Source organism: Streptosporangium sp. DT93, assembly GCF_049844535.1.
In the GTDB taxonomy this organism is placed as follows: Bacteria; Actinomycetota; Actinomycetes; order Streptosporangiales; family Streptosporangiaceae; genus Streptosporangium.
This window is the reverse complement of the sequence record NZ_JBNCLF010000009.1, coordinates 56467-113860: the sequence shown is the minus strand read 5'-3', so window position 1 is coordinate 113860 and position 57394 is coordinate 56467. Positions and strand designations below refer to the sequence as shown.

The window sequence follows — 57394 nt, the reverse complement described above, 5'->3', positions numbered from 1 at the left end:
CCCCGGCTCGCGCCGGGCCGTGGAGTCCGGGTCAGGCCCTGGCCGTCGCGCTCTCGCCACCGAGGGCCGCGACGGCGCCCAGGCCGAGGTAGACGACGCCGCCGGTGACGTCCAGCCGGCGGCGCGCGCGGACCGAGCGGCGCAGGCGACCGGCCATGGCCGAGGCGAGCAGGGCGTAGGCGCCGTCGCTGGCCAGGCCGAGCAGGGTCCAGATCAGGCCGAGCAGCACGACCTGCGGGGCGATCGGCCCGGCGGCCGGGTCGGTGAACTGCGGCAGGAAGGCGAGGAAGAAGAGCGCGGTCTTCGGGTTGAGCACGTTGACCACGAAGCCCTCCCAGAACAGCCGGGACCCGCCGGCGACCGGCACCTCGACGGCCTCGCCCTCCTGCGGCCGGGCGGTCAGCCTCCGCACGCCCAGCCAGATCAGGTAGGCCGCGCCGAGGTACTTGACGACCGTGAACGCGGTCGCCGAGGTCGCCAGCAGGGCGCTGACGCCCAGCGCGGCGGCGGCCACGTGGAGCAGCGAGCCCAGGTGGACGCCCAGCACCGACACCAGGCCGGCCGAGCGGCCCTGCGCGACGCTGCGGGTCACGATGTAGAGGACCGCGGGCCCGGGGACGAGCAGCAGGGCCAGGGTGGCGGCGGCGAAGAGCGCGAGGACTGTCGGATCCGGCATACCCGGATCGTAGGCTCCCCCGCTCGGGCGTCGCCTCGCATTTTCCGGCCGGGATCAGGCCGGGACCGCGCCGGGACCGCGCCGGGACCGGGGGGCGGGGCGTCAGGGGCGCGTCACCGAGGTCAGGGCGGCCAGCAGGGCGGTGGTGGCCGGGGGGTCGGGGGGCTCGCCGTAGGTGGCGGCGTAGACGCGGCGGGTGGAGCCCGGCAGCTCGATCGCGGTGACCTCCGGGTGCCGGTGGGCCCGCAGGGCGAGGCCGGGCAGGACGGTCACCCCGACCCCGGCGGCGACCAGGGCCTGGACGGCGACGACGTCGTCGGTCGTGAAGGCGATCTCCGGCTCGAAGCCCGCCCTCTCGCACAGGTCCAGCAGGTGGCTGCGGCACCGGTCGCAGCCCCCGATCCAGCGGGATCCGCGGTGGGAGACCAGATCGCCCGCGGGGCCGGAGGTGACCAGGAAGCTGGGATCGTCCAGCAGGGGGAGCAGGCGGATGCCGTCGTCCTCGGGGGCGGTGTCGTCGTAGCGGAAGATGACCGCCACGTCCACGTAGCCCGCGCGGAGCATGCGCAGCCCCTCGGGGGGTTCGGTCTCGCTCAGCCGCAGCTCCAGGCCGGGGTGCCCCTCCGCGAGGGCGGCGGCGGCCCGGGGCACGAACGTCCCCAGGGCCGAGGGGAAGGCGGCCAGCCTGACCCGTCCGGCGCGCAGGCCCACGTGGGCCGACAGCTCGGCGGACGCGGAGTCGATACGGCCGATGATCTCGGTGGCGCGCTCGGCCAGCAGGCGGCCCGCCTCGGTCAGCCGGATGCCCCGCCCGGCCCGCTGGATCAGCTTGGCGCCGGTCTCGGCCTCCAGCTTGGCGAGATGGTGGCTGACCGAGGGCTGGGAGTAGTGCAGCTCCCTGGCCGCGGCGGTCACCGAGCCGTGCCGGGCCACGGCCGCGAGGACCCGGAGACGCACGATATCCAGCATATATTAACTTTATCGATGGATCAGACGAAAAATGCACATTGGACGTTATGGATCGTCCGGAGCATGCTGGACGTATGACGACGTCCACGCTCACCCGCCCGGGCCTGGCCGAGTTGGTCGAGGGAGTCAGGCCGCTCGCCGCCCCCTCCGCCGACTCCCGGGCCACCGCCTTCGCCGTGGCCGGTCTGCTGCGTGAACGGCTGCCGTCCGCGGAGATCCTCACCGAGACCGAGCGCCTCGGCGACCCCGATCACTACGTCGCGCACACCCTGCACACCGAGGAGAACTTCTCGATCGTCGCCGTGGTCTGGCGGCCCGGCCAGAAGACGGTGATCCACGACCACATCGCCTGGTGCGTGTTCGGGGTCCTTCAGGGCGTGGAGTACGAGACCCTCTACCGCGACAACGGCGACCACCTGACCGAGATCGGCCGGACCGCCAACCTGACCGGCGACGTCAGCGGCTTCGCCCCTCCCGGGGACATCCACCGGGTGCACAACACGGGCGACGAGACCGCGATCTCGCTGCACGTCTACGGCGCCGACCTGAGCGCCGCCCCCACCAGCGTCCGCCGCGCCTACGACCTGCCCGTCCGCTGAACCCCCTCGCCCCCCCCGCCCCTCCGCCCGGGGCCGCGTCCTGGACGCGGCCCCGGGCGAGCGGGCGTCAGGCGGTCGCGGAGCCGTACTCGTGCAGGAAGAGCGCCTCGGCGGTGACGACGCGGTGGAGCTCGGCGAGGTTCACCCGCTCGTTCGGGGCGTGGATCGCCGCGTCCTCGTCCTCGGCGCCGAAGAGCAGGATCGTGGCGGCCGGGAACTGGCGGACCAGGGTGGAGACCAGCGGGATCGACCCGCCGGCGCCCACGTCGCGCGGCGGGCGGCCGAAGGCACGTTCCATGGCCCGGTTCAGCGCGAAGCGGGCGGCGCCGCCGGTGTCGGCGAGGTAACCCGAGCCCATGGTGTACTCGCCGACCTCGACCCGCACGCCCCAGGGGGCGACCTGCCGCAGGAAGTCGACCACGGCCTCGACGGTCGTCTTGGGGTCGCCCGCCGGAGGCACCCGGACCGTCACCCGGGCCCTGGCGACCGCCTGGACCGCGTTGATGGCACCGCTGACCGACGGGACGTCCAGGCCGGTGACCGTGATGGCGTACGAGGCCCACAGCCGGTCGGCCAGCGAGCCCGAGCCGACCAGGGAGACCCCGTCCAGCACGCCCGCGGTGGCCCGGAAGTCCTCCTCGGAGGAGCCGGTGCCCAGGAAGCTGCCGCGCGGCAGGCCGGGGACCCGGATGTCGCCGTGGTCGTCGTGCAGGGCGGCGAGCATCCGGATCAGCGCGGCCAGGGCGTCCGGGGCGGCGCCGCCGAACGAACCGCTGTGCAGCGACTCCTCGAGGGTGCGAACCTCGATCGTGAAGGCCCCCATGCCGCGCAGCGAGGTCGTCACCGCGGGGTCGCCCACCTTGGGGTTGCCGCAGTCGGCGACCACGATCGCGTCGGCGCGGAACAGCTCGGGATTGCGCTCGACGAAGGACTCCAGGCGCTCGCCCGCGTACTCCTCCTGGCCCTCGATGATGACCTTGACGCCCACCGGGAAGTCGCCCTGGAAGGCGCGCAGCGCCGCGACGTGCGCGATGACGCCCGACTTGTCGTCGGCCGCGCCGCGCCCGTGGATCGCGCCGTCGACCTCGGTCGGCTCGAAGGGCGGGGTGCGCCAGAGCGCCACGTCGCCGCTGGGCTGCACGTCGTAGTGCGCGTACAGCAGCACGGTCGGCGCGCCGGGCGGGGCGGGGGCCTCGGCGTAGACGGCGGGGAAACTGCCCTCGACGGGGATCTGCCGGACGCTGGGCAGGCCGGCGCTCCGCAGCAGTTCCTCGGTCAGCGCGGCGGCCGCGTGGACCGGCTCCTCCGGATGGCCGGGGAAGGCGACCGAAGGGATGGCGACGAGTCGCTTGAGGTCCGCGACCGCCTGTGCCATGCCGGTGGCGACGGCGGTCTCGATCTCGTCAGGAGTCACGACTTTCCCCCGAATCTCGATATCTGGTGCGTCCCATTGCACCACAGTGGCCACGGCGTCCGTATCCGCGGCCGGTGTCGGCACGCCAGGGTTCCGCCAAACGGAACCGGAGACCGGGCAGGGCCGGCGCGCCGCCCCGCACGATCGCGGATTTCGTCGTTGTTACATGGCAGTTTTGCGGATTCCGGGGTTCTTGCACTCCGTTACCACGCTTTCACTTGGCAAGAACCTTTCTGGAGGGCAGACTGTAGGCTGCCCGGCTCACCGAGGGAAGATCGTGATGACGCACCCTGAAAACACCGACGTCGCCTCGCTCATGAAGGCGGCGCAGGACAACCTGTGGATGCACTTCACCCGGCACGGCTCTTACGAGGGTGCCGAGGTTCCGATGATCGTCAGGGGTGAGGGCTCCTCCATCTACGACGTGCGCGGCAAGCGCTACCTCGACGGGCTCGCCGGGCTCTTCGTGGTGCAGGCCGGGCACGGGCGCAGCGAGCTGGCCGAGGCCGCCGCCAAGCAGGCCCAGGAGCTGGCGTTCTTCCCGCTGTGGTCCTACGCCCACCCCAAGGCCGTCGAGCTGGCGCAGCGCCTGGCCGCGGAGACCCCCGGCGACCTCAACCGGGTCTTCTTCACCACCGGGGGCGGCGAGGCCGTCGAGAGCGCCTGGAAGCTCGCCAAGCACTACTTCAAGATCACCGGCAGGCCGCTCAAGCACAAGGTCATCAGCCGCCAGATCGCCTACCACGGCACCCCGCAGGGCGCCCTGTCGATCACCGGCATCCCGGCCTTCAAGCAGATGTTCGAGCCGCTGGTCCCCGGCTCGGTCCGGGTGCCCAACACCAACCACTACCGGGCCGACGAGATCACCGGCGTGCCCGGCATGACGCCCGAGCAGTACGGCTTCTGGGCCGCCGAGCGCGTCGCCCGCGCCATCGAGATGGAGGGCCCCGACACCGTGGCCGCCGTCTTCGTCGAGCCGGTGCAGAACGCCGGCGGCTGCTTCCCGCCGCCGCCCGGCTACTTCAAGCGGCTGCGCGAGATCTGCGACGAGTACGATGTGCTGCTCGTCTCCGACGAGGTCATCTGCGCGTTCGGCCGGCTCGGCACCATGTTCGGCGGGCAGAAGTTCGACTACGTCCCCGACATCATCACCTGCGCCAAGGGCATGACCAGCGGCTACTCGCCGATCGGCGCCATGATCGTCTCCGACCGGCTGTTCGAGCCGTTCAAGACCGGCACCGAGATGTTCGCCCACGGCTACACCTTCGGCGGGCACCCGGTCTCCTCGGCCGTCGCGCTGGCCAACCTCGACCTGTTCGAGCGGGAGGACCTGCTCGGCCACGTCACCCGCAACGAGCCGGTCTTCCGCTCGACCCTGGAGCGCCTGCTCGACCTGCCGATCGTGGGCGACGTGCGCGGCTCGGGGTACTTCTGGGGCGTCGAGCTGGTCAAGGACAAGACCACCAAGGAGACGTTCGGTGCCGAGGAGTCCGAGCGCCTCATCCGGGGCTTCCTCTCCGGCGCCCTCTACGAGGCCGGCCTGTACTGCCGCGCCGACGACCGGGGCGACCCGGTCATCCAGCTCGCGCCGCCGCTCATCTGCGGCCCGGCGGAGTTCGACGAGATCGAGTCCATCCTCCGTTCGGTGCTGACGGAGGCGTGGAACCGTCTGTGAACGCGGGGCCGGTGCCCCCGGCCGGATCCGCCAGCTTCGCCGGATCCGGCCGGGACACCGCCTGACGCCCCTCGGAGTCCCACCGTGCCGAACACAGGAAAGGGAAGATCAATGAAGATCGGCGTTCCCACCGAGGTCAAGAACCACGAGTACCGCGTCGCCGCCACCCCGGCCGGCGTGCACGAACTCGTCCGCCATGGCCACGAGGTCTACGTCCAGCGTGACGCGGGACTGGGCTCGCACCTGTCCGACGAGGAGTACCTCTTCGCCGGGGCCAAGATCCTCGACTCCGCCGACGAGGTGTGGGGCCAGGCCGAGATGATCCTCAAGGTCAAGGAGCCCATCGCGGAGGAGTACCACCGCATGCGCCCCGGCCAGGTGCTCTTCACCTACCTGCACCTCGCGGCCGGTCCCGAGTGCACCGCCGCACTGCTGGAGCGGCAGGTGACCGGCATCGCGTACGAGACCGTCCAGGTCGGCAACACCCTGCCGCTGCTCGCGCCGATGTCGGAGGTCGCGGGCCGGCTGGCCCCGCAGGTCGGCGCCTACAACCTGATGCGCTTCAACGGCGGGCGCGGCGTGCTGCCCGGCGGCGTGCCCGGGGTGGCCCCCGCCAAGGTGGTCGTCATCGGGGCCGGCGTGTCCGGCCTCAACGCCGCCCAGATCGCGGTGGGCATGGGGGCCGACGTCACCGTCCTGGACCTCAACGTCGACCGCCTGCGCTTCGTCGACGCGATCTACCAGGGCCGCATGAAGACCCTCGTGTCGACCTCGTACGCGATCGAGAAGGAGGTCCTGGAGGCCGACCTGGTCATCGGCGCGGTGCTGATCCCCGGCGCCAAGGCCCCGACGCTGGTCTCCAACGAGCTGGTCTCCCGGATGAAGAAGGGCTCCGTGCTCGTCGACATCGCGATCGACCAGGGCGGCTGCTTCGAGGACTCCCGGCCGACCACGCACGCCGAGCCGACCTACCGGGTGCACGACTCGATCTTCTACTGCGTGGCCAACATGCCGGGGTCGGTCCCCAACACCTCCACCTACGCGCTGACCAACGCCACGCTGCCGTACGCGGTCAAGCTGGCCGGGCTCGGCTGGAAGGCCGCGCTGCGGCAGGACGCCTCCCTCGCGCCGGGCCTCAACACCCACGCCGGGCGGCTCACCAACGAGCAGGTCGCCCTCGCCCTCGGCCTGCCGTACGTGCCGGTCTCCGAGGTCATCGCCGCCTGAGTCCGTCTCTCCGGACACCGCCCGCCCGCCCGGCCCGCCCGCTCCGTCAGGCGGGCCGGGCGGTGCGCAGGGCGCGGGCGGTGGACAGGACGTGCTCGATCTCCGCAGGGGCCGGCCAGGGCGCCCCGCCGGGACGCAGCAGCGCGGCCCGTACGGAGGCCAGGTGCTCGATCGCGCCCCGGGGCAGCCCGCTCCGCTCGATCAGCCAGGCCGTGACGTCGGTGTGGTCGCGCAGCGGCCGGGTGACGAGATCCCAGGTGCCGAGGATCTCGGTCAGGTCGGAGACCCTCAGCGGGGTGCCGCCCCGCCGGGCGACGGAGGCGGCGGCCAGCTCGGCGCGGGCGACCAGCTCGGGCTCGGTGGCGCGGTCCCACAGCGGGGACGGCGGATCGCGGAGCCAGCGCTCGGCCTCGCGGGCGAAACCCGCGGCCGACAGCAGCGCGGCCAGCTCCACCGCGGCCCGGTGGTGACCGGCCTGTGCCGCCTGGCGGAACCAGTGCTGCCCGCCCTGGATGTCGCTGTGCTCGGCGATGAGCAGCAGACCGAAATTGAAGGCCGCCTCGGGGTCGCCCCCCGCGGCGGCGCGGCTGAACCAGTGGCTGGCCCCGCGCGGGTCGCTCATCTCCACGCACACGAACCCGGCCGTGCGCTGGTCGTCGATCCGGCCGGTGCAGGCCGCGCGCTCGAACCAGGCGCGGGCGGTGCGCAGGTCCCCGAGGGAGAGCGCGATCCCGCCGAGCTGGGACGCGGCCCCGGGATGCTCGTTCCTGGCGGCCAGCCGGAAGAACGCCTCCGCCCCCTCCGGGTCCCGGTTGGCCTGCAGGAACAGCCCGAGATGGTAGGCCGCGTCGGCGTGGCCGCCCCGGGCGGCCAGCTCCCACCAGCGCAGCGTCTCGTCCTCCTCGCCGGAGGCGTAGGCGAGGAACCCCAGGTCGTGGGCGGAGGCGAGATCGCCGTCCGCCGCGGCCCTGCGGTGCCACTCCCCGGCGGCCTCGGCCTCGCCGCAGTCCTCGCAGACCAGCGCGAGCCGCCTGGCCGCCACCCGCGAGCCCGCCCTGGCCGCCGTCTCGAACCACCGGCGGGCGGCCGGGACGTCGCCGTGCTGGTCCAGCAGGAGCGTCGCCAGGTTCACCGCCGCCTCGACGTCACCGGCCTTGGCCGCCAGCTCGTACCACCGCGCGGCGTCCCCGGGGCTGCCGTGCTTCTCGTGCCAGACCCCGAGGTTGTAGGCGCTGTCGAGGTTGCCCGCGGCGGCGGCGCGCTCCCACCAGTGCCGGGCCGCCGAACGGTCGCCCCGCTGCGCGAAGTGCCGCCCGAGCAGGTGGGCGGCCTGCACGTCGCCACCGTGCGCGGCGAGCAGCAGGCCCGTCTCGCCGTCCGTGTCGTGCTCGTGCGCGGAACTGCGGGGAGTGGGTATCAGCCCCGCGGTCGTCCCCGGGTCGTCAGGCCCCCATTCCATGTCCCCTCCTCGCAGACGGCACGCAGCCGACAGATCACAGAGTGACACGTCACCGATCGGTGACGGAAGGTAATCGGTCACATCCGCTCCGCGCCGTGCCCGATTCCCGGCCCGCCGGGACCCTGCTCAGACCGCGCCGCCCCGGAGCACCGGCATGCGCTCCGGGCCCTCAGGACCAGCCGGGGCGGACCAGGCCTGACTCGTAGGCGATGACGACGAGCTGGGCGCGGTCGCGGGCGTGGAGCTTCGTCATGGTCCGGCTCACGTGGGTCTTGGCGGTGGCGGGGCTCATGAACAGCGCGCCGGCGATCTCGTCGTTGGTCATGCCGGTGCCGACCAGGGCGAGGACCTCGCGCTCCCGGTCGGTGAGCGGGCCGAGGTCGCGGGTGGGGTGCGGCTCCTTGGCGCGGCTGGCGTACTCGGCGATCAGGCGGCGGGTCACGCCCGGGGAGAGCAGGGCGTCGCCCGCGGCCACCACCCGCACGGCCTGGATGAGCTCGGCCGGTTCGGTGTCCTTGACCAGGAAGCCGCTGGCACCGTTGCGCAGGGCCTCGAAGACGTACTCGTCCAGCTCGAAGGTGGTCAGGATGATGATCTTCGGGCCGGGGGGCATCTCGCGGGTGGCGGTCAGCCCGTCCATGCCGGGCATCCGGACGTCCATCAGGATCACGTCCGGCCGCCTCTCGGCGGCCAGCCGCAGGGCCTGGGCGCCGTCCGCGGCCTCGCCCACCACGGTCATGCCGGGCTGGGCGTCCAGCAGGGCGCGGAACCCGGCCCTGACGAGCGCCTGGTCGTCGGCGAGAACGATCCTGATCATCGGGGCGCCTCCGGGGGCGGTCACGGTGTCTCCGGAAGCGGCCGGGACGTCTCCGGGGTCGATCGGGGAGCCTCCGGGAGCGGGTGGTCCGGGAGCGGGTGGTCCGGGAGTGGGTGGTCCGGGAGTGGGTGGTCCGGGAGTGGCCGGGGTGTCTCCGGAGGCCGTCGGGGTGTCTCCGGGGTCGGCCGGGGGGCCTCCGGGATCGGGAGCCGGGCCTCGACGCGGAAGCCCCGGCCGTGGCGGGTGGCGGTCAGCGTTCCCCCGAGGGCCGAGGCGCGCTCCCGCATGCCGGGGATGCCGTTCCCGCCACCCAGGTTCTCCCCGGGCGCCTCGCCGCCCTCGCGGCCCTCGCCGCCTTCGCGGTCCTTACGCCCCGAGTCGGTGACCCGGACGGTCAGCGCGCGGGGCCCGTAGTCGAGGACGAGCCCGACCGACGCTCCCGGGGCGTGCCGGGTGACGTTGGTGAGGGCCTCCTGCGCGATGCGGTACCCGGCCCGGTCGACCTCCGGGGGCAGCGGCCTGACCTGGCCGGTGACCTCCCGCTCCACCGGCAGCCCGGTGCGCCCGATGAGATCGTCCAGCAGGCCGAGCCCGGCGGTGGGGGAGCGCGGGGCGTCGTCGCGGAGCACGCTGAGCACCGAGCGCATCTCGGTCAGCACGTCCTTGGACGCCTGCTTGATCGTGGTGAGCGCGGTCCGCGCCTGCCCGGGATGCTCGTCGATGAGATGGAGGGCGGTGGAGGCCTGCACGTGGATGAGGGAGATGTTGTGCGCGAGCACGTCGTGCAGCTCCTGGGCCATGGTCAGCCGCTCCTCGCTGGCCTGGCGACGCAGCTCCTCCTCCTCGGTCCGGGCGCGCTCGGCCCGTCGCTCCCCGCGGGTCCTGGAGAACTCCGCGACCGCCGCCACCAGGCCCATCAGCGCGGCCACGGTGAGGGTGTGGAACCAGTCGCGGCTGGGGACCGGGGCGAACCCGACCGTGTAGACCACGATGAAGGCGTAGGCCAGGGCCCAGACCGGCCAGGCCACCCGCCGGTGGCCGGCGGCCGCGGCGTGGTGGAACGCGATCACCGGGCTGAGGAAGACCGGGCCGTAGGAGTACCCCAGGGCGACGAAGATCATGGTCGAGTCCACCGCGACGATCATGCTGAACACCGGGTGGCGGCGGCGTACCACGAGGGCGAGGGGGCCGGTCAGCAGCAGCGCGAGGCCCAGCGGGTCGAGCGGGGTCCGCAGCAGGTCCGGGGCGTGGATCTGCCAGCGCTGCGCGGCGTAGGTGCCCACGCCCTGGAAGACCCCGGCGACGAGGGGCAGCAGCAGGTCCGCCGGACGGGGGGTGGCGCGCACGCTCAGCACTGTACGTGCGCCCGTCCGGCGCGCGCGTCCCCCCGGTGGGGCAGAAGGTACTACTTCGTCCGGAGTAGGGAAGGGGGCTGACAAGGCTCGGCCACTGGGCCAAGCTGTCTGCGGGAGGTCACTCATGATCCATCGTCGCGTCGCCATCCCCCTGGCGGGGATCCTCGCGGGAAGTTCCGTCCTGCTCGTCCACCCCGCGGCGGCGTCCTCGCAGACGCTCTCCGCACCGACCCAGGCGCCCCCGGGCGCGCTCTCCGCGGCGACGCGGGCGACGCCGGCTTCCTCGGCGTCGTCGGTGGCGCGGACGTCGCCGGACCGGCCCAGGGTGGAGAAGAAGCCCGTCGCCGAGGGGTACGGCGGCGCGGTCTCGACCGTCGACCTGGACGCCAGCAAGGCCGCGCTGGAGGTGCTCCGCCAGGGCGGCAACGCCATGGACGCCGCGGTCGCCGCCGCGGCCACGCTGGGCGTGACCGAGCCCTACTCGGCCGGGCTGGCCGGGGGCGGGTTCATCGTCTACTACGACGCGCGCCGCAAGAAGGTGCAGACCATCGACGGGCGGGAGACCGCGCCGAAGGCGATGCCCTCCACCTCGCTGGAGGGCATCCCGTTCGACGACGCCGTGACCAGCGGGCTGTCGGCGGGGGTGCCCGGCAGCGTGGCCCAGTGGGAGCTGGCGCTGCGCAGGTTCGGCACCCTCTCGCTGCGCCAGGCCCTGCGGCCCGCGATCGAGGTCGCCTCCAAGGGGTTCACGGTCGACAAGACCTTCTACGACCAGACCGCCGCCAACGCGGCCCGGTTCAAGGACTTCACCTCCACCGCCAAGCTCTACCTGCCCGGGGGCGCCCCGCCGCCGGTCGGCTCCACCTTCCGCAACCCCGAGCTGGCCGAGACCTACCGCACGCTCGGAAAGCGCGGGGGCGAGTGGCTCTACCGCGGCCCCCTCGGCGCCGAGATCGTGGCCACCGTCAAGAAGCCGCCGGTCACGCCGGGCTCCACCCGCACCGTGCGGCCGGGGCTGATGGAGCTGTCCGACCTGAGGGCCTACCGCGCGCTGGAGCGGCCCCCCACGAAGACGACGTACAAGGGCATGGACGTGTACGGCATGGAGCCGCCGTCCTCGGGGGGGTCGACGGTCGGCGAGGCGCTCAACATCCTTGAGGCCCTGCCGAAGGTCGGCCAGCACGAGTACCTGGAGGCGTCCAGGCTCGCCTTCGCCGACCGCGGGAAGTACGTGGGCGACATCCCGGGCGTCCCGCTCCGGCAGCTGCTCTCCGACGGGTTCGCCAAGGAGCGCGCCTGCCTGATCGGCGAGCGGGCGATGGCGCACCCGGCCGCTCCGGGCACCCCCGACGGGACGTACGGGCCGTGCCCGGCCGCGCCGACGGCCCAGGCGACCGAGGCGGCCCCCGAGGGACCGGAGACCACCCACCTGGTGGTCACCGACCGGTGGGGCAACGTGGTCGCCTACAACATCACCATCGAGTCGACCGGCGGCAACGGCATCGTCGTCCCCGGGCGGGGGTTCCTGCTCAACAACGAGCTGACCGACTTCACCTTCGGCCCGGCCCCGGGTGACCCGAACCTGCCCGCGCCGGGCAAGCGGCCCCGCTCCTCGATGGCGCCGACGATCGTGCTGGCCGACGGCAGGCCGGTGCTCGCGCTGGGCTCGCCCGGCGGGTCCACGATCATCACCACCGTGCTGCAGATCCTGGTCAACCGCTGGGACCTCGGCATGTCGCTGCCGGAGGCGCTGGCCGCCCCGCGTGCCACGCAGCGCAACACCGCGCAGACCCAGGCCGAGCAGGCCTACATCGACCGCTACGGCGCCGAGCTGACCGGCCGGGGGCACACCCTGGTGCCGAACCCCGAGATCGGCGCGGCCACGGCGGTCGAGTTCCTGTCGCGCGGCAGGCTCCAGGCGGTGGCCGAGCCGACCCGGCGCGGCGGCGGCAGCGCGCTGGTGGTCAGCGAGCGCAGGTAAACCCGCGACGACGGCCCCGGGCGCGTCATGTGACCCGCCCGGGGCGTCACGCGGGCCTTCCGGACGAACATCCCGGCCCAGGCGTCACGCGGGCCTTCCGGGCAGGAACACCCCGGCCCAGGCGTCACGCGGGCCTTTCGAGCAGGAACACCCCGGCCCGGGCCGCCGCCCATGCCGCGGCGGCGGCACGGTCGGCGACCCGCTCGTCCACGGGCTCGCCGCTGACGAACAACCGGTAGTACAGCGGGGCGACGGCGGTGCGGACCAGGTCGGCGCCGTCGGTCCCCTCGGGCAGCTCGCCGCGCGCGACCGCCCGCGCCACCAGGGCCGCCGACTGCTCGTGGCGGGCGGCGAAGAACGCCCGCAGTGCCCCGGCGACGGCCGGATCGCGCGAGGCGGCCCTGATGAACGCGGCCGAGACCGGCCCCGTGCCCGGATCGGTGAACCCGGTCAGCACCAGGTGGGTGAGCGCGCGGAGATCCCCGTCGATCGTGCCGGTGTCGGGGATCGGCCACGGCTCGCCGCCGGCCAGGTCGAGCGCGTCGGCGGCGAGCCCCTCCACGCTGCCCCAGCGCCGGTAGACGGTGGTCTTGTGCACGCCGGAGCGGAGCGCCACCCCCTCCACGGTCATCCGCTCGTACCCCTTCTCCGCCAGTTCGGCGAGGGTGGCCTCGCGCACCGCCTCGCGCACCCGCGCGGTGCGCCCTCCGGGTCGTGCGGTCCCGTTCGGCATCACGGCCACCTCCGGTTGCGTCGGTTTCTGGTGTGGGGCATACTCCACCTTAATGCAACTAAGTAGCATTAAGTGGAGCGAAGGAGTGTGGCGGTCAAGGGCTCACAGACGGCACCGCGACGACCCGTCCACCCCACCCCCCCGAGGTCCGCCCCGCGGACCCGGCCCATCCTCCAGGAAAGAGCGCCCATGTCCGCGGATCAGATCGTCTCGATCGAGGAGATCCCCGTCTCCGAGCCCGGCGCCGGGCCGTACGGGATCACCGCCGGCCCCGACGGGGCCATGTGGTTCACGATGGTCCATCACGGCCGGATCGGCCGGATGGCCCCCGACGGGGAGATCACCTCCCACCGGCTCGACCGGGACCCGTCCGGGCCGACGGTCATCACCACGGGTCCCGACGGGGCCCTGTGGTTCACCGAGTACGGAGCGCACCGCATCGGCCGGATCACCACGGACGGGCGGGTCCGCTCCTTCTCGCTGCCGACGCCGGACGCGGGCCCGTTCGGGATCGCCGCGGGAGCCGACGGCGCGCTCTGGTTCACCGAGAGCGCCGCCGGGCGGATCGGCCGGATCATGACCGGGGGCGAGGTCACCGAGTTCCCTCTGCCGGTCGAGGGGGCGTTCCCGGCCGCGATCGCGGCCGGCCCCGACGGCGGCCTCTGGTTCACGATGAACCAGGCGGACGCGATCGGCCGGATCGGCCTCGACGGTGACGTCGAGGTCCACCCCCTGCCGACCGCGGGCGCGGCCCCGGTGGGCATCACGGCCGGTACGGACGGCGCGCTGTGGTTCGTCGAGATCGGCGCCGGTCGCATCGGGCGGATCGAGCCGGGCGGGCGGATCGACGAGTACCCCCTCCCGGACGGAGCGGCGCGTCCCCACGCCATCGCCGCCGACCCGCACGGGCACTGCTGGTTCACCGAGTGGGGGACCGGCCGCATCGGGCGGATCGCCTCCGGCGGCCGGATCGACGAGTACGACCTGCCGACCGCGACCTCGGAACCGCACGGCATCGCGGTGGGGCCGGACGGCACGGTGTGGGCGGCGCTGGAGACCGGTGCGCTGGCCCGGGTCACGGTGTCCCCGCCGTCCCCGCCGTCCCCGCCGTCCCCGCCGTCCCCGCCGTCCCCGCCGTCCCCGCCGCGCTGAGGTCCGGGGGGACGGGCGTCCCGCCCGCGCCGGCGTCGGGCGACGGGCGTGCGGGGAGGCGGACGTCCCGGAGTCAGCGGATGAGCTCGAAGGCCGCGTGCACCGGCCTGCGGGTGCGTGCCCAGTACTCGAAGGTGAAGCCCGGCCAGATGGTCCTGTTGACGCCGTGCTCGTCCAGGTACCAGCTACGGCAGCCGCCCTCGCTCCAGACCAGCCGTTCCAGCCGGGCGCGGAGGCGGTCGTTGTAGGCGCGCTGGGCCTCGGGGCGGACGTCCAGCGCCCTGGCCCCCGTCCTCGACAGCAGGCGCAGGCAGTCCAGGACGTACCGGACCTGGGCCTCGATCATGAAGACGACCGAGTTGTGGCCCAGGCCGGTGTTGGGGCCGAGCAGGAAGAACAGGTTGGGGAAACCGGTCGTGGTGATGCCGTAGTAGGCCTCCACGCCGCCCTGCCACGCCTCCTGGATCTTCCTGCCGTCCCTGCCGACGATCCGCTGCTCGTTCAGCGCGTCGGTGACCTTGAAGCCGGTGCCGTAGACGATCGCGTCGACCTCGGTCTCCCGGCCGCGGGCGTCGACGATCGAGCTCTCCCGGATCTCCCGCACCCCGTCCGTGATGACCTCGACGTTGTCCCTCGTCAGCGCCGGGTAGTAGTCGTTGGAGATCAGGATGCGCTTGCAGCCGATCGTGTAGTCCGGGGTCAGCCGGGCGCGCAGCTCCGGGTCGGGCACCTGGGCGGCCAGGTGCCGCCGGGCCGACGCCTCGTGGACCCTCATCAGGCGCGGGTCCACGGCGAAGCCCAGCGCCCGGGTCTCCAGCGCCCAGTAGATCGAGGTACGCAGCGCGCGGGCCGCGCCGGGCAGGGCGAGCAGACGCCTGGCCCGGGGGGAGAAGGCGAAGTCGGGCTTGGGCTGGATCCAGGGGGGTGTGCGCTGGAACAGGTGGAGGCGGGAGGCCTGGCGGGCGAGCCGCGGGACGAACTGGACCGCCGAGGCCCCGGTGCCCACGACGGCGACCCGTCTGCCGGTCAGGTCGGCCGAGTGGTCCCAGCCGGCCGAGTGGAAGGAGGGGCCGGTGAAGGTCTCCCGGCCGGGGATGTCGGGCAGCGACGGCACGTGCAGCGCGCCGATCGCCGAGATCACGGCGTTGGTGGTGAACCGCTCGCCGCCGGCGAGGCTCACCCGCCAGTCGCGCGCCGCGTCGTCGTACTCCAGCCCGACGACCTCCCTGCCGAACCGCAGGTGCGGCTCCAGGCCGTACCTGACGGCGCAGGACCGCAGGTAGTCGCGGATCTCGGCCTGCGGGGAGAACATCCGCGACCAGCCGGGGTTGAGCTCGTAGGAGAAGGAGTACATGTGCGAGGGGACGTCGCAGGCGCAGCCGGGGTAGGTGTTGTCCCGCCAGGTCCCGCCGAGCTCGCCGGCCTTCTCCAGGATGACGAAGTCGTGGTACCCCGCCTCCTTGAGCTTGATCGCCATGCCCAGACCGGCGAAGCCGGAGCCGATGATCGTGATCCCGGGACGCGTGTCCATGGTTCTCCTCGCCGGCCGTCTCCGGTGACGACCTCTCGGGTGGCGTGCTCCTCCCGGTCCGGTCGCGGCGATGGGAGCGCTCCGCGTCTGTTGCTATTGGATTCTTCGTCCAATGTAGTGATGGGAGTCGTCGCCGTCCATGGTCGGGAGGGGGTGAGTCGCGTCACACCGACTGGTCGGTATGTGAAGGTTACCGGGAACGCGAAAAGCGCCGAGGGCGGGAGCCTTCGGCGCTGCGGGTTGCTCCGGGTTCCTCCGGATGCCTCGGGAGCCCCGGACCGACCGGGGACCCCTCGTGCGCTCCGGCGGGTCAGAGCACCAGGTAGGCGACCACGGCGATGATGACCAGCACCGCGACCACCACGCCGACCGTGATCGGCAGGACGAGCGACCGCTTCTCGGGAGCGGCCTCGGGGTCCTTACGCTGGGCGAACGCGCGAAACGCCTGCGTGTTGCCCGCGGGGTCAACCTGCTGAGGATCAGACATGGGGATGACTTTAGCGACATGGGATGCCTCCCAACACTGATTTGTGTCAGTTTCGTGAAAGCCCGCACCGGGTGCCGGGATGTGAGGGCGGGATGCGGGGCCGGGCCGCGGTCCGGATCCAGGTGGGAGGGCCGGTGCCGATCCGGGGGAGGGTCGGGGTAGGGGCGGGGTGGCGACGGGGCGGCCGGGGTGGATCGGTGCCGGACCGGGTGGGGTGCTGGGGGCCGGACCGCCGACCGGGACGGATAGCGTGGTGCCATGCTCCGCATCCTGTTCTCCGCCCGAGTGGTGGCGCTCCACCTGCTCGCGATCGGAGCACTCGTCGTGTGCGGGCTGCTGGGCAGGTGGCAGCTCGGCGTCTTCGAGGACTCCGGCAGGCCCCGGTCCCAGCTCGACCCCCCCGCGGTGGCGGTCACCGAGCTCACCACGCCCGGTGCGCGCATGACGGCCGGCGCGGTGAGCCGCCGGGTGACCGCGCAGGGCACCTTCGACGCCTCGAAGCAGCTCCTGGTGGCCGGACGCGACGGTGGCCTGTGGGTCCTCACCGCCCTCGACCTGGGTGACGGCACCGCCGTTCCCGTCGTGCGCGGCAGGGTGGCCACGGCGCAGGACCCGGCGACGGCCGTGCCCGAGGGCAGGGTGACCGTCGGCGGGCGGCTGCAGGCCTCGGAGGAGACCGACAGCGTGCAGCGCCGGACCCGGAACCTGCCGCAGGGGCAGGTGCTGACCGTCTCGTCGGCCGAACTGATCAACCTGTGGCGGGGGACGAGGCTCCGCAACGGGTTCGTGGTGGCCGCCTCCCAGTCGCCCGCCCCGGCGGTGCCCCTCCAGGCGGTGAGCGTCCCGCCCCCCACCGAGCCCGGCGGGCTGACCTGGCGCAACCTCGCCTACGCCGCCCAGTGGTGGATCTTCGGGCTGTTCGCGGTCTTCATGTGGTGGCACTTCGTGCGCGACGCGCTGCGCGGCCGTACGGGAAGACCCGCCGGGTCCGCCATCGCCCCGCAGCACCACCCCGCAGCACCGTCCCGTACCGCCCCGTGAACCGCGAACTTCAAGACCGAGGTAACCGACCGTGGAATCCGCTCTCAAGCCCTTCCGTGTCCTGGCGTACATCGTCGGCGTGATGCTGCTCGTCCTGGTCACCTGCATCGTGCTCAGGTACGGCTTCGGCATCGAGGAACCATCGAAGATCGTCTCCCCGATCCACGGCTTCCTCTACATGCTCTATCTCGTGGCCACGATGAATCTGGGCATGAAGGCCCGCTGGACGTGGCCCTACATCGTCGGAGTGATGCTCGCGGGCACCGTGCCGCTGCTCTCGTTCGTGTTCGAGCGCAAGGTCACCCGCCGGGTGGAGGCGGAACTCGCGACCCCCGCCGCCTGACCGGCCGGAAGCCGGTCAGGCGTGACGCGGGTGCCGTCCCTCAGCGGCCGAGACCGCGACGGCGGGAGCGCTTGAGCCGCTCCCGCTGGGACGGGTCGAGCATCAGGTAGCCGACGACCGGGGCGGCGACGACGCCCAGGAGGATCAGCGTCGTCACGAACCCGGGCAGGAACAACCACGACAGGAACACCACCGCTGCCGCACCGATCGCGTACTTCTGGACGGGTGACATCCTCAACATCCTCCGAACGCGGGGCGGGCGCCCCGTCTGTAGTTCATTCTGCGTCGTCGGTCCAACGAACGGACACACCCCCGGGGTTCCAACCGAGATATATCGTGATCGGCGCGGCGCCACCGGGAGCGTGAGGCCCCCCGGGAGTCCACCGGCGCCGGCGGGACAGGAGCTTCGGGGCCCCGGGAGTACGGACGTGATCAGGGCTCCGAGGCCTCGGGGAGACGGGCGTGACCGGGGCTCCGGGCCTCCGGGCCTCCGGGCTCACTCCTCCCGGGCGAGTTTCTCGAGGACCCACCGGGTCGCCGCGCGTACCCCCTTGCGCGTGCTGCCGTCGCCGTCCTCGCCGATGCCGCGCTGGTACTGCACGACGGTCACGACATTGGCGGCCCGGAAGACCACCGAGCTGTAGTAGGTCAGCCCGTTGGTGCCCTCGGAGGCGTAGGCCTCGGTGCCGATCCCGGCCACAGGGCTGGGAGGTATGACGATCGTGAGGGGCAGGCCGACCCCCGTCGTGGTCCGCTCGCGTTCCTGCCTGAGGAAGCTCGCGTAGATCCGCCCCGCGTCCTTGCCGGAGGGCAGGCGGAAGGCGGAGACCTCCAGGATGTAGGTCAGGTTCTTCGGCTGCCCCGAGCTCCTCCAGGTGCACGCGTTCTTCTTCCTGACGGGGACGGCCTCCACCTCCAGTTCGGCCAGCCGACCGGCGGACAGGAGCGCGCAGGGGTCCGGGGCACGGGAGAACGCGGTGGGCAACGCGACCGGTGCGGCGACCGGAGCCTGCTCGGCGGCGTGACGTGGCCAGAGCCAGAAGGCGAGCCCACCGGCGACGAGCAGCGCGGTCAGGCCGGCGACGACGAGGAGCGTCCGGCGCGATGTCGTTCCCGTGCGGATCGGGGCCGATCCACCGGGGCCGGGCCTGGCGGGGTGGCCGGCGGGCCCGGGGGCGATCCTCTCCAGCGTCAGCCTCACCGAGGTGGCGTCGGGCCGGTGGCCCGAGCCGGCCGTCAGCAACTCCTCCACCAGCGGGACCAGCGGGCCGGATCCCGTGGGACCGAAGGAGCCGGTGGACGGCGAGGCCAGCGGCGTCCCGTCCCCTATCGTCGGCAGGGGCCGCTCACCGGTGTCGGGCGTCCGGCCCTCGACGGCGGTGAAGAGGGTGGCGCCCAGGTCGTGGAACCCGTCACCGGTCGCGAGGGCGGCGACACCGGTCAGCACCACCCGCCCGCCGGGGGTGAGCAGCACGGTGTCGGGGGTGGCGGCCAGGTGGACCCCCCGCTCGCCGGCGGCGGTCAGCGCGTCCAGCACCCGCAGTCCGACCTCGGCCGCCCGCTCGTCGGAGAGCGGGCCGTCGGACCTGACGGTCTGCAGCAGCGAGCGTCCCTCGACCGACTCCATGACCAGCCAGAAGCGATCATGAGCCGGGATCACGTCGTGCAGGGCCGTGACACCCGGGTGCCGCAGGTCCGCCGCCGCGCGGATCTGCCCCAGGAGCCACTCCCGGTACGGTCCCGGAGGCGGCAGCCGTACCTCCGAGATCGTCACGTCACGACGGAGCAGCTCGTCGCGCGAGCGCCAGCTCGTGCCCGCCCGGTCGCGGCGCTCCAGCAGGCGGTAGCGCCCGGCCAGCAGGGTGGGGTCGGTCATCCGGTCTCCCCGGCGACGACGCCACGCCCGCCGGGGCCGGCCGTGGTGCGGCACCGGGCCCGGGGGGCGCGGTCGGCCGGGGTGCGGCCGGCGACGGTGCGGCCTGCGAGGGTGCGGCCGATGGTGGTTCGGCCTGTGGTGGTTCGGCCTGCGGCGGTGCGGCGACCGGCGTGCGAGGTGTGGACGGCCCGGCCCGTGCCGTTCTCAGTCACGGCTGTTCAGCTCCTCGGAGACCTGGCGCGCGACCTGGAGGGTGTGCCGTCGCAGCGGCGTGCCGACACGCTTCCCCTTCTCCGAGAGGGTGACCTTGACGAGCAGGTTGCTCACCCGGAACTGGATGACGCAGGAGGCCGCGTCCTGGTTGAGGATGTCGTAGGAGAACGCCTCGGCTCCGATGCGGCCGACGTTCCTGAGCCGTCCGGTGGAGCCGAACAGGCCGCTGCCCTCGTCCGCGGCGGTCCTGACGCGTTCGGCGGCGAAGAACGCGCGCGCGGTGTCGGGGCCGCTCTTGCCGGAGACCGGGGCCTTGTGCTCGACCGAGATCCACAGCTTGCGGCCGACCGGGTCCTTGGCAGGGCCGTCCCAGCTGCAGAAGGGCACCCCGCCGCCCGTGGACGTCACGAAGGTGGGCGGCGACGCGCCGGGCACCACCGCCCGGGCCTGTGAGTCGGTGAGCAGCGTGCACGAGTCCGGCGCGGTGGCGAACCGCCCGGCCACCGCCGTCCCCGAAGGCTCCCCCGACGATCCCGCCGCCCCCGGCGTCTCCGCCGCCTGAGGCGCCCCGGGGTCGTCACCCCTGGTCAGCATCACCGTCCCGGCCGTCGCCGCGACCACGGCCAGCGCGGCTCCGGCGATCAGGGCGGTACGGCGCCGTCCGGCCCGGCCCGCGACCTGCGTCGGGGCCGTCCCCGTCCCGTACGGTGTCCCCGACGGGTCCGCCGCCCGCGGCTCCTGGCGCGGTGCGGTCACCGGGGAGAGCGGGCCCGCGGGCAGCCCCTGGGCGACCCGCCGCAGCGCGGCGCGCAACACGGCGTCTCCCGGCCGCTCCCGGAGATCCCTGGCCAGTACGGCCAGCAGCACGGGGGCCAGTTCCCCGGCCCTGGAGGGGAAGGGGGCCTCCTGGGTGAGCACGGCCCCCAGGGTCGCGACCGGGGTGCCGCGATGGAAGGGACCCCGGCCCTCGACGGCCGCGTACAGGGTGGCGCCCAGGGACCACAGGTCGGCGGCGGGCCCGTCGTCCTGGCCGCGCAGTCGCTCGGGGGCGATGTAGCCGGGAGAGCCGACGATCGCGTCCGGCGAGGTGAGCTGGACGTCGCCCTCGACGGTGGCGATGCCGAAGTCGGTCAGCAGCACCCCGCCGTCGTCGGCGAGCATGATGTTGGCCGGTTTCACGTCCCGGTGCATGATCCCCCGGCTGTGCGCGAGGGCCAGCGCGTCCAGCACGGCCAGGCCGATCGCGGCCACCCGGTGCGGGGGCAGGGGGCCGCCCGAGCGGATCGCCTGGTCCAGCGAACGGCCCCTGACCAGGTCCATGACGATCCACGGGCGGCCGTCCTGGGCGACGATGTCGTGGACGGCGACGATGGACGGGTGTCCCAGCCGGGCGGCGGCGCGGGCCTCGCGCATGGTGCGCTCGCGTGTCTCGGCGCGCTGCGCCTCCGACAGCCTCGCGTCGAGCGTGACCTCCTTGATGGCCACCTCGCGGTGGAGCAGCTCGTCGCGGGCCCGCCACACCACGCCCATCCCGCCCGCGCCCAGCCGTTCGACCGCCCGGTAGCGGCCGGCCAGCACGGGCAGCGGCCCGGCCGGCCCGCCGGACGACCCGTCAGTCATCGGTCTTCAGGGACTCGGTGAGCCACCGCGCCACCTTCAGCGCGCCCTGCTCGATCTGGCCGTCGGCGTCCTCCTTGACGCCGCCCCGCTCGTACTCGACCTCGGCGATCAGGTTGCTGATCCGGAAGACCACGACCGACTGGTAGGAACCGCCGTAGAGGTTGATGGAGCTGTACGAGGCGGAGGTGAACGCCTCCTCGCCGACGCCGCTCAGGTCCTTGGGCGGGGCGGGCCTGGGAGTGGCGAACTGCCCCTTGTCGGCGATGTCCTTCTTCTTGCCGGCCATGTACTCCTTGGCCCGCGCGACCTCCTTCTGCGCGATCAGCCGGACCCGCAGGTCGTACTTCTCCACGTTGGCCTTGCGCCAGTCCTGCTGGTTGAGCCAGTCGCACGCGGAGTGCTCGACCTCGGAGCTCCTGAATCCGGGGACGACCTCACCCGCCTGGTTCTCGTCGAGCAGGCTGCAGGCCCGGGGCGCCGTGGCGAAGCGGCCCTTGGCGCCGGGGGGTTCCGTGGGGAACGTGTCGCCGGCCGGGTTCGTGAGCACCGAGGTGAGCAGCACGCCGATGGTGACCGCCATGCCGAAGAGCAGCGCTCCGGTCAGCGCCACCACGGGCCGGGGTACGAGGACCCCCGTCGTCCTCGTGGAACGTTCGGTCGGCTGGTCCGCCGTGCTCCGCTCCGTGCCCGCCGTGGAGGGGACGGATGCCCGGGACGCGTCCTGCCGGAGGCCCTGCGGCGCCGGCTGTCCTTGGGGTCCTGGCCCTTGTGCTCCTTGGGGTCCCCGCGGTCCTTGCGGTCCTTGTCCTTGGAGCCCCGCCGGTCCCTGCGGTGCCTGCGGGCCCTGCGGTGCCTGCGGGCCCTGCGGTGCCTGCGGGCCCTGTGGTCCCTGGGGCGGTCCCTGCCAGGGGCCGGGTCGCGCCGTCTGCGCCGATGAGCCCTGGGGCAGGCTGGGCCAGGCGGCGGGGGTGTCCTGTCCCGAGGAGGACCCCGAAGGGCCGTCGGCGGGGTCCGGCGGGGCGGAGGCACCCTGACCGCCCGCGAGCGCGTCCCGGGGAGGCGGCGAGCCCGGCCGGCCTCCCGGGGCGTCCTGGTCGGGGAACCGGGCCTGCCGGGTCCCCAGCACGTCCTGCGTGGGGAACGAGGCCTGAGGGGAGCCCGGGACGTCCCGGAGGGGGAGGCCGGCCGTGATGGCGGACATCTGCTCGTTCAGGTTCTTCCTGAAGGGCGCGGTCACGTGCTCCTCGGCGGCAGGGAAGTCCCCGCTCCCCGCCCCCGCTCCCGCGTGTTCTCCGGAACCCTGGGCTCTCCCGTGTTCCCCGGAACCCTGGGGGCCTCCGGATCCTTGCGGCCTCGCCGGGCTCTGGGGCGCCGGTTCGGAGGACAGGGGGGCGTACGCGCCGGAGGAGGAGGCACCCGTTCCGGGGGGCGCGCTCGTGCCGGAGCCGCCGGAGGTCTCCGCGCCCGGAGGACGGCCGAAGGGATCGGACGTCTCGGGACCGGAGCGGGGGAACGCCTCCGTGCTGACGGCGGCGCCGGGGCCGGTGGTCCCCGGGCCCGGCGGAAGCGCGTTCTGGGGACCGGACGCGAGCGGGTTCTGAGGGCCGGAGGCGAGCGGGTTCTGGGGACCGGATCCGAGCGGGTTCTGAGGACCGGACGGGAGGGTGTTCTGCGGGCCGGACGCGAGGGTGTTCTGCGGGCCGGACACGAGCGGGCTCTGGGGGCCGGGTACGGGCGCGTTCTGCGGGGACGCGTCCGAGGCCGAGGGGAGCCCGGGACGGTACCGGGAGATGTCGAGCAGCGCGGTGCGCAGGGTGGACGGGTCAGGCCGCTGGGACGGCTCTCCCGCGAGCAGCCGGAACAGGATCGGTGCGATCGGACCGGCGTTGTCCAGGGAGGCGCCGGGCGACGGCGGACGGCCCTCGACGGCGGTGTACAGGGTCGCGCCGAGCGACCACAGGTCGGCGGCCGGGCTGGTCACGCCCTCGGGGGAGGTGAAGAGCGACGACGGCAGGGAGGGCGCGGCAAGGACGATCTGGTCGTACGGGCCGAGCAGCACCGAACCGGGCCGCACGTCGCCGTGGAGCATGCCCTGCACGTGCATGGACACGAGCTGGTCCAGCACGGCCAGGCCGACCACCGCGGTCTGCTGCGGGGACATCGGGCCGAACCGCGCGATCACCTGCTCCAGCGAGCTCTGTTCGAGCATCGGCGGGCCCTCGGCTCCGGCGACCCCGGGCCCCTGCGGGGGAGGGGCCTGCCCGCCCGCGTGCCTGCCCTGGGGACGAGGGAGGTCTGGATGGTTCATTTGCCGGCTTTCTGCTTGTTCAACGCGTTCGCGACCCACGTCGCGGCGGTGTGGGCGCCCGCCTGGATCGCCGGACCGTCCTTGCTGCCGTCGACCACGCTGTAGCCGACGTCGAGAACGAGGTTGTCCACACGTACGATCACGTAGCTCTGCTCCAGTCTGCCGGTCTTCCGGTTCTCGTGGACGTCGTAGCCGAAGGCCTCGTCGCCGACGGGTTTCACCGTCCGGGGAGCGGTGGAGCGGGAGGAGCGGAGGCCGGCCTGGATCTCCGGCCAGCTCCAGGCGTTCTCCCCGCTGGGGATGACGCCGTTGCGCCGGTTCACGAACAGCTCGTGAGCCTGGCGCGGGCTCCTGCCCCACTGCTTGTCCGCGGAGAGGCGCACCTCCAGCCCCGCCCCGCTGACCGCCCACTGGCATCCCCCGTCGTTGGTGGGCTTGCCCTCACCCGGGGACGAGGGCAGCAGCCGGGCGGCCGTGGCGGCGGGGATGAGCGCGCAGACGTTCACCGGTGTGGTGAAGGCGCCGGGGTTCTCGCTGAGCCTGACCTTCTTCTCGGCGGCCGTGGAGCCGGAGGCGGACAGGAACGTCACGCCGAAGGTGATCCCGACGACCGCCAGGACCCCCGCCACCTCGGCGGCGATCCACAGCGCCGTGCGCCGGCGAGGCCGCCCGGCCGCCGGCTCGGCGGTGTCCCGGGCCGGGAGCGCCGGGAGCGCCGACGGCGGGGCAGGGCGCGGGTCGTGCGGCGCGGTGCCGGTCGTACGGCCGGAGGTGAGGTCCGCCAGGGAGCGGGCGGCCTCCTCGAAGGACGGGCGGGCCTCGGGCGCCGGGTCGAGCATGAGCATCAGCAGCGGGCCCAGGGCGCCCGCGCGCTCCGGTGGCCTGGGCGGTTCGGTGAGCACCCGCCCGATCGCCGCGATCGGGGTCTCCGCCGGGTGCGGCGGGACCCCCTCGACGGCGAAGTAGAGGGTGGCGCCGAGGGACCACAGGTCGGAGGCGGGGCCGCCTCGCTCGCCGCGGAGCCGTTCGGGCGCGATGTAGTTGGGCGAGCCCACCAGGTGGTCGGTGCGGCCCGAGGTGATCTCGCCGTCGACGACCGCGATGCCGAAGTCGGTGAGGACGGCCTTGCCCGTCCTGGTCAGGAAGACGTTGCCCGGTTTGACGTCGCGATGGACCACCCCGGCGGCGTGAGCGGCACCGAGCGCGCTGAGGATGCCCACCCCGACCCTGGCCACCTGGTGCACGGGCAGCGGCTTCCGGTCGCGGACGGTCTGCTCCAGCGACGCCCCCGAGAGCAGCTCCATGACGAGCCAGGGGCGTTCCTGCTCGATGACCACGTCGTGGACGGTCACGATCGAGGGGTGCTTGAGCCGGGCCGCGAGGTTGGCCTCGCGCAGCGCCGCGGCACAGACCTCCTGCCGCCCGGCGGCGTCGAGGCCGGGCGGGATCCGTACCTCCTTGACCGCCACGTCGCGGCCGAGCGTCTCGTCGGCGGCGAGCCAGACCGTGCCCGCCCCACCCTCACCGAGGGGGTTGAGCAGCCGGTAGCGGCCTGCCAGCACTTGAGTGTCGATCCTGCTCACCCCGTTCGCCATCATCGCGAACAGCAACATAGTCACTTAGCGGCACATGGACCAACGGACAGGGTCTTCACCGGCATATTGATTCCCGGTCGTACTCCGGCGAGGCGCGGGGGGCGGAGGGGGTCAGCCGCGGCCGGCCCACTTCTCGTGGGCGCTCCACAGGCGCCGCCAGAGCCCGGCGCGTTCGGCCGGGGTGACGTCGGACAGCGGGAGGGCGAAGACGTCGGCGAGCATCTCGAAGTAGTCGCGCTCGGTCTCCGCGACGAGGGTGTGCTCCCGGTCGCCGAGACGGGTGAGCACGAGACCGCGCAGGATGTCGGCGCCGCCCGCGTCGCGCCGCGTGACCGTGGCCACCCGGACGAACCCCGACTCCGGGGAGGTGGACAGGAAGTCGTGCCTCTCGGTGAACTCCGACATCCGCGCGGGTGCGTCACGGAAGTCCATGCCGGGGAAGGAGCCGCGTGGATCGTGGTCGAACCGCCAGCCGCCGGGCTCGGCCTCGGAGGGACGCAGGCCGTAGGTGAAGGGGCCCTGACGGTAGGTGCCCGCGACGAGCGGCAGGGGAGCGTGCGGCCCGTCACCGAGTCCCAGGTCGACCAGCCACTCCCCGCCGGGGTTGCCCCGGTCGGGCAGCCCGGACACCGTGAGCACGAGATGGTTGCCGCCTGCCCCGGCCGGGTCCTCGGGGCGTCCCTGCACCCCGCCCACGTGCCTGGTCACCCGGTAGCCGAGTGTCTTCAGCAACGCGGAGAACGCCCCGTTCAGGTGGTAGCAGTAGCCGCCCCGGCCCCGGATGATCCGGGCGGCCGACTCGGCGGGATCCACCGTGGTGGGGCGGCCCAGCCAGATCTCCAGGCATTCGTACGGCACGCGTTCCATGTGTGCCCGGTGGAGCAGGTGCAGGGATTCCACGCTCGGGGGGCCGTCCGCCCTGACACCGATCCTGCGGAGGTACGCGGGAGCATCGATCACCCTGTAACGGTAACCTCGCAGCGATCAGAAACCGGCGATCTCCCCGAGTGCGCTCCGCAGCAGGCAACTGTTGCTGAAGGTCTGGGAGGACAGGACGAACCGGCCGTCCCAGACGCCGGCCGACGTCATCGTGACGGGGTTGTAGATCAGGGGACAGGCCGCCGTCTTCGACGGCTTGAGCTTCCCCACGTCGCCGTTCACCGTGTCCAGCGCCGCGCACGCGCCTTGCGCCTTCGGATGCGTCCCTCCCACCATCGGTTTGCACTGCACCACCACGACCCGGCTCATCGGCGAGATGGTCGCCCCCTGGGTGAGGGCGAGGACGAGCGCCCGGGCCAGAGGGGGCACCTGGACCGGGGGGACACGCGAGAGCCCGGCCCGCGGCTCCGCCCGGTCCGGTGGTCCTGTCCGGTCCGGTGCTCCTGTCCGGTCCGGTGATCCGGCCTGGCCCGGTGATCCGGTTCGGACCGGTGGTCCGGCCGGGTCCCGTGGTGCCATCGGGTCGGACGGCTTCGGCGGGAGCGGCTCGACCGGCGGGAGCGGCGCCCGTGCCGTGGCCGAGGCGGCCGGAGAGAGCCCGTCCACCGGGCCTGCGCTCGCGGACGACACGCCGGAGGAGGCCATCGCGCCGGCGAGGGCCGTCAGGCAGACCACGTACCTCATGAACGGCCTCATCCGCATCGTCCCCCAGATCACACCATGGTCGGTGTTCCCAGCCTGACCTGCCGTGACCCCACGGCCAAGCGATGGTTTTCAGGCACCGGTCAAGATTTTCACCACCGGGTAAAATCCGGCGCGACGGGCGCGGGACGCCCTCGTGCGGCCGGTGGTCCCCGGTGACGTACGGGTGCCCCGGGGGTGCGCGAAACCTTCACAATTCACCACAGGTCTTCTGCACCGCTCCGGTCTACGCTGCCGAGCATGGCAACCCCTCAGCAACGACGCGTCCTCGTGGTCGAGGACGACGAGACGATCGCGCGGGCGGTACGGCACAGGCTGGCCGCCGAGGGCTTCGACGTTCAGGTCGCCGGGGACGGGGAGACCGCGCTGGCCGTCCACGCGAGGACCGGGCCCGACGTGGTGGTGCTGGATCGCCTGCTGCCCGGCCTCGACGGCCTGGAGGTGTGCCGGAGGATGCAGGCGGCCAGGCCGGTGCCGGTGCTCATGCTCACCGCGCTGGGGGAGGAGACCGACCTGCTCGTGGGGCTCGGGGTCGGGGCCGACGACTACATGGCCAAACCGTTCAGCATGCGCGAGCTGGTCGCCCGGGTGCACGCCCTGCTGCGCAGGGTCGAGCGGGCTTCGCAACTGGCCGTGGACGACACGGTCATCCGCGTCGCCGACGTCGAGATCGACACCGCCGAGCGCCGGGTCTACGTGCGGGGCACCGAGGCCCAGCTGACCAGGACCGAGTTCGACCTGCTCTGCCGCATGGCCGAGCGGCCCGGCCAGGTCTTCGAGCGGGAACGGTTGCTGACCGACATCTGGGGCTTCTCCGAGGCCGCGGCCACCCGCACGGTCGACAGTCATGTACGGGCCCTGCGCCGCAAGCTGGGACCCGGTGTCGTCCGTACCGTCCACGGAGTCGGTTACGCCCTCGTCAGGCCGTGAACACGCGGGGTGGCGGGACGGCGAGGCGTCTCGCGAGCGGAGGCGAGGGCCCGCCCATCGGCGATGAGACGCCCCGGCGTCCCGGATGCGCGGCCTCCCGGATGCGCGGCCTCCCGAGGGCGTGTGACCACGCCACGGGCCGGTGCGCGACCGGGGGAGAACCAAACGCTCGTCCTATAGCTCATACGCATATAGCCCTATTACTTCGACACGAGGACGCGCCGACCATTGAGACCCCTCGACTTCCTCGGCCGGATCAAGGCGAAGCTCGGCATGGTGATCCTGCTGGCCGTGGTGGCGGCGTTCGTCGTCAACGAGGTCGGCATCAACGCCGGGTACTCGCGCGACGTGCGCGTCGCCGTGGCCGCGCTGTTCGCGCTGATCATGGTGCAGTTGCTCGCGCGGGGAATGACCAAGCCGCTGCGCGAGATGGCCGCCGCCGCCCAGACCATCGCCAAGGGCCGGTACGGCCTGCGGGTCACCGCCACCTCCCGGGACGAGGTGGGCGAGCTGGCCCGCGCCTTCAACGCGATGGCCGCCGACCTGGGTGAGATGGACCGGCAGCGCCGGGAACTGGTGGCCAACGTCAGCCACGAGCTCCGCACGCCGATCACCGCGCTCCGGGCGGTGCTGGAGAACGTGGTCGACGGGGTCTCCGAGCCCGACCCCGCCACCCTGGGTACCGCGCTCGCGCAGACCGAACGGCTCGGCCGGCTGGTCGCCCAGCTGCTGGACCTGTCCCGCCTGGAGTCCGGCGCCCGCCTGATCGAGCGTGAGGACGTCGAGCTGCGCCCGCTGTGCGAGCAGGCCCTGCGCGAGGCCGTACTGGCCAGGGAGGGGGTCACGGCCCGCTGCGAGGTGCCCGAGGGGCTGAGTCTGCGCGCCGACCCCGACCTGCTCGCGCAGGTCCTCGCCAACCTGCTGGACAACGCGGTACGCCACAGTCCCGCCGGTGGGGCCGTGGTGCTGGCGGCGAGGGCCTCGGGGGACGGCGTCCGGCTGCGGGTGAGCGATCAGGGGCCCGGCATCGCGGCCGAGGACCGGGCCCGGGCGTTCGAGCGCTTCTCACGGCTGGACGCCGGGCGGGCCGCCGACGACGGCGGCGCCGGGCTGGGCCTGGCCATCACCAAGGAGATCGTCGAACTGCACGGCGGCTCCATCCACGTCGAGGACGGTGTCGGCTGCCACGTGGTGACCGACCTCCCGGAAAGGATCGAGATGACCTCCCCGTCTTCTCCCGCGTCAGGCTCGCCGGCCCCCGGTTCGTCTTCCCAGGCCCCGCCGGCCGGAAACCCGTCGTCACGGACGCCGGTGGCCGGGAGTTCGCCGCCGCGGACCTCGCCGGCCGGGAGCCCGTCGCCCCGGGTCCTGCCGGCCCGGGTCCCGTCGCCCCAGGACCCATCGACTCATGACCCATCGCCCCCTGGTGCACCGGCTCAAGGCTCCCCGGTCCATGGTTCCCCGGCTGGTGGCGCATCGGTCCGTGCCCCGTCGGCTCAGGGCTCTCCCGTCGTGGAGACGAGGGGCGGCGCGCCGGACGAGGTGACCGCGGGTGCCGCCCCCGTGCCCACCGTCCCGGGCCGGGTCCTCGTGGACGGCACACCGTCCGGTGGGCGGCCGGAGTCGCCTGGACCGTCCGGGCCGGTCGACTCCGGCGGAACCGGCGACGGACCGGGTGAGGCCACCGGACCCGACAGGTCCACGAAGTCCACCGGGGCCACCGCGTCCACCGGGGCCACCGCGTCCACCGGATCTACGGGGTCCACGGGGCCCACCGGATCTACGGGGCCCACCGGATCTACGGGGTCCACGGGACCCGCGGAATCCGCGGAGGAGCCCGCCGGGTCCGTCGAGGGGGATCGGCCGAGTCCGCCGGCCGGCCCCTCCGGCTCCCGGCAGGCCGTCGAGGCCGATCCGACCCCGGACCCCACCGGTTCTCGGTCCGGATCCCCCCCGAACCCGTCCCCCGCGCCGGTCCGCACACCCGCGCCGGCCCACGCCCCCCCGCCGTTCCCGCCACGGCCCGTCCTCACCGGGAACGGGAACACGCGCCAGGAAAGGGTCGTGGTGCGGAACTGGGGGGGAGCGCTCTTCGGGGTCTTCATGGGCGGCATCGCGGGAGGGCTCTGCGCCGTGATCGTGGGCGCCGTCCTGTCCGCGCTCGACCCGATGCTCGGCCTGCTGGCCGGCGCCGGCGTGTTCGTGGCGGGCGGGTTCGTCGGTACGGTCATCGGGGCCACCACGTCCTTCGACAGCCTCCCCGCGAGCCGTGAACCGCTTCCGTACCGGCCTCCGGCGCAGGGTCCCGCCCCGGCGGCCGCCAGGGTCGCGAGCACGACGCCCACGGGCAGGGCACCCACGGCCGCGACCGGCTCCACGCCCCCCGGGCCCGCAGGTCAGGGATCCACGGGCCACGGACCCGCGAGTCAGGGACCCACGGCTCAGGGACACACGAAGGAACACACGGTTCAAGGACACACGAGGGGACACGCGGGCACGGCGACCCTCGCCGGGCCCCGGGCGGCGGCTCCGGGCGGGCACGGCACGGGGGGCTACGAGGCGCCGCCCCTCCTGCCCCGGCCGGACCTGCCGGACACGCCCCGCTGGGTGCTGCCGGTGTCGGCCGCCGTCGGGCTGCTCGGCGCGATCGTGGTGCCGTACAGCGGGGCGGGGCTGGGGCTCGTGCTGGTGGCCGTCGCCATGGGGATGGCGGTGATCCCCGCGGTACGCGGGCGGATCACCCCGTGGTCGGTGGCGCTGGGAGTGCTCGCCTACGGGCTGGTCGTGACCGTGATGTTCAGGGACGCGGACTGGCTGGTCGCCGTCGTGTCGCTGGCGGGGTTCCTGACGGCGGCGCTCGCCCTGTCGGGGGCCGGGCGCGGCTGGCTCGGGGTGCTCCGGGGCGGGGCGTCGGTGATCCTGGGGCTGCTGCCCGTGCCGTGGTTCCTCGGCACCCGGCTGAGGGCGCTCGCGGCCCGCAGGCGGGTGGTTCCCGCGCTGTTCGGCACAGGGCTGACCGTCGTACTGCTGGCGGTGTTCGGCGCGCTGTTCGCCTCGGCGGACGCGGTCTTCGCCGAGGCCGTCGAGCGGGTGCTCAGCGTGCAGGACTGGGCGGAGTCGATGCCGCTGAGGATCGTCCTGTTCGTGGTCCTGGCGGCCGTGGTGGCCTCGGCGGTGCTGGTCGGCCTGCAGCCCGTGGCCGAGCCGCGGACGCCGAGCCTCAGGATCGCCACCGGCCGGAGCGTGTGGGTGCTCCCGCTGACCGCGCTCAACCTGCTGTTCGTCACGTTCGTGGCGATGCAGCTGACCGTGCTGTTCGGCAGTACCCGCTGGCTGGTGTCCGCCACCGGGCTGACCTACGCCGAGTACGCGCGCTCCGGCTTCTTCCAGCTCGTCGTGGTGAGCGTGTTCGTGCTGGCGATCGTGGGGATCGCCTCCGGGACGCTGGAGCTCAAGGGCTTCGACCGGTGGCTGATGGCCGGGCTGCTCGGCCTGCTCTGCGTGCTGACCCTGGTCGTCTTGGTCTCCGCGCTGCACCGCCTGGACCTCTACTCCGACGCCTACGGCCTCTCCCGGCTGCGGGCCTCGGTGGCCGCGACGGTGTGGTGGCTGGGCGGGGTGTTCGCGCTGGTCCTCGCCGCGGGCGCGGCCCGGCTCGTCGGACGGGAGCAGGCGCGCTGGCTCCCCAGGACCCTCGTGGTGATGACGAGCGCCTCGCTGCTGGCGTTCGCCCTGTGGAACCCCGACCTGCGGGTCGCGGAGACCCAGATCGCCGTACGCGGGCTGTCCGGCGCCGACCTGGAGTATCTGGGCGACCTCGGGGCGGAGGCGGTTCCCGCCCTGGACAGGCTGCCCGAACCGGCCCGCAGCTGCGTGCTGAGGGACGTCGTCGCCACCAACCACCTGGCCGCACCCGACCCCTGGAACGGCTGGAACCTGGCCAGGCGCCAGGCGAGGGAACTGCTGGTACGGCGGCCGGTCCTGCCGGACTCCCGGTGCCCGCAGAGCTTCTCCCGGCTGGAGATCCCCACCCCGGACTGACCGCGGAACGGGCGCGGCCCTCGTCCCCGAGCCACGGGAACGGCCGCTCACGGGGCCGGGCGCGACGCGGTCCGTCCCCGGGCCCCGGAACAGGCCGGTCGTCACACGGGAGCGGCCCCCGTCCGGGGACGGGGGCCGCTCCGGTGCGCGTGCGGGTCAGGGCACCCAGTGGTTGCCGGTCACGGTGATCATGACCTGGAGCTGGATGCTGGTCGAGTAGTAGTCGTCCGCCGTGAACGGGGTGGCGAGCATCTTGTTCCACAGGGCGTCCAGCCACGCCTGGCTGCCGGGGTCGGTCATCGCCGCCACCGCGAACGGGGCGAAGTAGGCCGGTTCGCTGCCGCCGGAGATCTGGGTGCCGCCGAGCGAGTAGCCGACGGCGATGTTGTCCGGGTTCCCGCCGGTCTTGTTCTTGATCCAGGTGTTCAGCTTGCGCGCGGCCGCCAGGGACCTGGAGTCGCCGCTGGTCACCGCGTCGTTGCCGATCCGCCACGGGTCGCGGCAGGCGTTCCACCAGAACTTCCCGTCGTTGGCGTCCTCCAGCACCTGACCCGGCGCGGGCTTGGCGGTCGTGTCGGTGTTCACCACGAAGTCGGCCAGCAGGCCGGTGTTCGGGGCGTGCACGGCCTGCTGGGAGGCGATCAGGTTCTGGTGGTTGACGCGGACGGTGTCCCAGGTCGCGTCGCCGGTGGCCTTGCGGAACGCCCGGAAGTGGTCGATCATCCAGTCCGACGAGCGGCTGATCCAGTAGTACTGGTCGCCCGCGCTGGTCCAGTCGCCCAGCTTCATCAGCTTGGTGGCCGGGTTGACCTCACCGGCCTTGATCGCGTTGATGTGGGCGATCGCGAGCCTCCTGTAGTCGTAGGTGCCCGAGCTGCCCCACTGCCGGTCGGCCAGGAGCAGGCCGTAGGCGACGTCCAGGTCGCCGTCGGTGGCCGAGTCGCCGCCGTTGACGCTCTGGCAGGCGGTGTTCTGCTCGGCGGCCAGCAGACCGGGGGTGATCGACGAGGGGTGGGCCAGCACGTACTTCACCAGGCCGTCGAAGATCTTCTTCGCGTCGGGGTCGGCTCCGGCCATCGTGGCGGTGACGACCATGCCGTAGCCCTGCGCCTCGGCCACGTACGGGTGGTCGGCGTCGGGGGAGATGATCTGGTACCAGCCGTTGCCGCAGTTCTGCTTGACGAAGGCGGCCTTCCATGCCCGGTAGTAGTCGATCACCTTCTGGTCGAGCGCCGCCACCGGGCCGCCCGGGCGCAGCGTCCCGGCCGCGTACGGGATCCTGTGGGAGCCGAACGGCACGGCCGGGCCGCCCGGGGCCGGGGTGAGCGTCGGGGTCGGGGTCGGGGTGACGCCGCCCCGGGTGCCGTAGACCTCCATCTCATACAGCGAGTAGCCGTAGGGGGTGCCCCGGGACAGGCCGTACATCCGCACGTAGCGGCCGGTGCCCGACAGCGTCAGGTCGTCGGTGCCGCCGTTGCCGACGGTGGTCGCGTACACCTGCGTCCAGGCCGACCCGTCGGGGGAGACCTCGATCCGGTACGAGGTGGCGTACGCGGCCTCCCAGAGCAGCTTGACCCGGGAGACGCTGGCGGAGGCGCCCAGGTCGACGCGGAGCCACTCGGGGTCGTGGCCCTCGGCGGAGGCCCAGCGGGTGGCGGGGGAGCCGTCGAACGCGGCGGCCGGGAGCAGCGTGCCGTCCTCGTTCGAGGACGAGGTGGCCGGGCGGCCCTGGGAGAGCAGGGAGTCGGCGGCGAGGCCGGGAGGGGCCACCAGGACGAACACCGACGCGATCAGTGCCGACGCCAGGGCCAGGATGAGAACGGTCGAGGGGTGTCGGAGACGTCGGAGACGCGGTCTCGCATGCACAGGGGGTGCCCTCTCTGCGATCATCTAGTTAGGAAAGGTTCCTAACTAGCGAAAGATGCTCCATTCCTACCATCCATCGTCAAGGGGTGAAAGGCTCGGATTCCCGGACGAGACGGATGCGTCCCAGGTCCGGGCGGTGGACGGCCCCGGACGGGAACGCGACGTTCGGCTGTGCCGGGGGGTCGCCGGGTGATTGAATCCGGGCATGTCGTTCGACGTGTTGATCAGTGGCGGCCGGGTACTGGACGGCACCGGGGCCCCTGCCCACCGGGCCGACGTCGGCGTCACCGGGGACCGGATCACCGCCGTGGGCCGCCTGAACGGCGCCGAGGCCGCGATCACGATCGACGCCGCCGGACGCCACGTGATGCCCGGCCTCGTCGACTGCCACGTCCACGGCGACGCCCTCGTCCTGGACCCGGCCGTGCAGCTCGCCGCGCTCCGGCAGGGGGTGACCACGTTCGTGCTCGGCCAGGACGGGCTCTCCTACGCGCCCTGCGCCACCCCGGAGACCTTCGCCTACGTCACCCGGTACTTCGCCGCGATCAACGGCCCCCACCCCCTCGCCGACGGGCCGCTCGGCGTCGCCGAACTGCTCGCGGGCTACGACAGGGCGACCGCGCTGAACACCGCCTACCTGCTGCCGCACGGCACGATCCGGCACGACGTGATGGGCGCCGCCGAACGCGCCGCCACCGCCGGGGAGCTGACCGCCATGCTGGCCCGCGTCGAGCGCGGCCTGTCCGAGGGGGCGGTCGGCCTGTCCAGCGGCCTGGAGTACGCCCCGGGACGCTACGCCGACGCCGCCGAGCTCGCCGCCCTCTGCGCGCCGCTGGACCACCTGCCGTACGTGACGCACATGCGCGCCTACGGCGCGGCGGCCCCGGAGGGGATGGCCGAGGTGGCCGACATCGCCCGGCGCTCGGGCGCGGCCGTGCACGTCTCGCACTACCACGGCCCGGCCGCCACGCTGCTGCCGCTGGTCGACGAGGCCCGCCTGCGAGGGCTGGACGTCACCTTCGACACCTACCCCTACCTGCGCGGCAGCACGATCCTGTCGATGCTCGCGCTGCCCGCGTGGATCCCGGCCGCCGACACCGGCCGCGCGCTGGAGATGCTGGACTCCCGGCCGGTCGAGTGGGACGAGACGCTCTGGCCCAGGATCACCTTCTCGCACGTGCCCGGCGCCGAGTGGGCCGAGGGGCTGACCCTGCCCGAGGCCGCCGCCGGGGCCGGTCTGGAGCCGGGGGAGTTCTGCCGCCGGATCCTGATCGACACCCGGCTGGAGGCCGGATGCGTGGTGGCCCGCCCCGACGAGGGCGCGGGCGGCGAGGAGTCGGTCCGCGCGATCCTGCGCCACCCGGCCCACACCGGTGGCTCCGACGGCATCTACGTGGGCGGCCACCCGCACCCCCGGGCGTACGGGGCGTTCGCCCGGATGCTCGGCCACCACGTGCGCGAGACCGGCGACTGGACCCTGGAGCAGGCGGTCGTCCACCTCGCCTCGCACCCGGCCCGCCGCTTCGGCCTGCGCGACCGCGGCCTCGTCCGCGCCGGGCAGGTCGCCGACCTGGCCGTCCTGGACGCCGCCGGGGTCGCCGACCTGGCGACCTACGCCGCGCCGCGCACGCTCGCGACGGGCGTCGGCGACGTCCTCGTCCGCGGGGTGCCGGTCCTCGCCGCGGGACGGCTCACCGGAGCCACCCCGGGCAGGGCCCTGCGACCCTGAGACCCGTCCCCCGAGAGGTCCGCGCGGGTCGCCGGGGTTCCGCGCGACCCCCGTACCAGGGACCCCGCGGCGGTCGCCGGGACCCGTCCCCGCAGGGGGCGCCGTGAGGATAGGGTCCTCAGGGCGGACGAGGGGGACGTGATCTCCCATGCCCGGACATCGGCGGCCCGGCCACCGGCCCCGGGGCGAGCACAGGCAGGAGCGGGCATGTGAAGGGGATCGTGGACCCCGGCGGGGCCGTGGGGGCGTCACTGTTCGGCGGGGCGTTCACCTTCCCCGTGATGGTGGCCCGCCGCGACGCGCTGGAGCACAACATCGCCACCCTCGCGACCTTCACCCGCGAGTACGGGATGATCTTCGCCCCGCACGCCAAGACCACCATGTCGCCCGAGCTGGTCGCGGCGCAGCTGGAGGCCGGCGCGTGGGGCATGACGGTCGCCACCCCCAGCCAGGCGCTCACCCTGCGCGAGTTCGGCGTCCGCCGGATCGTGCTGGCCAACCAGGTCTTCGACCCGGCCGGTCTCGACGCGCTGGCCGCGGACCTCGCCGGGGACGAGACGTTCGAGTTCCTCTGCTTCGTCGACTCGGCGGCCGGGGTCGAGACGCTCTCCCGGCACGCCGGGCCCAGGCCGTTCCGGGTGCTGGCCGAGCTGGGCCACCCGGGCGGGCGGGGCGGCAGCCGCACCCTGGAGCACCTGCTGGAGGTCGCCTCGGCGGCGCAGGCGGCCGACGGCGTGGAACTCGCGGGCGTCGCCGGGTACGAGGGGTCGCTGGGCTCGGCCGGTGAGGTCCGGGCCTACCTGCACCGGCTGCTGGAGGCGCTGGAGCACCTGCGGGTCCGCGACCCGATCCTGTCGGTGGGCGGCAGCCAGTGGTTCGACGTGATCGGCCGCGAGCTCGTCACCTGCCAGGCCAGGGTCATGCTGCGCAGCGGCGCCTACGTCTCCCACGACGACGGCTACTACCGCGAGCGCACCCCGTACACCCGGATGGACGGGGAGCTGCGCGCGGCCCTGGAGATCTGGGCACACGTGCTGAGCGTCCCCGAACCGGGCCTGGCCGTGGTCGGGTTCGGCAAGCGGGACGCGCCGTTCGACGAGGGCCTGCCGATCCCGCGCGGCGCCGTCGCCGACGCGACCGTGCTCAGGGTCCAGGACCAGCACACGCTCCTGGAGCTGGCCCCGGGGTCGCCGGTGAGACCGGGTGACCTGGTGTCGTTCGGCATCTCCCACCCGTGCACCGCCTTCGACAAGTGGCGGGTCATGCCCGTGGTCGACGAGGACCACGTCGTCGTCGGCCTGCTGAACACCTGCTTCTGACCTTTCTTGTTCCGTGTCCTTCACCGCTGAGGAGTGTCCCGATATGAGCGCCAAGCAGGAACTGCGGACCGACGAGGGCGCCGCGCCCGTGGGGGCCTACTCGCAGGGCCTGGTGGTCGGCGACTTCGTCTACACCTCGGGCATGGGGCCGCTGAGCCCCGAGACCGGGGAGGTCGTCGGCGCCGACGTGGCCGAGCAGACCCACCAGGTGATGCGCAACCTCGGCGCGGTCCTGGCCGCGCACGGACTCGGCTTCGACGACGTGGTCAAGTCGACCGTGCACCTGCAGCACCTCAAGCGCGACTTCGCCGCCTACAACGAGGTCTACAAGTCGTACTTCACCCGCCCCTACCCGGTGCGCACGACCGTCGGCTCGGAGCTGATGGACATCCTCGTCGAGATCGACTTCGTGGCCCACCGGCCGCGTTAGAGTCTGACCGACTTCAGGGAGGGCGACGGCTTGGACAGCTCGCTATACGTCTATGTCGAGGACGTACGCGGGGAGGGCCTGGAGGCGGTCCTCGACCGGATCACCGGGTACGGGGTGCGGGGGGTGACCGTGGCCGCGGCCTATCACCGCGCCCGCGACGTCACCCCGCACGGCCGCTCCCGGGTGACGATCCGCCGGGACGGCGCGCACTTCACGCCGCCCGCCGACCTCTTCGACGAGCTGCGGCTGGCCCCGCCGCTCCAGGACGGGGCCGCCGAGGAGCCGCTGGCCGCGCTGCGCGAGGCCACCGCCGGGCGCGGGCTGGCCCTGCACGGCTGGACCGTCTTCCTGCGGAACGCCACGCTCGGCCTGGCCGAGCCCGACGTGACCGTGCGCAACTGCTTCGGCGACCGCGGCTCGCCCGCGGACCTGTGCCCCTCCCACCCGGACGTGCGCCTGTACGCGGTGGCGCTGGGCCGGGCCGTGGCCAGGCAGGGCGTCGACAGCGTGGTGGCCGAGGCGCTGCACTTCGGCACCTTCGGCCACGGCTGTCGTCACGAGCGCAGCTTCGTCCCGCTCGGGCCGATGGACGCGTTCCTGCTCGGCCTGTGCTTCTGCGGTTTCTGCATGCGCCGCGCCGCCGACCTGGGCGTCAACGCCGAGGTGGCGCGGGAGGAGTGCTCCAGGATCGTCGGCGCGGTGCTCGACGGCGCCCAGCCCGCGCAGGGCGAGGTGACCCGCGCGGCACTGACCGCGTACGCGGGCCCCGAGGTGGTCGCGTACGCGCGGGCCCGCTCGGAGACGGTGACCTCGCTGGTCTCCGACGTCTCCACCGCGGTCACCGCCGAGGGCTCGCGGCTCGTCTTCCTGGACGCCACCGGCGCGGTCAAGGGGTACGGCGACGGCCTGCCCTCCTCCGGGCTCGCGGCGCACGACTCCTGGCAGCTCGGCGTCGACCTGGTCGCCCTGGGAGACCTGGTGCCCTCGCTCGGCGTGCTCGCCTACGCCCGCGACGCGGCCAGGGTCGCCGAGGACGTGGTCGCCTACCGCCGCTCGACCGGCAAGGACAGGGAGCTGCGGGTCGTGCTGCGCCCCGGCCTTCCCGACACCGACTCGGCCGAACGCCTCGCCGCCAAGGTCCGCGCCGTACGGGCGGCGGGCGCCGACGCGGTCGACTTCTACGCGTACGGGCTGCTGCCCTACCCGATCCTGGACCGCATCCCGGGCGCGCTGCCGGCCTGAGCGGGGGGCCGCCCGGCCGGACCTCGTCCCGGGGTCCAGGCTGCCGCGGCGCTCGGCGTCGCCCCGCATCGTCAACGTCTCCCGCGGCGTCGCCTCCCTGACCCGGCAGGCGGACCCGGACATCGAGATCGGCCCGATCATGGCGGCCTACGCGCCGTCGGATGGAACGGCCTCTTTCGGTGGAGCGGCCTCTTCCGGTGAAACGGCACTCTCAGGGGGAGTGGCCCCATCAGGTGGAGGAAGCGGTTCCCTCAGGTGGAGCGGCCGGCGAGTGCGGTCGCGACGCCCAGGCCCAGGTAGACGACCCCGCTGAGGTTGCCGATCATGGTCGACCGGGTCCGCAGCCGCCTGCCGAGGGCGTCCGCGGTCAGGGCGTAGACCAGGTCGGAGACCAGGCCCAGGAACAGCAGGGTCCCGCCCAGGACGGCGATCTGCAACGGCACCGCGCCCGCCTCGGGCTCCACGAACTGCGGGAGGAAGGCCAGGAAGAAGAGGATCACCTTGGGATTGAGCACGTTGACCACGACGCCCTCGAAGAAGACCGACCGCAGCGGCTGCGGCGCGGCCTCCTCGGCCGCGAGCTCCTGCCTGCTCGTCAGCGCCCGGACACCCAGGTAGACCAGGTACGCCACCCCGGCCCACTTGATCACGTTGAACAGGGTGGCGGAGCGTGCGACCACGTACGAGAGACCCGCCGCCGCGGCGGCGATGTGCACCAGCGTGCCCACCTCCACGCCGAACGCACTGGCCACGCCCGCGGCGCGACCCTGCGAGACGGCGCGGGTGATGATGTAGATGTGGTTGGGGCCCGGCACCAGGACCAGGGCCAGGGACGCCACCGCGAAGACGAGCAGCGTGGATGGGGAGATCATGTCCCCGACCCTAGGGTCGGGAGGACGGCCGGGGTCAGGGCCAATGCGCGGTCGCCGCGGTGGACCAATCGGCCCCTCCGGAGGCCCTGGGGCGCGTCGAGCCCCCCCGCCGGGACCGACGAGCCTCGCCGGACTGTCGGGCTGCGGGACCGTCGAGCCCTTGGGTTCCGCTGCCGGACCGCCGGGCCCCAACGCTCGTCCGCGAGTATCGAGCCGCCAGGTCGCCGGCCGCCGGTGCTCGTCCGTGGGTGTCGGAGCCGCATGCCATACTCGCCGACGTGGGGTGGCAGAGCACGCGGAGCGCGCTGATCGGGAGATCCGCGGAGCTCCGTCGACTGACCGAGGTGCTCGACGCCGCCGCCGCCGGACAGGCCGGGGTCGCCCTGCTGGGCGGTGACGCGGGCATCGGCAAGACCAGGATGATCACCGAGCTGGCCGGGCGGGCGGCCTCCGCCGGGTTCGCCGTGCTCGTCGGGCAGTGCGCCGAGCTCGGTGACGCCCTGCCGTACCTCCCGCTCGCCGACGCCCTGCGCTCCGCGCGCGGGGAGCTCCGCGCGGCACTCGACGCGCGGCCGGTCCTGGGCAGGCTGCTGCCCGGAGGCACCGACCCGGGCAGCGAGAGCACCTCCGCCCTGAACCAGCAGCAGCTCTTCGGCTCGGTGCTCGGCTTCCTGTCCGCGCACCCCGTGCTGCTGGTCCTGGAGGACCTGCACTGGGCCGACCAGTCCACGCGTGACCTGCTGGTCTTCCTCAGCCGGATGCTGCAGACCGAGCGCGTCTGCCTCGTCGGCACCTACCGCACCGACGACCTCCACCGCAGGCACCCGATGCGCCGGGTCCTCGCCGAGCTCAACCGCCTGCCCTCGGTGACCTCGGTGGAGCTGAGCCCTCTCGACCGCCACGACATGACCGACTACCTGGCCGCGCTCGGCGGCACCGACCCGCGCGTGATGGGGGAGGTGGTCGACCGGGCCGAGGGCAACCCGTTCTACGCCGAGGAGCTGCTGGAGGCCGCCTCCGACGGGTCCCTGATGACCGAGGGCCTGGCCGGGCTGCTGCTCTCCCGCACCGAGCTGCTCTCCGACCCCGCGCAGCGGGTGCTCCGCGGCGCGGCCGTCGCGGGCCGCCGGGCCGACCACGACCTGCTCCAGCGGGCCTCCGGCCTGGACGACCTGGCCTTCGAGGAGGCCATGCGGGAGATCGTCTCGCGCGGCCTGCTCCGCCCCGACGGGAACTACGGCTACGCCTTCCGTCACGCGCTCCTGCAGGAGGCCGTCTACAACGACCTGCTGCCGGGCGAGCGGACCAGGATGCACGGCGAGTTCGCCCGCCTGCTGACCGCCAGGGAAGGTTCCGCGGCCGAGCTCGCCCACCACTACCTGGCCGGGCACGACCTGCCCGAGGCGCTGGCGGCGTCCGTGGAGGCCGGGCGCAGGGCCGAGCGGCTGGGCGCTCCCGCCGAGGCGCACCGTCACTTCGACCGGGCGCTCGGCCTGTGGGACCGGGTGCCGGACGCCGAGCACAGGGCCGGGCTCGACCACGTGAGCCTGGCGGTCCGCAGCGCCACCGCCGCGGCCGACAGCGGGGACAACCACCGGGCGGTCTCCCAGTTGCGGCGGCTCCCGCCCTCCGCCGAGATCAACGAGCGGCTGTCGTACATCCTCATCGACGTCGACGACCTGGAAGGGGCGATGGTCGCCGCGCACGCCGCGGTCGAGACGGCCCCCGAGGGGGCCCCGCTCGCCAGGGCCCTCGCCACCTACGCCCGCTCGCTCCAGTGGAGCGAGCGGCACGAGGAGGTCGAGCCCATGGCCACGCGTGCCCTGGAGGTGGCCCGCGCGAGCGGCGCCGCCGACGCCGAGACCAGCGCGCTGATCACGCTCGCCGCGCTGGCCGCGCTCGCCGACGACATCCCCCGGGCCAAGGACCTGCTCGCCTGCGCCACCGCGGAGAGCTCCGGCAACCTCGCCGTCGACCTGCGGGCCATCTTCAACCAGGCCCGCGTCCAGTACGAGATCGGCGACCTCGCCGAGGCCGCGGTCACCGCCGACCGGGGGCTGCGGCTGTCCCACGAGACCGGGCTCAACTGGAGCACCTTCGGCACCGACCTGCGTTTCCTGCGCCTGCTGATCCACTATGTCGCCGGGGAGTGGGAGGCGGCCGAGAAGGTCGCCTCGGAGTTCGCCGTCCGCGTCGGCACCCCGGCCGAGGCACTCCTGTCGTCCTTCGCGCTCTTCGTCGAGGTCGCCAGGGGCCTGCCCGTCGTCGAGGAACGCCTGTCCTGGCTGGAGCACTTCTGGCCGGGCGACCCCCTGGTGAACGCCATGGCCCGCGGCCTGGCCGCCGAGCACGCCCTGTGGCACGGCGAGGCCGGGACCGCCCTCGAACACGCCCGCGCGGCACTCGACGGCCTTCCCGGCAACGACCCCGCCGCGATCCGGCTCAGCGGCACCGCCCTGTGGGCCCTGGCCGACCTGGGACGTCCCGGCGAGGCCGACGCCTTCCTGGAGCGAGCCCGCACGCCCGCGGCCATCGGCCCCGGATCGGTCCGCCGGGGCCCGCTCGGGCCCGAGGGCCTGGCCTGGCTCGCCAGGGCCGAGGCCGAATGGCACCGCGCGCACGGCCGCCTCGACGTCGCGGCGTGGCGCGCGGTGGTCGAGGCGTTCGACTTCGGGTTCGTCTACGAGGTCGCGCGCTCGCGCCTGAGGCTGACCGAGGCGCTGCTCGCCGCCGGGGACCGTGCCGAGGCGCAGAGGGAGTGGGAGCTCGCGGTCGAGGCCGCCGCGTCCCTGCGCGCGGAGCCGCTCGCCGCGGCCCTGGCCGAGCTGGGCCGCAGGGCCCGCCTCTCCTCCGCACGATCGCCCGCGGGCGCCGAGGAGCCGGGCGGTGCTCCCGGAGCCCGCGGTGCCTCCGGTGCCCCCAGGTCTCCCGGTGCCCCCGGTGGCCCGTCGCCGCTCACCGCCCGCGAGCGCGAGGTGCTGGCCCTGGTGGCGCAGGGACTGCCCAACCGTGAGATCGGGGAGCGGCTGTTCATCGCGCCGAAGACGGTCAGCGTGCACGTCTCCAACATTCTCGCCAAACTGGGCGTCTCCTCCCGCACCCAGGCCGCGGCCGTGGCCCACAGGGACGATCTTCTCTGACGGCCGGGACGAAGGCGTCCGGCGTGACACGAAGGGCGTTCCGGTGAGGCGCGGCGGTCAGGTGCCGTTCCGGCCGCTGCGCGCGGTCCGCGCCGTCGAGGCCAGATCCCGTACGACCTGGATCAGCTCGGCCGGGTCGAAGGGTTTCGTGAGGTAGGCGTCGACCCCGATCCCGAGGCCTCGCCGCTTGTCGTCCTCCTGCGCCCTCGCGGTGATCAGGACCACCTTGATGTGGCCGGTCCTCGCACCGTTCCTCAGCCTGGTGGCGGTCATCCAGCCGTCCAGACGGGGCATCATGACGTCCAGCGTGATGACGTCGGGCATCACGTCCAGCACCCGATCGAGGCAGTCCTGCCCGTCGGAGGCCGTGTCGACCTGGAACCCCTCCAGGGTCAGGTTGACCGCGATGAGCTGCCGGATGACGTCGTCGTCATCCACTACCAACACCCTGCCCAGAACCTCTCCCACGGGCGTGAGGCTAATCGCTCCACCGCCTCTCCGCGCGGGTTTCCGCGGATCCCACGGGCGTGAGGCCGATCGCCCCACCGCCTCTCCACGCGGGTTTCCGCGGATGTCCGCGTACCCGGATCGCGGGCGACGGGAACCCGCCCCGGGTCGTGGTCAAACGGTTGGACAAGACGTGTCCGGAGTTGTTAGCTTGCGCCCATGTCCAGCCCCGAGGCGTCAAGACTCTAGCCACCGGTCGTCCGGTGGCCGCCCACGTCGTCGCGTCGAAGCTCCGTGGCCGTCGAGGCCGCGATCGTTGCCGTCCGCGACCACTGCCACCGGATCACCGTAGGGCGGGCCGTGTCCGACCCGAGCCGTGCGTCACCTCCGTGACGCCGGCGGGTCCTTCCACGCGGTGGCCGCGCCCCCGGTCGGACGGTCCGTCTCCCGGCGCCGACGCGGGTGGCGTCGCGGCCCACCGCTCCCTTGCCGATCCACGATGTGATCGCGGAGTCTTCTCATGCCATTCGTTGTATACATGCTCGGGCTGGCGGTCTTCGCCCAGGGAACGTCCGAGTTCATGCTGTCCGGCCTCGTACCGGACATCGCACGGGACATGCACGTGTCCATCCCGGCCGCCGGGTTGCTGACCTCCGCGTTCGCGGCGGGGATGATCGTCGGCGCGCCGCTGATGGCGATCCTGAGCCTGCGCCGGTCACGACGACGCTCGCTCCTGACGTTCCTGGTCGTCTTCCTGCTCGTCCACGTCCTCGGCGCGGTCACCACCGACTTCGGGGTACTGGTGGCCACACGGGTCGTCGGGGCGCTGGCGAGCGCCGGATTCCTGGCGGTGGCCCTGGCGACCGCGACCGGTACGGTCGCGCCGAACGCCAAGGGCCGCGCCACCTCCGTCCTGCTCGGTGGCGTCACCCTCGCCTGCGTCGTGGGCGTTCCCGCCGGTGCGCTGCTCGGTCAGCTGTGGGGGTGGCGGTCGGCGTTCTGGGCGGTGGCCCTCGTGTCGGTGCCGGCCGTCGTCGCGATCCTGCGGACGGTCCCGGCCGGAGACCCCGGCTCCTCCCGTACGAGCGTGCGCGGGGAACTGGGCTCGCTGCGCGACCGGCGGCTCCTGGTGATCCTGCTGCTGGGAGCCCTCGTGAACGGCGCGACGTTCTGCACGTTCACCTACCTCGCGCCGTTGGTCACCACCGTCACCGGAATCGGATCGGCGTGGGTGCCCGCCGTGCTGGCGCTCTTCGGCCTGGGGTCGTTCCTCGGGGTCACCGTCGGGGGCCGCGTCGCCGACACGCGACCCGTCCCGTTCCTGGTGACCGGCGGGGTGGCCCTGCTCGCCGGCTGGGCGGTGTTCGCGGTGACCGCAGGGAACCCGGTGGCGGCGATCGTGCTCGTCTTCGTCCAGGGAACCCTGGCGTTCGCCGTCGGGTCGGTGTTGATCTCACAGGCGCTCTACGCGGCGACCGGGGCGCCGACCCTGGCCGGGGGGTTCGCCACGGCCGCGTTCAACGTGGGCGCCGCGATCGGCCCCTGGGTCGGCGGGCTTTCCATCGGCGCGGGACTCGGGTACCGCTCGCCACTGTGGGTCAGCGCGTCGCTGGTGGCCCTCGCGCTCGTCACCGCCGGCGGAGCCCGGCTGCTCCGGCGCGGGACGGCGGAACCTCACGAGGACCTCGCCACGGCGTAGCCGCCTTCACCGCACGGTCGCGCACCGGATCCGCCGGCGTCACGTGATCTTCAAGGAGGCCGGGGATCGTCCCGCGCGGTCCCTTCGGTCCGCGCGGGACCTCCGGTCCTTCTCGATGGCACCGGCCGCCCCCGTACTCCCGGTTCATTCGTCCCGGTCCCGCCCACCTCCTTGGTGAGCTCCGCCAGCAGGGCGAATCCGGAGCGGTCCACCGAGATCGCGGTCGCGGACATGACGACGACACCGGTACCGGCCTCCCGGTCGATCCCGAGCCACGTGCGGAACCCGCCGGTACCGCCGTTGTGCCAGGTGACGAGACGCCCGTCCTTTCGAAGACGACCCACGCGGCGCCGAACGGCCTCGCGGGTGACGAGCGCGGGCGCGCCCGCGGTCGAGGCAGCCTCGGCGTGGGGTACGGCGCCGCGCGTCACGCGGTGGTTCCGAGCCCGCTCGATCCGAGCCCGGGCTTGCGTCTGCCCGGCTGGCGTCCGTCTCCCACCGTTCATGCGTCAACCCTAGTTGACATTTTGATCTGGGGGCAACCGAGCCTGCAGGCAGGGTGTGCACGTCCTCGCCGGAGATCCCCGCCGTGGGGCGGAACTTCGGAGCACTCGGGTTTTCCACAGAATCGCATTCGGCTCCGTGGGGATCAGCGCTTCCCGCGCATTCTGGGGCCTCGATCCTTCATCGAGCTCAGGAGGGCGTGCGTGATCACGAAACTCGCCACCGTCACCATCCTCTCGGCGGTCCTCACGGGGAGCCCTCAGATCCCCGTGCCCCGCCTCCCCGCAGCCGTCTGCGACCTCTGGATCCGCCTGCTCTCCCCGCTCCTGCGGGCCGCCCCGCCGGGCGTCGCCACCCGACCTCCCCGGGAGGCGTACGCCGTCTTCTCCGCCGCCTGCGGGACCGTGTCTCCGACATCTCCGACATCTCCGGCGTCTTCACCGTCTTTCTCGTCGCCCGTCCCTCCGGCCACGGACGGAGACCGGCCGTCACTCCTTCCGTGGACCGATACCGGGCGGCCAATGATCGTCCCCGATCCGGAAGGCAGGTGGCCGACGGAGCCTCCGGCCGGGAACGACCGCTCGACGGAGCCCACGATGGAGAACGACCGGTCGACGGAGTCCGCGATCGTGAGCGGGTGGCCGATGGAATTCACGGCCGAGAACGATCGGCCTGCGGAGTCCACGGCCGCGAACAGGTGGCCGAGGGAATCCACGACCGCGAACGGACAGCCGACGGGATCCACTGCCGAGAACGGCCGGCCGACGGGGTCCACGGCCGCGAACGGGTGGCCGGGGGAAGACGCGACGCCGGATGCCCCGCCGACGACCCCCACGCTCCTCGGTGGGCCGCCGTGGGCCCCACGGAGTGGGAAGGAGACACCCCCCGGCACACGGGAGATGCCGCCCGGTGGGCCGACGTCCTCGCCGAACGGGAAGTCGCCGGTCTGGCCGAAGGGGGAGCCGTCCGCCGCCCGGAGGCAGGCACCCCCGCAACGAAGGTGGCCGTCTTCGCGGACACGCGTCCTTCCCACCCGAGGGGAGATCGCGGCCGCCGCGGCGCTCCGCCAGCTCGGCAGACCGTACGTCTGGGGAGGCGGTTCGAGCGTGGGTCCGACCGGTGGAGGCTTCGACTGCTCGGGGCTCGCCCTGCACGCCTGGTCCAAGGCGGGAGCCCGGCTCGCCCACTACACCGGCACCCAGTTCAGACAGGGCCGAAAGGTTCCCTTCTCCCGCCTCCGCCCGGGTGACCTCGTCTTCTTTGGAGGAGGCGCCAAGGACCCCACCCACGTGGGCGTCTATCTGAAGGACGGAATCATGATCCATGCTCCCAAGCGCGGTGACGTCGTCAGGGCCGTCGACTTCGCCGCCTCGCCCTACTATCGCTCCCGCTATCGGGGGGCCGTCCGCCCCTCTCCGAACTGACCAGTCGTCCCTTCGGGACCTGTCCGCCGCGCACGAGGCGATCATCGCTCACCCCGCCGCGTACCTCGAAGTGATCACGGCTCATCCCGCCGCACCCCGAGGAATGCCACCCCTCTCGGCCCTGTACCCCGAAGCGGCCACAAAACGTCTCACTCCGTCACTTGCTCCCGAACGATCACAACCTGCTCCGTCGCGTGTTCTTGGAACGACCGCATGCCCTTACTGAGCCGCCCCGACCGCCCCAGCGCCGGCCGGCCACCCCCGTGGATCCGGCGCTCCGCTGCTCCAAGGCGTCCACGGGTCCCCGTGGAGATCACCGGTTCCCTATGTGAGTGTCGGTTACCCCCAGGATGCTGGTAATGTAATCACGCGTTGGCCCCCTTAGCTCAGGGGATAGAGCACCGGCCTCCGGAGCCGGGAGCGCAAGTTCGAATCTTGCAGGGGGCACACAAGCCAGGCCAGCCCGAACATGGGCTGACCTGCAGTTAGAACGCCGAAACGGGCGGGACTCCAGTCTCACGGAGTCCCGCCCGTTCTCATTGGCGCTCACCGGTTGTGGACCATCTGTGGACCGGATCTCATGGGCTCAGCACGGCCTCTATGCGGCGGTTGTTCTGATCTTGGCGGCCGTCCAGGCACTTGGCGTAGCGCTTGAGGAGGACTTCCACACTGTTGCCCGCGCGGGCGGCTACCTCGGTCGCGTCCACCCCTGCGTTGAGCCAGGTGGACAGAGCCGCATGCCGTAGGTCGTAGGGCCGCCTGGCCAGAGGGGAGGCCACCTGCTGAGGGGTGAGAGCGAAGCTGCGGGCCTCCCTCCACACCCGCGCGTAGGTGGAAGCCCCCAGCACGCCGCCGCGCTCGTTGCAGAACAGCCGGCCGTCGGGAGCGGTTCCGAACTCCTCCAGGTGGGCTCGGAGCATGGCGACCAGTGCAGGCGGGATGGGAACCTCCCGGACCGCCCGCGTGTCACGTTGCTTCAGGCCCCGCAGGTCGTGAACCGTGCCCGTGTCCGTCCACTGCTTTCCACTGCTCGGACGGGTCTTGGCCAGGGTGAGCAGGCCCCAACCTTCCTCGGGTAAGTCGCAGTCATCTTGCCGTAGCCCTACGGCCTCGGCGGGCCGGACACCCGCGAAGTAGAGCGTGGCGTAGAAGGCCACCAGTCGGCGCCCTCGGGCACGGCGCCAACTCCCGACGTAGGACACGGAGGCGAGCAGTTCTCGCGCCTGCTCAGGGTTGACGACCGCGCGCCTGTCTACGGCGTCATCCTTGGCGATCTTCTTCTGTTTGATCCGCTTAAGCGGGTTCTCCTTGAGTTCGGCAAGGTCAATGCCGTACTCCAGCGCCGTGTTCAACCCGCGGCGCCGGCGGGCCGTGGTGTCGGCGGCGGCGGTTCGCCGGTCCAGGGTGAGGCTGAGAGCCTCGCTCACGCGGCGCGCAACGATGGGATCGGCCATGTCAGCGAGCGGGAGCGTGGATTTCTGGAGAATCCGCACGGTCGATACCAGGTCGACGGGCGCCGCCTCGCTCTCCTCGCGGGGAATCAGTGCCCATTGCATCGCGGCGCGGATCTCCTTGCGGGGCAGGTCGAGCGCCTCGCCGTCGAGCATTGCGAACGTGGCCACGGCCAAGCTGTCCACGATGCTCTCGCGGGTCTTCGCGGCGGCGCCGGGCCAGCGCATGGCGGTGTACTTCGCGGCGAAGTCGTACCAGCTCATAGGCGGTTTTTCGGCTTCCGGCGCCCGCATGGAGGCGGGCAGGCCGGTCTCGGTGTCGAACAACTCGCCTTTCTTCGCGGCCTTGAGCAGGTCGGCACGAAAGTTGTCGGCAAGTGCCTTGGTCAGGAACGCCTTGGACTTCGGCTCTGTACCGACCTTCCATCGAAGCTGGTAGGGCTTGGCGCGCCCCTTCCGGTTACGGATGCTCCACACCACCACGTCATGGGTCAACATGGACGCCCTTTCTTACGCTGCGGTGCTCTCGAAGGTGCTGAGCCAGGTGTCCAGGTCGGCACGTCGGATCTTGCGCTTGCCGTTCGGGAGCTTGAGGGACTTCGGGCCACGGCCGGTGTGCAACCAGCGGTAGAAGGTGGACTTGGGTACGTCGATCTCGTCGAGAACCTCTGCGATGGTGAGCATGTTCTTGGCTCGCGTCGCCATGGTCGTGGCTGCCTTTCGGGCGTCGTGGTCGGTGGGAGGTGAAGTCCTCGGTGACCGTGCTGGACGGTTTGCCGCCGAGGGGATCGGGCGCGGTTTGGGAGGGGTAGCCGTCCCAGCCGTCCCAGCCTCATTTGTGCTGGTCAGGCTGGGACGGCTTGTTTTGCTGGGACGGCTAAGCCGTCCCACGGACAGAAGGCGTCCCACGCTGACCTGCGATGACGAGGCTGGGACGACTGGGACGGCTACCCCCCTCGAACAGGGGGATCTCGGCGTTCTGCGGGGTGTCAGGAGCGCTGGGCGCCGGGCAGTAGCGCGCCCAGGCGTCGAGGAAATCGGCGCGCTGGTAGCCCTTGGCCTGGGTGCCGTCGAGAAAGCGGATATTGGCCGAACGGATCTCGTACTCGCGCAGGATGACGCCCAGCTTCATTGGGGTCAGGCCGGCCGGGCCGTAGTCGGCCCAGGGCGCTTCAGTGTCAGCCTTGAGTCGCTCCAGCAGAACGGCGGTCGGCAAGGCGGGATCGGTGGCGAACGCGGTGCGGCAGTCGGCCAGCAGCCGTACCCGGGTCGAGGTCTCGCCGTTGTCGTCGGCCTCGGCAGTTAAGGCGAGCACCGCAGCTCGGGCGCGCTGAGGCCAGTGGCCTCCGGCGTGGTCGGCGACGGCGACGAGGGGTTCCCAGGTGTCGGCGGCGCGGTCTTCCACCGGCATCGCCGGTTCGGCCTGCTCCAAGGTGGGCAGGTCGGCGCGCAGCCACGCGGACAGGTCTTCGGCGAGCTGGCGTAGCAGGGGGCGGTCTCGGCGGTGCCGGTAGGGAGCAACGCTCTCGCCGGGAGCGCGCCGGCGCATGCGCACGACCACGGCGCGGTCTTCGATCGTGTCGGGCATCGCGCCGATTCCGGCGAGAGCGGCCATGGCGAAGGTGGGGATGGACTCCACCCGGTTGAGCGCGGCGTCGTAGCGCTTGGCCGGTCGGTTGCGCTGATGTCCGGCGTTGAGCAGCCCTCGCAGGTCCTCGTTCCCGTCGGCCTTCGGCCCAAAGATCGTGTCGGCCTCATCGACGAGCATGGTGGGCGGGTCATCGGTGATGGAGCGGTAGACCGCGGCGCTGCTGCTGTTGACGGTGATGAACGGGTCGTGACAGGTGGCCTCGACCACGTCCAGCAGCCGGGACTTGCCGCATCGCTTTTCCGGGGCGCGGATCACCAGTCGGGGCGCGTGCGCCCAGGCGGGTTGGCCGTGGCTGGCGGCGATCCACAACACCACCGCGTCGGCGGCCTCGGGGCTCGGCAGGATGACGTAGCGGTTCAGGGCGGCCAGTAGCGCGTCAAGCAGCATCGCGCCGTGGCTGGCGGGTTCGGTTGGGGCCATGAGGTGTGCTCCCGTGGGTGCGGTTCGGGTGGTCATGCGGCCAGCGTCCGGGGACGGCGTGCGCCGTTCTTGAGCCCGGAGGCGACGGTGAGGCGGGTTTCGGTGGCGCTCAGCCCGGCATCGACCCCTCCCTGTTCAAGCAGGGTTGTGACCTCGACTTCATTGAGCGCGCCGCCTGCGACGAGCTGTCCCAGGGCGGTGGCGGCCATGTAGAGGGTGCGATTGCGCTGGCCTTCCAGGGCGGCGGCCACGCGATCCAGCTCCCCGGTGATCGCGGCTCGCAGGAAAGCGCCGCGCCGGTCATCGGGCAGGGCCAGGCGCACCGGTTTGGCCGTCGCTCGGGGCGGGGTGGCAAGCTGCTTGAACAGGGAGGGGGGCAGCGGGGCCGGGGGCGCGTTGTGGATCACCTCGTAGGTTCCGGTGCCGTCGGGCAGGTCCACGAAGCTGCCGGGACCGAGGACGTAGCCACCGTGGGCGCGGGTGTCGATGAGCCAGCCCAGCCCGTTGCCCTTGTCGCCCTCGGTGTTGCCCAGCCGGGCGCCGGCAGGGGCGGTGAAGTACAGGTGGGTGCCGCCGCGGCGGGTGCGCACGGTGAAGGTCTCGAACGGCAGGGGTTCTCCGGCGCGTTCGCAGATGACGGCCAGCACGTCGGCGCCCTCGTTGACTCCCGGCAGGTCCCAGGAAGACGGCGGGCTTTGCCCGTCCTTTCGGGTGTCGAGGTCGATCACCACGAGGTTGGAGGGGCCGCAGGCGATGCCGATGTTGTACGGGGCGCGCGACCAGCAGCGACGGATGATGTCGGGGTCGGTGGTGGCGTTGGTCTCCCAGTCGGTGAAGCCCTTGAGTGGGGGCTTGTCGCCGATGGAGACGGGGAAGACGTGCCAGCCGCGGGCGGCGGCGGCCAGCGCGTAGCGCAGCCGATCAGCGCCGGGCGGGGGGTTGTCCTGTTGCGGGTGGGTGTAGCGGCGGACGGGGATGCCGGCACGCTCGGCCAGGGCGGCGGCGTGGGTGGCACCGGGGCTGGCGTCGCGGATGAAGGCCAGGCAGACGTCTGCACCGAGGGCGACCATGTCGGCGTTGCGCAGGATGCCGGCCCGCTTGCCGTGGGTTTCCCAGTTGGCGGGGTGGCGTTCGACGTGTCCGCTCTGCTGGCGCCAGATGGTTTCGGCGATGGCGTCGGCGCCGCGCGGGCAGGCGCCGGTGATCAGGACGGCGTTGCCGTCGCCCCAGTGTTCGGCCAGGGCGGCGCGGATGGTGGGGGTGTTGGTCCAGGTGCGTGAGCCGGTGAGCAGGATGCGGCGCGCACGGTGGCGGGTGGGGGTGCTCATGCGGCTTCTTCGATCTCGGCCGGGCCGTTCTGGGTGAGGGCGGCGGCGGTGATGGCGATCTCCAGACAGACCTTGTGGGTGGGGCGGTCGTTGTCGTCGAGAAAGTGGGCGGTCTTGCCGCACGACCAGCAGGGGTCGGGGAGCGGGCCGGTCCAGGTCATGCAGTTGGTGCAGTCCTTGGGGTGGCGCGGCGGCGAGCCGGGGCCGGTGGTGATGCGCACCCGGCAGCACAAAACACAGCCTTCGCGGTGGTGACGGACGGGCCGGGGCGGGGTGTGCCAGTTGAGCAGGATGCGACCCTCGTGCAGCCGGTAGCGGCGGCCGTGGTAGGTGAGCACCTGTTCGGCGCTGATGGGGCGGGGCATGATGGATGGGCCTCTTTTCTGTGGCCTTCGGGCCGGTGATGGATTTGGGGTGAGCGGGCGCGCTCGGCGTGGGTTGACTTGGCGGTTTGGCCACGTCGGTGCGCGCCCGTCCACGGGTCGATGACCGGTTCGCGTCAGGGCTGGTCGGTCATGGTGGCCAGGTGCGTGCAGGTGGCCGGCACGGTGGCGTCGGCCAGGCGCTCGCGCAGCCGTCGGGTCAGGGCGGTGATCCGGTCGGCGGCGGCGAGGGCTGCGGGGATGTTCAGCCGGTAGCCGCCGAACGGGGTCGAGGCGTCGGGGTGGGCGGTGAGGTAGGCATCCCAGCGCGTCAGCCAGCCGATCGCGTTGGCCTGCTGGATCAGCATCAGCAGGGCGTCGGCCAGCTCGTCACCTTCGGGCAGGTCGTTTTGGTCCCAGCTCAGGGTCCGGCCGGTGGGGGAGGCGGCGGGGTAGTCGGCGGGCGGGTCGATGCGCTTGGGCGAGGTCAGGTCGCGGGCGCAGCGCTCGCACACCTGCAGGCCGTGGTGCTCGGCGCCGGTGCCCGGGTCGAAGTAGACGTCGAGGGTGCGGGGCAGGTGCCCGGAGATGGCGCAGACGCGCTTGACGCTGCAGGAGGGGCAGCGCCAGTGCTGGTCCTGGATGGGGGTGTCGTCGGTGTCGGTGGCCGGGGTGGGCTCGGCGTCGTGGGCGCGACTCCAGCCGTAGAGGTCGAGGGCGTCGCGCGCCTCGGTGAGGGTGGAGAAGTGCTCTCCGCCGTAGAGGTCGTCTGCGGTACGGCAGTCGCTACAGGCGACCGAGATGCCGCTGTGGGTGATGAAGGTCAGGCCGGTGGTGGTGTCCGGGATGGACATGGCGGTGATCTCCTTGTGGTGACGGTGGGTGATGGTTGGCGGGAATGAGGAAGTGAAGTGGTGGCGCCGGGTGTCCGGGTGTCCGGGGTGCAACAGGGGTGGGGGTTGCAGGGGCCAGAAGGGCAAAAGAGGGGGTGTTCCGCTCCCCGGACACCCCGGACGGACGGGGCGTTTGTGCTGTTGAGGTGGGTGTCCGGGGCGGACGTCCGGGGGTGTTCGGGTGTCCGGGGCGGACGTCCGGCCCGGACGGTCAGGCAGCGGGCCAGGCGGCGACGTCCGCAGGGACGTCGATCTCGCCTCTGCGGACACGCTGTGTAGCGTCGAGGAGGTGGGGGCGGGCGTAGCCGCGAAGCTCTCGGCCCCCGCGCAGGAACGCTCTGGGCAGGGTGGTCACGCCCAGCGGGCGTAGCAGGGCGGCCAGATCGTTCTTGGTCAGGTCGAGGGCGGCGGCGAGTTCTTCGCTGTGCAGGCGCTCGGTGTGCTCGGCGTCGAAGACGGCCAGCGCGCGGCGCAGAATCTCCGGGATCGGGTGACCGGACGTCGAAGGGGCGCCGGGGTGGACGGGGTGGATTTGCTCGGCGCGCAGTATTTGCCGGGGTGGGTCGGGCCAGGCGTTGGCCGATGCCGCGGGCGCCGGGCCGGGGCGGCGGGCGAGGTCGAAGGGGTCGGACCAGGAGTCGGCGCCGCCGGGCAGCACGGTGAAGCGCCGCACGGGCGCGGCCGGAGCAGTGGGCACCGCCAGCCGGTACCCCTCGCGGTGTTCATGGGTTGCGGTGGTGGGGTCGAGGTCGTTGGTGTCGTGGTCGCTGAACGCCTCGATCATGCAGTCGTAGCGATTGGCGTAGGCGGGGCCGGCCAGGTACTGGGCGCGGGGGTCGAGGTCGGGGCGGACGGCGGCGATCTGCGTGGCGGCGGTGATGACGGTGGAGGGCAGCATGTACTGGCCCTTGAACGGGCGCGGGGTGGCCTGGCCCATCTGGACGAATCCGCATCCTGGGCCGGGCAGGTCGGCGACGTTGACGCCGCGGACGTGTTCGAACATCAGGCCCAGCTCGGACTGGTCTTGCACGTACATGGCGATCCGTACGTGCGACATCTTTTTGATCATCGGTGGGAGCACGTCGGAGGTGGAGCGCAGCGAGGAGGTGACGAGCCGCACTGCCGAGTCGCGGCCGATGCGTTGGATCTCCTCCAGCGCCTCGCGCAGCTCGCGCACCGCCCGATCTCCGGGCGAGACGGCCTCGGCACCCTCGTCGAGGAAAATGACGATCTCCGGGAGGTCCGGGGAGATGGGCATGAGGGTGGTGTCGGCGGCGATTTTGAGTTTGCGGGCGCTGGTCTTGCGGTCCTTGGCGATGCGCAGCGCAGCGTGTGCCATGTCGAGGGCTTCGGCGGGGGTGGAGGCGGCCCAGTCGATCGCGGGCCGGTCGGTGCGCCCTTCCAGCCAGGGTGCCAGCCACATCTGTGACAGGCTTCCGCCGTTGAGGTCGATGTGCCACACCAGCGCGTCCCGGCAGCGGGCGGCGCCGGCGGTGAGCACGTTGAGGAGGATCGTCTTGCCCGATCCGGTCTGGCCGATGACCAGTACGGAGGCTTGACGCATCGGGACTTCCACCGCGTCGCCGTTGCGGTACTCGCCGATCTCGACCGGGTCGGTGATGCTCGCGCCGTTGGTCATCGGCGGGAACGGGATCTCCTCTTCCAGCCGGTTGACCGTGGAGACCCGCAGCACGACGGCGCCGCGGTGGGTGCCGGGGCTGACCTCCACCCCGCACCCTTCGGGGAGGCGGGCATCGGTGGCCAGCGCGTCGGCGGCGCCGGAGATTTGCGCGAGGGTTGAGCCCGCGCCGGGCAGGTCGAGGTGGACGTCGTAGCCGGTGTGAGTGGTCCACATCTGTACGTCGGTCACGGTGACGGTCAGGCGGCAGACCCGCTGCAGGCGTGCCTGCCATTCGGCGCCGATGCGGCTGTGGTGGCGCAGGACCAGGGCGGTGCCGGGCTGGCGGGGGGCGCGGCGGGTGTGGCGGCCCAGGGGGGCCAGTAGGCCGGCGCCCAGGGCGCCGATGCCCAGGGCGGCGAAGGTGTTGAGGTTCCATGGGGTGGTGGCCAGGGTGTAGGTCAGCCAGGACCCGGCGCCCAGCCAGCACCCAAGTCGGTAGAGCAGGGGGGTGGGGCCGTGGGGGGGGGGGGGGGGGGCCCCCCCCGGGGGGGGGGGGGGGCGCGGGGGGGGGGGGCCCCCCCACCACGACCGTGCCCAGCGCGCCGACCGCGGTCGCTGCTCCGCCCCAGATGGGGTTGAGGGCGGCGACGTCCCCGACGGTGGCCAGCGCGGCCAGGGCCAGGGCGCCCTGGGTGGTCGCGCCGGCCGTGCTGCGTGGGGTCAGGGACCAGTCGGGGCGGCGGGCGCGGGTCGTGGTGGTGCCCATCGTCAAGACCTCCTTTCGTCTCGGCTGCTCAGGTGGGGCGGGGTCAGACGTTCCACAGGGGTTCGTTGATGCGGGGCGCCTCCTCGCGCTTGAGGTCGTCGGCGTGCGCCTGGCGGAACAGCGGGCCGATCTCCTCGGCCAGGCTGACGAGCTGGGCCTGTCCCTGGTAGAGGAGGTGGATCGCCTCGATCACCGCGGGGTGGATGGGGTATTCGGCCTGCAATCTCTGGGTGTAGGTGCGGATCGCCAGCGCCACGTAGGCGGGTACCTCGGTGAGCTGGTCCAGCTCCCGGGAGACCACCCACATGTCGGCGGGGGCGTGACTGGCGGCGGCGGCGTTCATCTCGGCGGCCGTGGCGGCCAGCGGGAAGGTGCTCATGGTGCGGGTCCTCCTGTAGGTGCCGGTTGAGGCGGTGTAGGGGTGACGGCGCCGATCTCGATCGGTCGCCGCGCTCGCGGGCCGGTCGGCCGGCCCGTTCTCGGGGGTGGGCGGGTCGTTCGGCGCCGAAGGCGTCTCGGTGGCGTCGCTGGCGGTGTCACTGGAGGCGGTGTCGGCGGGCTCGGACGTGCGGGTCGTGCGGGGTGCTCGGTGACGCCACCAGGCGGTCAGCCACGCCACCAGCGCCACCACAGCGGCGGTGGCCTCGGCATCCCAGCGCCGCACCCCGGAGCGGGCGGCCAGCCCGGCGCGGCGCGCGGCCCGAAACCCTCGCGCGGTGCGAGCCGCAGCCCAGGTGATGCTCACGCGCCGGCCGGTGCGCCGATCGGCCCACGCCCCCGCCCGGCGCGCGCTCCGGCCGATGGCGCGGCCCGTACGGCGGGCGCGGTGCCCAGTCGCGCGACCCATCCGGCGAGCGCCGCGGCCGGTGGCCTTGACCGCCCGGCTCGCGCGCCGGCCAGTCGCCCGGTCGGCCCACGCCCCGGCGCGTCGCATGCTTCGACCGGTCGCGCGCACCGCGCCGCCCACCTGACGCGCTCCCCGGCGGGTGGCTCGGATCGCGCCACCAGCCGGGCGCCGGGCACCGCGCCCGCTGCCGCCGGCACGCTCGCGTCGCTGCTTTTGGCGGCGCCGCCCGCGCGGTGACAAACTCGCCGCGCGTCCGGCCTCGCCGCGCCCGGCACGCTCACCGGCCCGGGACGATCTCCCGAACAGGCCACCGGTCCGGGACGAACGGGCCGGACGGGCTGACGGGCTGTCGGACGAGCGAAGGGCGCGCGCGGCTCGGGCGCGGCCCTCCCCCCAGACGCTGGCAGCGCGCGCCGGGGCGGACCGTCCGCGCGAGCGGCTTCGGCCCAGCAACCCCCCGCCCGTCCGGCCGAAGCCGAACGGCGACGCGCCGCCGCTGTGCCGGGAACCGGTCCGGGAGGCGCCGTGGCGGTCCCGGCGCGAGCCGGTCATGCCGAGCCCGTGTCCCGTGGGGCGCTCGCGGCGGCGCCGGCGCACATACGCCAGCGCTCCACCTCCGGCGGCGACGCCCCCGGCGGCTAGCCCCCACGGCCCGGCGAGCTGATACATACTCGCCAGCACCGCCGCAGCAACCGACAGACCTCCGGTGACGAGCTGACCTGCGGGAAATCCTCGCTCCTTCCCGTCGGCCTCAGCCACGCTCTGGTCGCCCTGCTCCGCGACGGGCGGGGCCTCCTGGCCGGGCGCCTCGGCAGCGCCCGCGACGTCCGGCTGTGTGGCCTCGGGGCCGGGCGGGATCGGCGGCTCTTGCTCGGCGTTCTGTTCTGCATGCTCTTCCTGCTGTGCGGTCATCGGTGATCACCTCCTGTGGTGATGGGATTCGCCCGGCTCGGGCGGACGATCGAACGGCGGTAGGTGGTCCGCGCAGGGACGAGACCCACGCGGGTGGGCGGACGGGGAAGGCCGTCGTCCGCGACGATCGGGCGCGCGGTCCCCAGGTGTGGCGGCGGACCGTCCCGGACGATCACCAGCGGACGGTTCACCGCGATTCCCCGTCCGCCGGAGCGGGCACGGCAGCCGAGACGGCGGGGGCGGCTTCGGCGGCTTGCTCCACCGGGTCGGCGGGGGCTTCGGTCTTGAGCCGGGCCAGCAGTGCCCCGACCCTGCCGTTGGAGGCTGATTCCCCTGCCTCGCGCAGGGCGGCGGCCAGGTTGTCGCGGTTGAGCGCCTTGCCCGCGGCCGTGAGGTCAGCGGCGATTCGCCAGCCCAGCGGCATCAGATCCTCCACCTCCACCGGAGCGGTAGCCGTCCGGCGGGGCCGGGTGGCCGGAGCGCTCTTGCTCGCCCGCGGTTTGGCCGGAGCAGGCGCCGGGGGCGGGGGTGCCGGGGCCAGAGTCGGAGGTTCCGGGGCGGACACCGGCGCGGGGATGGGCGTGGGGACGGGTGGGGGTGGCTGTTCGGCGGCCTGGATCTGCTGAATCAGGTGGGCGGTGGTGGCAGCGATGCCCCGCTGAACCGATGCGGAGGCTTCGGCCACCACCAGCAGCAGCACCGGGCCGCAAGAGTGGATCAGCACCCCGACCCCGTCGACCCCGTCCGGGTGCAAGGCCGGGCTGGCGACGTTCAGCGACCACGTCATC

The 57394-nt window shown here is 73.1% G+C and carries 45 protein-coding genes and 1 tRNA gene (1 of these 46 cut by a window edge); 17 read left to right on the top strand and 29 right to left on the bottom strand.

All coding sequences use genetic code 11. The annotated features are described in order from the left end of the window. Positions 1-31: 31 nt before the first annotated feature. Positions 32-676 carry a LysE family translocator gene (locus tag ACLQ2R_RS20720; protein WP_425961737.1) on the bottom strand — a complete coding sequence of 215 codons (645 nt, stop codon included), beginning with the start codon at positions 674-676 and terminating at the stop codon, positions 32-34. A gap of 102 nt (positions 677-778) precedes the next feature. Then, the gene (locus tag ACLQ2R_RS20715; RefSeq protein WP_425961736.1) at positions 779-1645 is read right to left on the bottom strand and encodes a LysR family transcriptional regulator; all 867 of its coding nucleotides are present in this window, start codon (positions 1643-1645) and stop codon (positions 779-781) included. 74 nt (positions 1646-1719) lie between these two features. Between ACLQ2R_RS20715 and ACLQ2R_RS20710 the strand changes: the two genes are divergently transcribed. Further along, complete coding sequence (locus ACLQ2R_RS20710) at positions 1720-2244, top strand: cysteine dioxygenase (RefSeq protein WP_425961734.1); 525 nt, start codon at positions 1720-1722, stop codon at positions 2242-2244. 67 nt (positions 2245-2311) lie between these two features. Here the strand turns inward: ACLQ2R_RS20710 and ACLQ2R_RS20705 are convergent, their stop codons facing one another. Further along, the gene (locus ACLQ2R_RS20705; RefSeq protein WP_425961733.1) at positions 2312-3658 is read right to left on the bottom strand and encodes a M20/M25/M40 family metallo-hydrolase; all 1347 of its coding nucleotides are present in this window, start codon (positions 3656-3658) and stop codon (positions 2312-2314) included. A 280-nt stretch (positions 3659-3938) separates the two neighbouring features. Here ACLQ2R_RS20705 and ACLQ2R_RS20700 point away from each other — a divergent pair, with 280 nt between their 5' ends. Then, a complete protein-coding gene (locus ACLQ2R_RS20700; protein ID WP_425961732.1) occupies positions 3939-5333 on the top strand; it encodes an aspartate aminotransferase family protein in 1395 nt (464 codons plus the stop codon). A 111-nt stretch (positions 5334-5444) separates the two neighbouring features. Then, complete coding sequence (ald, locus tag ACLQ2R_RS20695) at positions 5445-6560, top strand: alanine dehydrogenase (RefSeq protein ID WP_425961731.1); 1116 nt, start codon at positions 5445-5447, stop codon at positions 6558-6560. A 46-nt stretch (positions 6561-6606) separates the two neighbouring features. Here ald and ACLQ2R_RS20690 read toward each other — a convergent pair whose 3' ends face one another. The 3 genes from ACLQ2R_RS20690 to ACLQ2R_RS20680 form a co-directional block, all read right to left on the bottom strand. Next, entirely contained in the window at positions 6607-8019 is a 1413-nt protein-coding gene (locus tag ACLQ2R_RS20690) for a tetratricopeptide repeat protein (RefSeq protein WP_425961730.1), read from the bottom strand. 169 nt (positions 8020-8188) lie between these two features. Next, positions 8189-8836 (bottom strand): response regulator transcription factor, encoded by a 648-nt coding sequence (locus ACLQ2R_RS20685; RefSeq protein WP_386235764.1) that lies wholly within the window; start codon positions 8834-8836, stop codon positions 8189-8191. A gap of 20 nt (positions 8837-8856) precedes the next feature. After that, entirely contained in the window at positions 8857-10182 is a 1326-nt protein-coding gene (locus ACLQ2R_RS20680) for a sensor histidine kinase (RefSeq protein ID WP_425961729.1), read from the bottom strand. Positions 10183-10315: 133 nt separating this feature from the next. Between ACLQ2R_RS20680 and ACLQ2R_RS20675 the strand changes: the two genes are divergently transcribed. Further along, positions 10316-12172 (top strand): gamma-glutamyltransferase family protein, encoded by a 1857-nt coding sequence (locus tag ACLQ2R_RS20675; RefSeq protein ID WP_425961728.1) that lies wholly within the window; start codon positions 10316-10318, stop codon positions 12170-12172. 124 nt (positions 12173-12296) lie between these two features. Here ACLQ2R_RS20675 and ACLQ2R_RS20670 read toward each other — a convergent pair whose 3' ends face one another. Then, positions 12297-12905, bottom strand: a complete 609-nt coding sequence (locus tag ACLQ2R_RS20670; RefSeq protein ID WP_425961726.1) for a TetR/AcrR family transcriptional regulator — start codon at positions 12903-12905, stop codon at positions 12297-12299. A 189-nt stretch (positions 12906-13094) separates the two neighbouring features. Here ACLQ2R_RS20670 and ACLQ2R_RS20665 point away from each other — a divergent pair, with 189 nt between their 5' ends. Continuing rightward, the gene (locus ACLQ2R_RS20665; RefSeq protein WP_425961725.1) at positions 13095-14057 is read left to right on the top strand and encodes a virginiamycin B lyase family protein; all 963 of its coding nucleotides are present in this window, start codon (positions 13095-13097) and stop codon (positions 14055-14057) included. Positions 14058-14130: 73 nt separating this feature from the next. Here ACLQ2R_RS20665 and ACLQ2R_RS20660 read toward each other — a convergent pair whose 3' ends face one another. Together ACLQ2R_RS20660 and ACLQ2R_RS20655 are read right to left on the bottom strand one after the other, a co-directional pair. After that, positions 14131-15588, bottom strand: coding sequence for a flavin-containing monooxygenase (locus ACLQ2R_RS20660; RefSeq protein WP_425961724.1), 1458 nt, complete (start codon positions 15586-15588; stop codon positions 14131-14133). Positions 15589-15898: 310 nt separating this feature from the next. After that, the gene (locus ACLQ2R_RS20655; RefSeq protein ID WP_425961723.1) at positions 15899-16075 is read right to left on the bottom strand and encodes a hypothetical protein; all 177 of its coding nucleotides are present in this window, start codon (positions 16073-16075) and stop codon (positions 15899-15901) included. A 258-nt stretch (positions 16076-16333) separates the two neighbouring features. On the opposite strand from ACLQ2R_RS20655, the gene ACLQ2R_RS20650 reads away from it, so the two are divergent. Beyond that, complete coding sequence (locus ACLQ2R_RS20650; protein ID WP_425961722.1) at positions 16334-17116, top strand: SURF1 family protein; 783 nt, start codon at positions 16334-16336, stop codon at positions 17114-17116. A gap of 31 nt (positions 17117-17147) precedes the next feature. Beyond that, on the top strand, positions 17148-17459 hold the full coding sequence (locus ACLQ2R_RS20645; RefSeq protein ID WP_386235752.1) for a DUF3817 domain-containing protein: 312 nt from the start codon (positions 17148-17150) through the stop codon (positions 17457-17459). A 40-nt stretch (positions 17460-17499) separates the two neighbouring features. Here ACLQ2R_RS20645 and ACLQ2R_RS20640 read toward each other — a convergent pair whose 3' ends face one another. The 7 genes from ACLQ2R_RS20640 to ACLQ2R_RS20610 form a co-directional block, all read right to left on the bottom strand. Beyond that, positions 17500-17691 carry a hypothetical protein gene (locus ACLQ2R_RS20640; RefSeq protein ID WP_425961721.1) on the bottom strand — a complete coding sequence of 64 codons (192 nt, stop codon included), beginning with the start codon at positions 17689-17691 and terminating at the stop codon, positions 17500-17502. Positions 17692-17955: 264 nt separating this feature from the next. Continuing rightward, positions 17956-19335, bottom strand: a complete 1380-nt coding sequence (locus ACLQ2R_RS20635; RefSeq protein ID WP_425961720.1) for a hypothetical protein — start codon at positions 19333-19335, stop codon at positions 17956-17958. Positions 19336-19539: 204 nt separating this feature from the next. Next, positions 19540-21168: a protein kinase domain-containing protein gene (locus ACLQ2R_RS20630; protein WP_425961719.1), complete on the bottom strand. Its 1629-nt coding sequence runs from the start codon at positions 21166-21168 to the stop codon at positions 19540-19542. Continuing rightward, positions 21161-23476 (bottom strand): hypothetical protein, encoded by a 2316-nt coding sequence (locus ACLQ2R_RS20625; protein ID WP_425961718.1) that lies wholly within the window; start codon positions 23474-23476, stop codon positions 21161-21163. Before ACLQ2R_RS20625 ends, ACLQ2R_RS20630 begins: the two co-directional genes overlap by 8 nt. Next, the gene (locus ACLQ2R_RS20620; RefSeq protein WP_425961997.1) at positions 23473-25089 is read right to left on the bottom strand and encodes a protein kinase domain-containing protein; all 1617 of its coding nucleotides are present in this window, start codon (positions 25087-25089) and stop codon (positions 23473-23475) included. Before ACLQ2R_RS20620 ends, ACLQ2R_RS20625 begins: the two co-directional genes overlap by 4 nt. 93 nt (positions 25090-25182) lie before the next feature. Then, entirely contained in the window at positions 25183-26031 is an 849-nt protein-coding gene (locus ACLQ2R_RS20615) for an arylamine N-acetyltransferase family protein (protein WP_425961716.1), read from the bottom strand. Between the two features lie 24 nt (positions 26032-26055). After that, a complete protein-coding gene (locus tag ACLQ2R_RS20610; RefSeq protein WP_425961715.1) occupies positions 26056-26379 on the bottom strand; it encodes an SSI family serine proteinase inhibitor in 324 nt (107 codons plus the stop codon). A 573-nt stretch (positions 26380-26952) separates the two neighbouring features. Here ACLQ2R_RS20610 and ACLQ2R_RS20605 point away from each other — a divergent pair. Beyond that, complete coding sequence (locus ACLQ2R_RS20605; protein WP_362804552.1) at positions 26953-27642, top strand: response regulator transcription factor; 690 nt, start codon at positions 26953-26955, stop codon at positions 27640-27642. A 228-nt stretch (positions 27643-27870) separates the two neighbouring features. Beyond that, complete coding sequence (locus ACLQ2R_RS20600; protein ID WP_425961714.1) at positions 27871-31683, top strand: DUF4153 domain-containing protein; 3813 nt, start codon at positions 27871-27873, stop codon at positions 31681-31683. A 156-nt stretch (positions 31684-31839) separates the two neighbouring features. On the opposite strand, the gene ACLQ2R_RS20595 is transcribed toward ACLQ2R_RS20600, so the two are convergent. Further along, a complete protein-coding gene (locus ACLQ2R_RS20595; RefSeq protein ID WP_425961713.1) occupies positions 31840-33465 on the bottom strand; it encodes a glycosyl hydrolase family 8 in 1626 nt (541 codons plus the stop codon). Positions 33466-33754: 289 nt separating this feature from the next. Here ACLQ2R_RS20595 and ACLQ2R_RS20590 point away from each other — a divergent pair, with 289 nt between their 5' ends. The 4 genes from ACLQ2R_RS20590 (at position 33755) to ACLQ2R_RS20575 (ending at position 38269) form a co-directional block, all read left to right on the top strand. Beyond that, positions 33755-35278, top strand: coding sequence for an N-acyl-D-amino-acid deacylase family protein (locus ACLQ2R_RS20590; RefSeq protein WP_425961712.1), 1524 nt, complete (start codon positions 33755-33757; stop codon positions 35276-35278). Positions 35279-35487: 209 nt separating this feature from the next. Continuing rightward, complete coding sequence (locus ACLQ2R_RS20585) at positions 35488-36597, top strand: alanine racemase (protein WP_425961711.1); 1110 nt, start codon at positions 35488-35490, stop codon at positions 36595-36597. Positions 36598-36640: 43 nt separating this feature from the next. After that, a complete protein-coding gene (locus ACLQ2R_RS20580; RefSeq protein ID WP_425961710.1) occupies positions 36641-37027 on the top strand; it encodes a Rid family detoxifying hydrolase in 387 nt (128 codons plus the stop codon). A gap of 30 nt (positions 37028-37057) precedes the next feature. Next, the gene (locus ACLQ2R_RS20575; RefSeq protein WP_425961708.1) at positions 37058-38269 is read left to right on the top strand and encodes a hypothetical protein; all 1212 of its coding nucleotides are present in this window, start codon (positions 37058-37060) and stop codon (positions 38267-38269) included. Between the two features lie 251 nt (positions 38270-38520). On the opposite strand, the gene ACLQ2R_RS20570 is transcribed toward ACLQ2R_RS20575, so the two are convergent. Continuing rightward, complete coding sequence (locus ACLQ2R_RS20570; RefSeq protein ID WP_425961707.1) at positions 38521-39141, bottom strand: LysE family translocator; 621 nt, start codon at positions 39139-39141, stop codon at positions 38521-38523. Positions 39142-39389: 248 nt separating this feature from the next. Between ACLQ2R_RS20570 and ACLQ2R_RS20565 the strand changes: the two genes are divergently transcribed. Next, a complete protein-coding gene (locus tag ACLQ2R_RS20565; protein ID WP_425961705.1) occupies positions 39390-42281 on the top strand; it encodes a helix-turn-helix transcriptional regulator in 2892 nt (963 codons plus the stop codon). Between the two features lie 57 nt (positions 42282-42338). Here the strand turns inward: ACLQ2R_RS20565 and ACLQ2R_RS20560 are convergent, their stop codons facing one another. Continuing rightward, positions 42339-42728, bottom strand: a complete 390-nt coding sequence (locus ACLQ2R_RS20560; protein WP_425961996.1) for a response regulator transcription factor — start codon at positions 42726-42728, stop codon at positions 42339-42341. 520 nt (positions 42729-43248) lie between these two features. Between ACLQ2R_RS20560 and ACLQ2R_RS20555 the strand changes: the two genes are divergently transcribed. Then, the gene (locus tag ACLQ2R_RS20555; RefSeq protein WP_425961703.1) at positions 43249-44427 is read left to right on the top strand and encodes a Cmx/CmrA family chloramphenicol efflux MFS transporter; all 1179 of its coding nucleotides are present in this window, start codon (positions 43249-43251) and stop codon (positions 44425-44427) included. Positions 44428-45190: 763 nt separating this feature from the next. Here ACLQ2R_RS20555 and ACLQ2R_RS20550 read toward each other — a convergent pair. Further along, on the bottom strand, positions 45191-45766 hold the full coding sequence (locus ACLQ2R_RS20550; RefSeq protein ID WP_425962017.1) for a hypothetical protein: 576 nt from the start codon (positions 45764-45766) through the stop codon (positions 45191-45193). Positions 45767-45830: 64 nt separating this feature from the next. Here ACLQ2R_RS20550 and ACLQ2R_RS20545 point away from each other — a divergent pair, with 64 nt between their 5' ends. Both ACLQ2R_RS20545 and ACLQ2R_RS20540 read left to right on the top strand, forming a co-directional pair. Beyond that, positions 45831-46355 carry a C40 family peptidase gene (locus ACLQ2R_RS20545; RefSeq protein ID WP_425961994.1) on the top strand — a complete coding sequence of 175 codons (525 nt, stop codon included), beginning with the start codon at positions 45831-45833 and terminating at the stop codon, positions 46353-46355. Positions 46356-46730: 375 nt separating this feature from the next. After that, positions 46731-46802, top strand: a tRNA-Arg gene (locus tag ACLQ2R_RS20540). 131 nt (positions 46803-46933) lie between these two features. Here ACLQ2R_RS20540 and ACLQ2R_RS20535 read toward each other — a convergent pair. From ACLQ2R_RS20535 to ACLQ2R_RS20495, 9 genes are all read right to left on the bottom strand, one after another. Further along, on the bottom strand, positions 46934-48304 hold the full coding sequence (locus ACLQ2R_RS20535) for a tyrosine-type recombinase/integrase (protein WP_425961701.1): 1371 nt from the start codon (positions 48302-48304) through the stop codon (positions 46934-46936). 12 nt (positions 48305-48316) lie between these two features. Further along, positions 48317-48511: a helix-turn-helix transcriptional regulator gene (locus tag ACLQ2R_RS20530; RefSeq protein ID WP_425961700.1), complete on the bottom strand. Its 195-nt coding sequence runs from the start codon at positions 48509-48511 to the stop codon at positions 48317-48319. 172 nt (positions 48512-48683) lie between these two features. Then, a complete protein-coding gene (locus tag ACLQ2R_RS20525) occupies positions 48684-49913 on the bottom strand; it encodes a DUF3631 domain-containing protein (protein ID WP_425961699.1) in 1230 nt (409 codons plus the stop codon). Next, positions 49910-51205: a bifunctional DNA primase/polymerase gene (locus ACLQ2R_RS20520; protein ID WP_425961698.1), complete on the bottom strand. Its 1296-nt coding sequence runs from the start codon at positions 51203-51205 to the stop codon at positions 49910-49912. The genes ACLQ2R_RS20525 and ACLQ2R_RS20520 overlap by 4 nt, the downstream gene beginning before the upstream one ends. Further along, positions 51202-51570, bottom strand: coding sequence for a hypothetical protein (locus ACLQ2R_RS20515; protein WP_425961697.1), 369 nt, complete (start codon positions 51568-51570; stop codon positions 51202-51204). The genes ACLQ2R_RS20520 and ACLQ2R_RS20515 overlap by 4 nt, the downstream gene beginning before the upstream one ends. A gap of 134 nt (positions 51571-51704) precedes the next feature. Beyond that, a complete protein-coding gene (locus ACLQ2R_RS20510) occupies positions 51705-52421 on the bottom strand; it encodes a hypothetical protein (RefSeq protein ID WP_425961696.1) in 717 nt (238 codons plus the stop codon). Positions 52422-52671: 250 nt separating this feature from the next. Further along, complete coding sequence (locus ACLQ2R_RS20505) at positions 52672-54315, bottom strand: hypothetical protein (protein WP_425961695.1); 1644 nt, start codon at positions 54313-54315, stop codon at positions 52672-52674. A 575-nt stretch (positions 54316-54890) separates the two neighbouring features. Next, a complete protein-coding gene (locus ACLQ2R_RS20500; RefSeq protein ID WP_425961694.1) occupies positions 54891-55592 on the bottom strand; it encodes a hypothetical protein in 702 nt (233 codons plus the stop codon). Between the two features lie 1201 nt (positions 55593-56793). After that, positions 56794-57394, bottom strand: partial view of a hypothetical protein gene (locus ACLQ2R_RS20495; protein WP_425961693.1) — the 3' portion only. Its footprint extends 278 nt past the window's final position; 601 of the gene's 879 nt are visible here — the last part of the coding sequence; the start codon falls outside the window, past its right edge; its stop codon occupies positions 56794-56796.

Bases quoted from the DNA above. Each gene is read 5' to 3' on its own strand.
- ACLQ2R_RS20700 (WP_425961732.1), top strand. From the start codon at position 3,939: ATGACGCACCCTGAAAACACCGACGTCGCCTCGCTCATGAAGGCGGCG.
- ACLQ2R_RS20625 (WP_425961718.1), bottom strand. From the start codon at position 23,476: ATGAACCATCCAGACCTCCCTCGTCCCCAGGGCAGGCACGCGGGCGGG.
- ACLQ2R_RS20545 (WP_425961994.1), top strand. From the start codon at position 45,831: ATGCCGCCCGGTGGGCCGACGTCCTCGCCGAACGGGAAGTCGCCGGTC.
- ACLQ2R_RS20555 (WP_425961703.1), top strand. From the start codon at position 43,249: ATGCCATTCGTTGTATACATGCTCGGGCTGGCGGTCTTCGCCCAGGGA.
- ACLQ2R_RS20525 (WP_425961699.1), bottom strand. From the start codon at position 49,913: ATGACCACCCGAACCGCACCCACGGGAGCACACCTCATGGCCCCAACC.
- ACLQ2R_RS20620 (WP_425961997.1), bottom strand. From the start codon at position 25,089: ATGTTGCTGTTCGCGATGATGGCGAACGGGGTGAGCAGGATCGACACT.
- ACLQ2R_RS20655 (WP_425961723.1), bottom strand. From the start codon at position 16,075: ATGTCTGATCCTCAGCAGGTTGACCCCGCGGGCAACACGCAGGCGTTT.
- ACLQ2R_RS20520 (WP_425961698.1), bottom strand. From the start codon at position 51,205: ATGAGCACCCCCACCCGCCACCGTGCGCGCCGCATCCTGCTCACCGGC.
- ACLQ2R_RS20535 (WP_425961701.1), bottom strand. From the start codon at position 48,304: ATGTTGACCCATGACGTGGTGGTGTGGAGCATCCGTAACCGGAAGGGG.
- ACLQ2R_RS20675 (WP_425961728.1), top strand. From the start codon at position 10,316: ATGATCCATCGTCGCGTCGCCATCCCCCTGGCGGGGATCCTCGCGGGA.
- ACLQ2R_RS20570 (WP_425961707.1), bottom strand. From the start codon at position 39,141: ATGATCTCCCCATCCACGCTGCTCGTCTTCGCGGTGGCGTCCCTGGCC.
- ald (WP_425961731.1), top strand. From the start codon at position 5,445: ATGAAGATCGGCGTTCCCACCGAGGTCAAGAACCACGAGTACCGCGTC.
- ACLQ2R_RS20650 (WP_425961722.1), top strand. From the start codon at position 16,334: ATGCTCCGCATCCTGTTCTCCGCCCGAGTGGTGGCGCTCCACCTGCTC.
- ACLQ2R_RS20715 (WP_425961736.1), bottom strand. From the start codon at position 1,645: ATGCTGGATATCGTGCGTCTCCGGGTCCTCGCGGCCGTGGCCCGGCAC.
- ACLQ2R_RS20670 (WP_425961726.1), bottom strand. From the start codon at position 12,905: ATGCCGAACGGGACCGCACGACCCGGAGGGCGCACCGCGCGGGTGCGC.
- ACLQ2R_RS20640 (WP_425961721.1), bottom strand. From the start codon at position 17,691: ATGTCACCCGTCCAGAAGTACGCGATCGGTGCGGCAGCGGTGGTGTTC.
- ACLQ2R_RS20685 (WP_386235764.1), bottom strand. From the start codon at position 8,836: ATGATCAGGATCGTTCTCGCCGACGACCAGGCGCTCGTCAGGGCCGGG.
- ACLQ2R_RS20530 (WP_425961700.1), bottom strand. From the start codon at position 48,511: ATGGCGACGCGAGCCAAGAACATGCTCACCATCGCAGAGGTTCTCGAC.
- ACLQ2R_RS20605 (WP_362804552.1), top strand. From the start codon at position 26,953: ATGGCAACCCCTCAGCAACGACGCGTCCTCGTGGTCGAGGACGACGAG.
- ACLQ2R_RS20635 (WP_425961720.1), bottom strand. From the start codon at position 19,335: ATGACCGACCCCACCCTGCTGGCCGGGCGCTACCGCCTGCTGGAGCGC.
- ACLQ2R_RS20710 (WP_425961734.1), top strand. From the start codon at position 1,720: ATGACGACGTCCACGCTCACCCGCCCGGGCCTGGCCGAGTTGGTCGAG.
- ACLQ2R_RS20720 (WP_425961737.1), bottom strand. From the start codon at position 676: ATGCCGGATCCGACAGTCCTCGCGCTCTTCGCCGCCGCCACCCTGGCC.
- ACLQ2R_RS20665 (WP_425961725.1), top strand. From the start codon at position 13,095: ATGTCCGCGGATCAGATCGTCTCGATCGAGGAGATCCCCGTCTCCGAG.
- ACLQ2R_RS20690 (WP_425961730.1), bottom strand. From the start codon at position 8,019: ATGGAATGGGGGCCTGACGACCCGGGGACGACCGCGGGGCTGATACCC.
- ACLQ2R_RS20630 (WP_425961719.1), bottom strand. From the start codon at position 21,168: ATGACTGACGGGTCGTCCGGCGGGCCGGCCGGGCCGCTGCCCGTGCTG.
- ACLQ2R_RS20510 (WP_425961696.1), bottom strand. From the start codon at position 52,421: ATGTCCATCCCGGACACCACCACCGGCCTGACCTTCATCACCCACAGC.
- ACLQ2R_RS20590 (WP_425961712.1), top strand. From the start codon at position 33,755: ATGTCGTTCGACGTGTTGATCAGTGGCGGCCGGGTACTGGACGGCACC.
- ACLQ2R_RS20660 (WP_425961724.1), bottom strand. From the start codon at position 15,588: ATGGACACGCGTCCCGGGATCACGATCATCGGCTCCGGCTTCGCCGGT.
- ACLQ2R_RS20580 (WP_425961710.1), top strand. From the start codon at position 36,641: ATGAGCGCCAAGCAGGAACTGCGGACCGACGAGGGCGCCGCGCCCGTG.
- ACLQ2R_RS20505 (WP_425961695.1), bottom strand. From the start codon at position 54,315: ATGTGGACCACTCACACCGGCTACGACGTCCACCTCGACCTGCCCGGC.
- ACLQ2R_RS20515 (WP_425961697.1), bottom strand. From the start codon at position 51,570: ATGCCCCGCCCCATCAGCGCCGAACAGGTGCTCACCTACCACGGCCGC.